Below are 57,671 nucleotides of genomic sequence, written 5' to 3' on the forward strand. Positions count from 1 at the left end.
GCTACATCAAGGAAGAGCTGCTGCTTGTCCTGGCAACCTCCTCCTCGGAGGCCGCGCTGCCCTCGCTCATGGACAAGATGGAGAAGGCCGGCGCCAAGCGTTCGGTCGTGGGGCTCGTCATCCCGACTGGTTATTCCTTCAATCTGGACGGCACCAATATCTACATGACGCTGGCGGCCCTCTTCATCGCCCAGGCGACGAACACGGATCTCTCGATTAGCGATCAGGTCCTGCTGCTGCTCGTTGCGATGCTTTCCTCGAAGGGTGCAGCAGGTGTAACAGGTGCGGGATTCATCACGCTGGCCGCTACGCTCGCGGTAGTCCCCAGTGTTCCCGTTGCTGGCATGGCGCTGATCCTTGGCGTCGACCGCTTCATGTCCGAATGCCGGGCACTGACGAATGTCGTCGGCAACGCGGTGGCATCGCTCGTCGTCGCCCGCTGGGAAGGCGAATTGGATCAAGCGCAGATGAAAGCCGCCTTCTGCGGTCATCGGTTTGATGGGCATTAAACCGGGCACGCCCCGCCGAGTAAGTCACAGCCTCGCGACCTGTTAAGTCGCCGGGCCGGTCACAAGGATCGACTCGCAGGCTCCAAACAGCGCATCGCGGGGCGATGAAATCGGAAGCGTTAAATGCGGTGAGTGCAAAAATTACGGGCTCCCTAGGCAAACGACCTGTACATAGATACGCGCCCGGCTACGCCTGGATTGCTGTTCGTCGCATACGCTGTCGATCATGCAGTATGCGGACGTCTTCACTTTGCCGCCCGAACCTTCGCCGAGACGCGCTGGATGACACAGAGTTAGCCGGCGTATAAAACCAATCAGAATTGGACCCATGACCAAGCGCCCCACAATTGCCGATATCGCCCGCGAAGCCGGTCTGAGCGTGGCAACGGTCGATCGCGTTTTGAACGCCCGTCATCCGGTGCGGGAGGAGACCGCGCGGCGGGTCCACGAGGCCGCCCAGGCCATCGGCTATCATGCTGCCGGTCTCATCAAGCAGCGCTTGCAGCGGGACCTGCCGCACTATCGGCTGGGCTTCATCTTGAGAAAACCGGCCCAGCATTTCTACCAAGACTTCGCGCGCGAGGTCGAAGCGTCGGTCAGTTTGGCCCAGTCCTTCCACGGCATTCCGCTCATCGAATTCGCGCCGTCAAATGTCCCGGGCGACCAGATTGCGCTGCTCAAGGATTTGGGCGCGCGCTGCCACGCGATTGCCATGGTGGCACCGGACCACCCGAAGATTACAGCGGCGGTTGAGGAGCTCAAGGCCAAAGGCATTCCGGTTTTCTCGCTGCTTTCCGACTTCGCCGCCGGCGTGCGTCAGGGCTATATCGGCCTTAACAACCGCAAGGTGGGGCGCACGGCCGCTTGGATGTTTTCCAAGATCGCAAAACGGCCCGGAAAGGTGGCGGTGTTTGTCGGCAGCCACCGTTTCCAGGGGCACGAGCTCCGGGACATCGGCTTTCGCTCCTATTGCCGTGAGAACGCGCCGACATTCGAGGTGCTCGATCCGCTCGTGAACCTCGAGAAACGGCAGATCACCTACGAGGCAACACTCGATCTCATGCAGCGGGAACCCGAGCTCGTCGGCTTCTATGTGGCCGGCGGGGGCATGGAGGGCGCCATCTCTGCGCTCCGGGAAGAGGGTAAAGGTCAGGATCTCATCGCGATCGTGAATGAAATCACACCGGAGTCACGGGCGGCGCTCGCAGATAATATCATCACGATGGCTGTCGCCACGCCACTGCGCCCGCTTTGCCAGGAGCTGATGACGCTGATGGCGCGGGCCATTGAGACCGGCACGGTGGAGACGCCGGGGCAAACATTTCTGCCGTTCGACATCCATCTGCCGGAAAATATATGAAGCTTGATGGGATTCTATCATGAACCTCGCGTTTCCTTTCGCAAATGAAAGAAAGTTCGATTGATTGTCATTGCGGTCTGTTGAATCAACGAGCGGCCACGCGGCAGAAGCCGGACAGCTGAGAACGGCGGCCCATGAAAGGAAAAGCCCAAGCCATGAACCAGGCATCGCCCCGCTTTGCACTCAACCACTTGGCTGGCTCCCGACTTGATGTTCGGGCATTTTTCGCGCTTGCCCGCGACCAGGGTCTGACCGACGTTCTTTTCAGCAATTCTTTTGCACCTGGCGTGCCGGCCTCGGACGTCCGGTCTGCCGCCGCTGAGGCGGGCGTCTCGATTATCTCTGTCAACGCCTTGCAGCGCTTCAATGAGTGGACGCCCGCGCGCCAGACCGAGGCGAGCAAGCTCGCCGATCATGCGGCTGACTGCGGGGCGAAGGCGCTCGTGCTGGTGCCGGTCAATGACGGCTCGTGGCCCGCGAACGGCGAGCGCCACGGGAATCTGCCCGTCGCCTTGAGCGCGCTCAAGCCGATCCTCCAGTCGCGCGGTTTGATCGGTCTTATCGAGCCGCTGGGCTTCCAGACCTGCTCGCTTCGATCGAAGAAGGAAGCGGCTAAGGCCATTGCCGCGGTTGATGGCCAGTCCGTCTTCCGCCTCGTGCACGACACGTTCCACCACACCCTCGCCGGGGAGACGTTCTTCTCCTGCGAGCTGACCGGTCTCGTGCACATTTCAGGCGTGAACGATCCGACCTTCTGGATTTACCCGGATCGCGTCCTGGGAGGTTCCGACAATGGCAGCCAGATCCGGGCGCTGCTTGATGGCGGCTATGCCGGTCCCTTCTCGTTCGAGCTAGTCGAGGAAGTCCACGCACTGGACGACCTCGCAGGCGCACTTGCGGCCAGCATCGATCTCATACGAGACGGGGCGGCTACTGACGCGAGAGCCGGTGTGAGGCGCTGAGCAGATTTAGGAGCGGTCCCGACGTCCCGGGGTCTTGCTTGGAGTAGCCATGCGGGACGCCTCCTGCAACAGTATCTCCCGCATCCAGATGCTTGCCGGATCACTATTGTGAAGGGCCGGCCATTGGACGGCTTCGGTAAATGCGGGAAGTGGCAGCGGAAGGTCGATGATCTGCAGGGGGAACGTTTTTTCGAAATGCTTGACCAGCCGCAAGGGCATGGTCGCTATACGAGCTGTGCCTGAGACCATAGGCGGGATCATGCTAAATGCCTGCACGACGACCTCGACACGTCTCTTAAGACCATGCTCAATCAAAAACCATTCCTCGATGGAGGGCTTCTGCATACGCCCGAACTTGGCCGCGACGTGCCTCATCGACATGTATCTCTCGAATGTAAGCTGCCGTAGCAGCTGCTTGTTCGTAGGGCAGCCTACGCACACAAGCGTCTCGTCGAACAGCGCCATTCTTGGGTGCGCGCTCGACATGAACAATTCCGGAAGAATTAGAAAATCAACATCACCACGCCGGAGAAGCTCATCTGGGTCGTCGTCGACAGGCAGCAATTCGAAGCTAACGCTGGGTGCTTCCCGTGCAACACGCTCGACGACCTTTTCAAAAAACACGAGTGTGACGAAATCGGAAACAATGATCCTGAAGCGGCGGTCGGATTGAGCTGGGTTAAACGGATCCCACGAAATAATCGAGCACTGGATTTGCAAGAGAGCGTCGCGGACTGCGGGGGCGAGTGTTTCCGCACGCGGTGTCAGAATACGTTCGCGGCCGCTCATGGTAAATAGTTCATCGTGGAAATAGTCACGCAGCCGAGCGACGGCCGCACTCATCGCCGGCTGACTTAGGTTGATGCGGCGCGCCGCCGCAGTGAGGCCGCGCTCGCTCAGCAGCGCGTCGAGCACGACGAGAAGATTCAGATCAAGCCCTTTGAAACGCATGTTTTCAGCAATCCATAGCGTGAATGCGTTTCATCGAAACAAACGATTTTGTCAATCTTTCGGAATCCTGCATTGACAACAGCACCTGACGCGCACCGGTCAGCCACTGCCTCTATCGCGTCACGAGTGCGTTAAAAAGGGCCCGAAAGGAGAAATCTTACCATGCGCTCTGACTGCGGCGGAGCTTGTGCTGGGAAAATGCGTTGCAACTGGCCGACCATGTCGAACTCTCCGACTTCTTCCGAAAGACCTATGGACGGACTGGGGCCTTCAACGCAAAGCCATTCGACGGCGGCCGTAGTTGGGCCGGCGCGAGGCCGGAATTCCGCGCAATCGGCTACGACGCACACGGCATAGCGGCCCATATTGGCATGCTGCGCCGCTTCACCAAGGTTAGCAAGCCCCAACCATTTTTCACACCGCAGATCCTCAATGTGCTGGCGCAACATCGGGTGTCGGCGACGTTCCTCGTCATCGGTGCCTACGCCGCAGAGCACCCGGATCTCATCCGGCCTCCACAAGCAGTTGGTCTTGGTGCGTCGCACAAGCTGGTGAGGGGCAGATTTCGCAACGCGGCGCGGCTCAAGCATTGAGCCACGTCGAAAACGCAAGCTGGAAAGAACAAGATGGCTGATCAACTGACCAACGAAATAATCGCAATGATCAAGAAGCGCGCCGCGTCGGACGGCGACAACATAGCGCCTGCCCCGGGCGGCGAGATAACAGCTGCCACGGGACTGACTTCGCTCGGTATCGATTCACTGGGATTGGCGGACGTTCTCTGGGACCTGGAGCAGGCCTACGGCATCAAGATCGAGATGAATACGTCCGAGGCCTGGTCGGATCTCCAGAATGTCGGCGACATGGTGGAAGCCGTGCGTGGCTTGCTCGCTAAGGTGGCGTGAATGGACCGCCGCGTCGTGATTACTGGGATCGGCGGGCTTTGCGGGCTTGGGACCGACGCCGCCTCCATTTGGAGAGAGATGCGCGAAGGCCGCTCCGCCATCGGCCCAATCGTCAACACCGAGCTCCATGAATTGAGGGTCAGAACCGGCGGAGAGATCAAGGCGCTGCCGGAGCATGACATCGACGGCAGGCAGCTCGTCTCCATGGACCGCTTCAGCCTGCTCGCTGTGCTTGCGGCGCGCGAAGCCATGCGTCAGGCTGGACTTTCCTCCAAAGACGGAAATAGCTATCGCTTCGGTGCGACGGTGGGCGTTGGCGGCTGCGGCTGGGATGCGATCGAGCAAACCTACCGCGCCATGCTTCTGGGCGGTAAGCGTGCCGCCCTCTTGACTGTACCCAAGGCGATGCCGGGCGCCGCCGCCGGCCAGGTCAGCATGAGTCTCGGCCTGCGCGGGCCGGTCTTCGGCGTCACGTCCGCCTGTTCCTCGGCAAACCATGCTATTGCCTCCGCGGTGGACCAGATCAAGCGCGGCCGCGCCGACGTGATGCTTGCCGGCGGCAGCGAAGCGCCGCTCATATGGGGTGTGCTGAAGGCATGGGAAGCGATCCGCGTGCTTTCGCCCGATACTTGCCGGCCATTCTCGGCCGATCGCCAGGGCCTGTCGCTTGGTGAAGGCGCCGGCATGGCGGTGCTGGAAAGCTACGAGCATGCCATGGCTCGGGGCGCCACCATCCTTGCCGAAATTGCCGGTGCCGGCCTTTCCGCCGATGCCTCCGACATCGTCGCGCCGACTATCGAGGGGCCGGAGGCAGCAATGCGCGCCTGCCTTGCCGATGCTGGACTGAATGCCGAGGATGTCGACTATCTCAACGCGCACGGCACCGCCACCAAAGCCAACGACCAGGTCGAGACGGCGGCGATCAAGCGCGTCTTCGGTCAGCACGCCTATTCAATGTCCATCTCTTCTACCAAGTCCATGCACGCGCATTGCCTCGGCGCGTCCGGCGCGCTCGAGATGATCGCCTGCGTGATGGCTATTCGCGAGGGCGTCGTGCCGCCGACTGCCAATTATCGCGAGCCAGACCCCGATTGCGATCTCGACGTCACCCCCAATGTGCCACGCGAGCGCAAGGTGCGCGTGGCACTGAGCAACTCCTTCGCCTTCGGCGGCACGAACGCGGTTCTGGCATTCAGGCAGATGTAGAAGCCATGAGAGATACCTCCACACGAGTGTGACGAAATCGCAAAGCAGGATCTTGAAGCAGCGATCGGATTGAGCTGGGTCAAACGGATTCCAAGAAATAATCGAGCACTGGATTTGCAAGAGAGCGTCGCGAACTGCGGGGGCGAGTGCTTCCGCACGCGGTGTCAGAATGCGTTCGCGGCCACTCATCGTAAGTTAATCGTGGAAAAAGTCACGCAGCCGGGCGACGGCGGCACTCATGGCCGGCTGACTTAGGTTGATGCGGCGTGCCGCCGCCGTGAGGCCGCGCTCGCTCAGCAGCGCGTCGAGCACGACGAGAAGGTTCAGATCGAGCCCTTTGAAACGCATGTCTTAAGCTATCCATGGTGTGGATGCGTTCCATCGACAGAAACGATTTTATCAATCTTCCTGAATCCTACATTGACAACAGCATCTGACGCGCACCGGTCACCCTACTGCCTCTATGGCGTGACAAGTGCGTTAAAAAGAGCCCGAAAAGAGAAATCTTTCCGAGCGCTCTGACTGCGGCGGAGCTTGTGCTGGGAAAATGCGTTGCAACTGGCCGACCATGTCGAACTCTCCGATTTCTTTCCGAAAGACCTATGGACGGACTGGGGCCTTCAACGCAAAGCCATTCGAAGGCGGCCGCAGTTGAGCCGATGCGAGGGCGGAATTCCACGCAACGACGTGCACGGCATAGCGGCCCTCATTGGCATGCTGCGTCGCTTCATCAAGGTTAGCGAGCCCCAATCCATTTCTCACACCGCAGATCCTCGACGTGCTGGCGCAACATTGGGTGCCGGCGACGTTCCTCGTCATCGGTGCCTGCGCCGCAGAGCACCCCGGATCTCATCCGGTCTCCACAAGCAGTTGGTCTTGGTGAGTCGCACAAGCTGGTGAGGGGCAGATTTCGCAACGCGGCGCGGCCCAGGCATTGAGCCACGTCGAAAACGCAAGCTGGAAAGGAACAAGATGGCAGATCAACTGACCAATGAAATAATAGCAATGATCAAGAAGCGCGCCGCGTCGGACGGCGACAACATAGCGCCTGCCCCGGGCGGCGAGATAACGGCTGCCACGGGACTGACTTCGCTCGGTATCGATTCACTGGGATTGGCGGACGTTCTCTGGGACCTGGAGCAGGCCTACGGCATCAAGATCGAGATGAATACGTCCGAGGCCTGGTCGGATCTCCAGAATGTCGGCGACATGGTGGAAGCCGTGCGCGGCTTGCTCACTCAGGAGGCTTGAATGGAAAGGCGCGTTGTCATCACCGGAATGGGCGGGCTCTGCGGGCTGGGCACTGACGCCGCCTCCATCTGGACGGGGATGCGCGAAGGCCGCTCCGCCATCGGCCCGATCGTCAATTCAGAGCTTCATGAGCTGAAGGGTACAATCGGCGCTGAGATCAAGGCGCTGCCGGAGCACGACATCGACCGCGGGCGGCTCGTCTCCATGGACCGCTTCAGCTTGCTCGCCGTGCTTGCAGCGCACGAAGCCATGCGAAAGGCCGGACTTTCCTGCGATGAAGGAAATGCCGCTCGCTTCGGCGCGATAGTGGGCGTCGGTTTCGGCGGCTGGGACGCAATCGAGGAAAGCTACCGCGCCATCCTTTTGGGCGGCGCTACCCGTGCCGAGATCTTCACTGGACTAAAGGTGATGCCTAGCGCCGCTGCCACCCAGATAAGCTTGAGCTTCGGGCTGCGCGGGCCGGTCCTCGGCATCACCTCCGCCTGCGCCTCCGGCAACCATGCGATCGCTTCGGCGGTGGATCAGATAAGGTACGGTCGGGCCGACGTGATGCTTGCCGGCGGCACCGATGCGCCGCTCGTATGGGGCGTGCTGAAGTCATGGGAAGCGATGCGCGTGCTGGCTCCCGATACTTGCCGGCCCTTCTCTGCCGACAGGAAGGGCGTGGTGCTAGGCGAGGGTGCGGGCATGGCCGTGTTGGAAAGCTATGAGCATGCTACCGCTCGCGGGGCAACGATCCTTACCGAGATCGCCGGCGTCGGATTTTCCGCCGATGCCTTCCACATCGCGGCGCCGGCGGTCCATGGGCCGGAGGCTGCGATGCGCGCCTGCCTTTCCGATGCCGGGCTCAATCCCGAGGACGTGGACTACCTCAACGCGCACGGCACCGGCACCAAGGCCAACGACCAAATCGAGACGGCGGCGATCAAGCGCGTCTTCGGTGATCATGCGTATTCGATGTCCGTCTCATCCACCAAGTCCACCCATGCGCATTGCCTCGGCGCAGCTAGCGCGATCGAAATGATTGCCTGCGTGATGGCGATCCGCGAGGGCGTCGTGCCGCCGACTGCCAATTATCGTGAGCCAGACCCCGATTGCGATCTCGACATCACCCCCAATGTTCCGCGCGAGCGCAAGGTGCAGGTGGCACTGAGCAACGCCTTCGCCATGGGCGGCCTGAACGCAGTTCTGGCATTCAGGCAGGTGTAGCCGTGCGAGATGCCTCCTCCAACATTTCTGTCGGATCCAGATGCTCGCCGGATCACTATTGTGAAGGGTGGGCTATTGGATCGCCCCGGTGATGCGGAAAGTGGCGGCGAAGCTGAACGATCGGCGGGGGCTTCGTCTTTGCGAAATTCTTAACTATTGAAGCCGCTTGGACGTACTGCCACCCCTCAAGGTAAGCGAGCCCTGCGAGTTCGGCTGGAGGTCTAAAGCTTTACGCGACTATGTCGGGAGGGCCGGCCCTGGGACTGCCTGAAGCTGCGCCAAGAAGCCACCGGTGGTCCTGGCCCGAGATCGTGCATGAGAGCCCCTCATTGTGGGCAATCGGGCGAGAGGTCTCGCCGTCAAAGCGATCTCGGGCCAACATGCGACACAGCGCCGAGGGCTGAGCCACGGTAGGAACTCCTGTCGGTAATTATGTGCCGAGCCAGTCCACCCGGCGCCCGTTCCAAACAACTCCCGCTCCTAATAGACCAAGGACCGCGCCGACCTGAAGGGACGGAAGGCGGTACCCAACCGCGGACCGCTCACAACACCTGCCGAGCAACCGACCTATCGACCTCAGTCTTGATGCGTGCGGCGTCCCGGGGTCTTGCTTGGAGTAGCCATGCGGGACGCCTCCTGCAACATTATCTCCCTCAACCAGATGCTTGCCGGATTGCTATTGTGAAGGGCCGGCCATTGGACGGTCTCGGTAAATCCGGGAAGTGGCAGCGGAAGGTCGACGATCCGCAGGGGGAACGTTTTTTCGAAATGCTTGACCAGCCGCAAGGGCATGGTCGCTATACGATCTGTGCCCGATACCATCGGCGGGATCATGCTGAAGCCCTGCACGGCGACCTCGACACGTCTCTTAAGACCATGTTCAAGCAAAAACCATTCCTCGATGGAAGGCTTCAGCAGACGCCCGAATTTGACCACGACGTGCTTCATCGACATGTATCTCTCGAACGTAAGCTGCCGTGGCAGCTGTTTGTTCGCGGCGCAGCCTACGCACACAAGCGTTTCGTCGAACAGCGCCACTCTTGAATGCGCGCTCGACTTGAACAAATCCGGCAGAATTAGAAAATCGATGTCACCGCGTCGGAGAAGCTCATCGGGGCTGTCGTCGACAGGCAGCAATTCGAAGCTGATGGCGGGTGCTTCCCGTGCAACACGCTCCACGACCTTTTCGAAAAACACGAGTGTGACGAAATCGGAAAGAAGGATCCTGAAGCGGCGATCGGATTGAACTGGGTCAAACGGATCCCAAGAAATAATCGAACCCTGGATGCGCAGCAGTGCGTCGCGAACTGCGGGGGCGAGTGCTTCCGCGCGCGGTGTCAGAATACGTTCGCGACCGCTCATCGTAAATAGTTCATCGTGGAAAAAGTCACGCAGGCGGGCGACGGCCGCACTCATGGCCGGCTGACTTAGGTGGATGCGGCGTGCCGCCGCCGTGAGGCCGCGCTCGCTCAGCAGCGCGTCGAGCACGACGAGAAGGTTCAGATCGAGCCCTTTGAAACGCATGTCTTCAGTTATCCATGGTGTGGATGCGATTGATTGAAACAAACGATTTTACCGATTTACCAGAACGTCGCATAGGGGAATTCAAGGAAGCCCTAAAGGAAGTTTTTCAATGTTTGCGTTGGCTCCGATAAGCATTTTGCGGTGTGCGCCTTCCGATGTGCGCCGAACATCAACCGAGTCGTATGTCCATTGCGGCTAGGTTTCTTTGGTGATCTGCGCAAGCAACTTCGTGTCGGCTCGACGCGACAAGCTCTCCTACGCGTAGGCGCTTACCTCCAGAAAACACCAACAAAGATGAGGTCTTTCCATGCGCTCTGACGTGCGGTGGAGGTTGTGCTGGGAAAATGAGTTGCAACTGGCCGACCATGTCGAACTCTCCGAGTTTTTCCGAAAGACCTATGGACGGGCTAACGCCTCCAACGCGAAGCCGTTCGAAGGCGGCCGTAGTTGGGCCGGTGCGAGGCCGGAAGTCCGCGCAATCGGCTACGACGCTCACGGCATAGCGGCTCACATTGGCATACTGCGCCGCTTCATCAAGGTTGGCGAGGTCGATCTGTTAGTGGCCGAACTGGGGTTGTACGGGGTGCGTTCGGATCTTGAGGGACTTGGAATCAGCTTCTCAATGCAGTTCGTGTATCCAGTGTTGCAGCAGCTTGGGGTTCCATTCGCTTTCGGCACGGTTCGGCACGCGCTACGGAACCATGTTGAGAGGTTCTGCCGAGGCGGTCTGGCGACCATGTTGTCGGGCATTCCCGTGCGCTCGACCCATCCAGAAGTGTATCCCGACCTGCCGCCCACCCGCCTGGAGGACGTGCTCGTCCTGGTTACGCCGATTGGACGCTCGATGAGCGAGTGGCCGTCCGGCACCCTGATTGATCGGAATGGTCCGGAGCTATGAAAGATCTGGGCTACATCTGCGAAGTGCCGAGCGACTGCGCTGACGGCACCGAAGATCGCAGCGTCTATTTGACGTTTGACGACGGTCCACTTTGCACACCGGAGATCCTCGATGTGCTGGCGGAACATCGGGTGCCGGCGACGTTCTTCGTCATCGGTGCCTACGCCGCAGACCAGCCGGAACTCATCCGACGAATGATTGCAGAAGGGCACGAGGTAGCCAACCACACGATGACTCATCCGGACCTGTCCAGATGCGGGCCCGGCGAAGTCGAACGTGAAATACTTGAGGCGAACAGGGTCATTAGGATGGCGTGCCCCCAGGCCACCGTGCGGCACATGCGCGCGCCGTATGGGATCTGGACCGAAGAAGTGCTCACTACGTCAGTGAGCGCTGGACTGACGCCCGTCCATTGGTCGGTAGACCCGCGAGATTGGTCTCGCCCCGGCGTCGACGCGATTGTCGACGCAGTGCTCGGCGGCGTCAGGCCGGGCGCAATTGTGCTCTTGCACGACGGCTGCCCTCCCGACGAGTTGAAACCGGGCACTCACGCCACTCTGCGCGACCAGACGGTCACGGCGCTGTTCCGCCTGATTCCAGCATTGCATGACCGCGGATTTGTAATCCGCTCGCTTCCACAACATCACTGAAAATTGCGAGATCCTATGGACCTGCTTGCCACAGCCAGTACTGTCGCCGTCTCTTGCTATGCGCTGCTCTCGGCTGCTTATAAAAGCATGCAGGTGGCTTATGCTTTGCCGATGGACCGTTCACCGGCATCGGACAATTTGGTCGATTTCGACCTTCTGCCGAGCGTGGATGTCATTGTCCCCTGCTTCAACGAGGATCCGAGCGCGCTCTCGGCGTGCCTGGCGTCCATTGCAAGCCAACAATATGCCGGAAAACTGCGGGTCTATGTGGTTGATGACGGTTCTGCAAATCGCGACGTTGTCGTACCGGTACACGGTGCCTTTGCGGGCGACTCGAGATTCAACTTCATTTTGCTCGACAAGAATGTTGGCAAACGCAAAGCCCAGATCGTCGCGATACGCCGCTCATCTGGAGATTTGGTGCTCAACGTCGACTCGGACACGACACTCGCGTCCGACGTCGTCGCAAAGCTTGCACGCAAGATGCAGGATCCAGCCGTCGGCGCGGCCATGGGCCAGTTGGTGGCGAGCAACCGGAGCGACACCTGGCTGACCCGGTTGATCGATATGGAGTACTGGCTGGCCTGCAATGAGGAGCGAGCGGCACAGGCTCGCTTTGGTGCCGTCATGTGCTGCTGCGGCCCATGTGCGATGTACCGTCGCTCCGCACTCCTTTTGCTGCTGGATCAGTACGAGACGCAACTGTTTCGGGGGAAGCCAAGCGACTTCGGTGAGGATCGCCATCTCACGATCCTCATGCTGAAAGCAGGCCTTCGAACCGAATACATTCCCGACGCGATCGCCGCAACGGTCGTTCCGGATCGGCTGGGGCCGTATCTGCGCCAACAACTCCGCTGGGCTCGAAGCACATTTCGGGACACGTTGCTTGCGCTGCACCTATTGCCAAGCCTCGATCGCTATCTCACGTTGGATGTGGTCGGACAGAATCTCGGCCCACTTTTGCTCGCCCTGTCAGTACTGGCTGGACTCGCGCAACTCGCACTGACAGCCACAGTGCCTTGGTCGGCAGTCCTGATGATTACATCCATGACCATCATTCGGTGCAGCGTGGCAGCGTTTCGTGCCCGCCAACTTCGATTTCTCGGTTTTTCTCTACACACATTCATCAACGTCTTTCTCTTACTCCCCTTGAAAGCCTATGCGTTGTGCACATTGAGCAACAGCGATTGGCTGTCGCGCAAGGCGCCTACCCTACCCAATGGAGGGGAAAAGCAGATCCGCATCAAAAACCCGATTGCCGGACCAAACGCTCCAGAAGGCTCGGAAGTTGCTCACTCAATTCGCAGGACGGAGCTTTCGCGCGGTTCTTCAACGTTGGTGGAGTCTGAGAGCGTTTTCAGTGGCGAGTGATAGTGTACTGCGTAGGGCACAAGTCGTGACCTGGACAATATTTCAATTGTTAGAACGGGAAGTGGCCGCAGACGATCCGTAGCGGCTCGACGGCAATCCCTGGAGGGGGAGCGTCACACACAAATGCTCCGGCTTGTCGCTTTCCCAAGGGCCGCCACAGCGATGGCCTCCTCTCCCGAACGCTCGCAAGTGAGCTCCCGCCGGCTGAACGGCTCCTTTCAGCAGAGATGAACGCATGTCCAACGTAGCAATCGACCTTAACGGCGTGACGAAGTCTTTTGGCAACAAGCTCGTTGTGAATGGGCTGTCGCTCACCGTTGCGTCGGGAGAGTGCTTCGGCCTGCTGGGGCCGAACGGTGCGGGCAAAAGCACGATTGCGCGTATGGTCCTTGGCATGACGCAGCCTGACGCGGGTAAGATCACGGTGCTCGGAGTGCCAGTGCCGGCACAGGCTCGCTTGGCACGCAAGGGCATCGGCGTGGTTCCCCAGTTCGACAATCTTGACCTGGAATTCACGGTACGCGAGAACCTGTTGGTGTTCGGGCGCTACTTCGGCATGAGCACACGCGCGATCAAAGCGGTCATCCCATCGCTCCTCGAGTTCGCCCGCCTTGAGAGCAAGGCGGATGCACGTGTCGGCGAACTATCCGGCGGCATGAAGCGGCGCCTGACTCTGGCACGCGCGTTGATCAACGACCCGCAGCTACTCGTAATGGACGAACCGACTACCGGCCTCGACCCGCACGCGCGCCACCTGATCTGGGAGCGTCTGCGTTTCCTGCTGGCGCGCGGCAAGACGATCATTTTGACGACCCACTTTATGGAAGAGGCTGAGCGGTTGTGCGATCGGCTGTGCGTTCTCGAGCATGGACGCAACATTGCCGAAGGCAGCCCTCATGCCCTGATTGAGGAGCATATCGGATGCAACGTCATCGAGATCTTTGGTGGCAATCCGCAGGAGCTTGGTTCGCTGATCAGGCCATACGTTCAGCGCATCGAGGTGAGCGGCGAGACGCTCTTTTGCTATACGCCCGATCCGGAGCAGGTGCGCGTCCAGCTGCGCGGGCGTGCGGGGCTACGGCTTCTAGAGCGTCCACCCAATCTGGAGGACGTTTTCTTGCGGCTGACCGGACGCGAGATGGAGAAGTGAACGATGAGTGAAGGTTATGCAGCGGCTCTACCCGCCAACGCGTGGAACTGGGTTGCGGTGTGGCGCCGCAACTATCTGTCGTGGAAGAAGATCGCACTTGCGTCAATGCTCGGTAACCTCGCCGATCCCATGATCTATCTTTTCGGACTTGGTACTGGCCTCGGAATGATGGTCGGTCGCGTTGAAGATGCGTCCTACGTTGCTTTTTTGGCAGCCGGTATGGTCGCGACGAGCGCGATGACCGCGTCGACCTTCGAAACAATTTACGCGGCTTACCCGCGCATGCACCATCAGCGCATCTGGGAAGCAATCCTGTACACACAACTTACCCTCGGCGATATCGTTCTCGGTGAATTGGCGTGGGCAGCCACCAAGGCCTTTTTGGCCGGAACGGTCATCGCGATCGTCGCCGTCGTGGTGGGCTATGCGGCGTGGCCGTCCCTGCTCTATGTGCTACCAGCCATCGCGCTCACTGGGTTCGCCTTTGCGAGCCTGGCGATGGTCGTCACCGCGCTTGCGCCCAGTTACCACTATTTTGTATTCTACCAGTCGCTCGTCCTCACACCCATGCTGTTCCTGTCAGGCGCGGTCTTCCCGGTCACCCAATTGTCAGCTCCCTTTCAACAGGCAGCGCACTTTTTGCCGCTGGCACATTCGATCGACCTTATTCGTCCCGAAATGCTTGATCGCCCGGCTGGCGGCATCGCCCTGCATATCGGTGCGCTTTGCCTGTACGCGGTGTTGCCGTTCTTCCTCTCGATGGTGCTGCTTCGCCGCCGCCTGATGCGTTGAGACAACTTCCGAGAGAAGGAGATCCGTGATGCAGTGCCACGACATTCGCGCGGAAGCGTATGATCATCTGGCCTTAGTTGGCCATTCGCTGCAAGCACCTCAAAGACGTTAGCTCCGTGTGGCAGCTGACGTACGACATTTCCAGCAGGAACGCCGGAATGACCATGGGCTGATCTCATTAGCTGCTTCAGAAGAACCCTACGAGAATTGGTAGAGGCGGTGATATCTGACTGGCATTCGCAGGGGCGAACGACATTGCAGCCCGGTCAGGTCGAACGGTCTTGAGGCAGGCCAATTTGACTTTCTTGTCACGATAAATGGAGAACGAGATGCTAGGACCGCAATCGCTGATGATTGGATCGGGCGAGGATCGGTTCGTTGTTTCGAGACGGCGTACCGGTTTCGGTGATTGCTTGTGGTCTCTGGCAGCAGCTTGGTCCTACGCTAAGCGGACGGGGCGGACGCTGGCCATAGATTGGCGTGGCTCCTGTTATCTCGATCAACCCTTCACCAATGCGTTTCCGGTGTTCTTCGAGCCAATTCAAGACATCGCGGGCGTACCGGTTATTTGCGATGACCAGGTCAACCAGTTCTCATTCCCTGGGCCTTTCTTCCCGCCGTGGTGGAATAAGCCATCGATCGACTGCATTTGCCGTCCAGATGAACAGATTTTCCGAGAACGTGAAGAGCTGAGAGAGCTTTTCGAGGCCCAAGAAGATACTGAAGCCAACACAGTGGTGTGTGATGCTTGCTTGATGTGGCGTTGCGATGTGGATGCCGAACGACAGATTTTTCGGAGTATCAAACCGAGGCCCGAAATTGAAGCTCGGATTGACGCCATCTATCAAGAGCACTTCGAAGGGCACAGCATAATCGGGGTGCATGTCCGGCACGGCAACGGCGAAGACATTATGGAGCACGCTCCCTACTGGGCTGATCCGGAATTCGCCTTCCAGCAGGTATGCACAGCCATTCGCAAGGCTAAAGAGCTACCGCATCCAAGACCTGTGAGGGTGTTCTTGTGTACTGACAGTGCACAGGTGCGTCGTGACTTGTCGGGCGTGTTTCCCGATCTTTTCACTATCCCAAAACAATTCCAGGCAGATCAGGCCGGGCCATTACACAGCGCAGCACTGGGCGTTGACGGCGGTTTTTCTGCTCTCGTCGAGATGTACCTCCTTGGGCGATGCGATACCCTGGTTCGCTTCCCGCCGAGTAGCGCCTTCTCGCGCTATGCCCGCCTCTTCGTGCCACGTATTATTGAATTCGATTTAAACGATCCGGGTAGTTTGATCTTCATTGACAACTCGTCCGAACATGTTCCGACTTTGTGAAAGTCTTGGGTACCCTCGTGGAGCTTGTTCTGGCGGGCGGACGCGCCTCGACGGCAGCATGTGCTGAATGGTGGGTATTTGACAGCCACCGAAAGGAAGGAGCGTCCACAATGGAAGTTAGCACGACTGGACGTTGGCGGGCGATGATTAGCGGTAGGACAAAGCCCGTAGCCATAAGCATGAAGCTCTCCACGATCGGCTTCGGCGCTTTTGGTTTCCGGCGGCACCAAGATCCGCCAAGAGAGGCCGAAGGCGAGAGTAAGCCATTGTGCCTTTTGTCGAACTCCGATCACGTTTGCCTGGAGCAGCCTGACCCGTGATGATCAAACCCGTTGGCGAAGCTCGGCCCAACACCTTCGAGTTCGAAACCTCGGCGTTGATCAAGGCGTCCGGGTTTCGCGAGTATGATGCGCGCTGGTGGTTCGGCCAACCGGGCTCGGCGGAGCCGCCGGAGCTCAATCTGATCGGCGTCCAGGCCCTCGGCATGGGCCTCGGCACGCTGATCCGGCGTCTCGGCGTCGCATCCGATATCGTCACCGGCCACGATTTCCGCTCCTATTCGCTGTCGATCAAGCTGGCGCTGGTTTCCGGGCTGATGGCCGCCGGCGCACGGGTCAAAGATGTCGGGCTGGCTCTGTCGCCGATGGCCTATTTCGCCCAGTTCGCGCTGGATACGCCTTCCGTCGCCATGGTCACCGCGTCGCACAACGAGAATGGCTGGACCGGCGTCAAGATGGGCGCGGCGCGTCCTTTGACCTTCGGCCCCGAAGAGATGAGCGCGCTGAAGACAATCGTGCTTGCCGGCGACTTCGACCTTCCCGGCGGCGGCTCCTATGATTTCGTTTCAGGGTTCCGCCAAACCTATCTCGCCGACCTGACCACGGGAAAGCGCATCTTGAGACCGCTGAAGGTGGTAGTCGCCTGCGGCAACGGCACAGCCGGCGCCTTTGCGCCCGAAGCGCTGGCGCGGATCGGCTGCGAGGTGATCCCGCTCGATGTCGAACTCGATCACACCTTCCCGCGCTACAATCCCAACCCCGAAGACATGCAGATGCTGCATGCGATCCGCGACAAGGTGTTGGAGACGGGGGCCGATGTAGGGCTCGGTTTCGACGGCGATGGCGACCGCTGCGGCGTCGTCGACAATGAAGGCAACGAAATCTTCGCCGACAAGGTCGGCGTCCTGCTTGCGCGTGCCATCTCAAGCCTCCATCCCGGCTCGACCTTCGTCGTCGACGTCAAGTCGACGGGGCTATTCGCCACCGACAGCGTGCTCGAGGCCAACGGCGCCGTCACCGACTACTGGAAGACCGGCCATTCCTATATCAAGCGGCGCGTCGCCGAGCTCGGCGCCATCGCTGGCTTCGAAAAGTCCGGCCACTTCTTCTTCAATGCACCGATCGGCCGCGGCTATGACGACGGCCTGGTCACCGCCATCGCCATTTGCCAGATGCTGGATCGCAATCCGGCCAGCTCGATGGCCAATCTCTACCGCGCCCTACCGCTGACCTTCGGCACGCCGACCATGTCGCCGCATTGCGCGGACGATTTAAAATATGGCGTCGTCGAGCGGGTCGTTTCCGACTTTCAGGCGATAAAGCGGGATGGTGCGGTCTTCGCCGGCCAGAAGATCGTCGAATTGGTCACCGTCAACGGCGTGCGCGTCGTCGCGGAGGACGGCACCTGGGGGCTGGTGCGGGCGTCGTCAAACAAGCCGGAGCTTGTCGTTGTGGTCGAGAGCCCAGTATCGTCCGAGCGGCGCTGTCAGATGTTCGAAGGCGTAGATGCCGTGCTGCGCCGCAGCCCCGAAGTCGGCCCGTACAATCAGACCTTCTGAGCGCGAGAACGAAATGACCGAGCGGCTTGTCAGTTTTGTCATGAGCGGCGGCATCGGCTCGCGGCTCTGGCCGCTGTCGCGCGAGGACAACCCCAAGCAGTTCCACGATCTGTCCGGCGATGGCTCGATGCTGGCCAAGACCTTGCGTCGGCTGACGGCGAGACCGGAAGGCGAAACGCCGATCTTCCTGATCGCCTCGGAGCGCCATGCCGACCGCGTCCACGCTGACCTTGCCGGCCTCGATCTCGCTGGCGGCGGGCCGCTATTCGAGCCGACCGGCCGCAACACCGCCGCCGCCGTCGCGCTGGCGACGCTGCGCACCTTGTCCGAGTTCGGCGACAGCCTGGTGCTGGTGGTGCCGTCGGATCACGAGATCACCACCCCGCGCCAATTCTGGCAGAGTGTCGAAGCAGGCTGCGAGGCCGCACGCGCCGGCCGGCTGGTGGTGTTCGGCATCAAGCCGACACAGCCCGAGACAGGCTACGGCTATATCGAAGTCGCAGCCGAAAGCGGCGGCACCTTCGACGTGTCGCGCTTCGTCGAAAAGCCGGACCTTGCGACTGCGCAGAGCTATCTCCAGGCCGGAAATTTCTACTGGAACACTGGTATTTTCCTGTTTCGCGCCGGCGCCATGCGCGACGCCTTCGCGGCGTTCCAGCCTGACATCTGGCAGGCCACCGAGGCGGCCTACAAGGCAGCGACATCGGATCTGTCCGGCCTCTATATGCCGCTGGAACTCTACGCCGCCATCCCGTCGAACTCGATCGACTACGCCATCATGGAGCGGGCAAAAGACATCGCCATGGTGCCGGCCGGCTTCCGCTGGAACGATCTCGGCTCTTGGCAGTCGCTGCTCGATGTCGGCCCTGCCGACGACCACGGCAATGTCGTCATCGGCGATGTCGTCGCCATCGATTGCGAGAACTCCTACATCCGCAGCGACGGCCGCCTGCTGTCGGCGATCGGCATGAAGGACGTCGCTATCGTTTCCACCGCCGACGCCACTTTCGTCGCCCCGGTCAGCCACAGCCAGCATGTCAAGAAGATCGTCGAACAGCTCGAAAAATCGGGCCGGCTGGAAACCCGGTTCACGCCGGCGCATGACCGCGTCATCGAAAGCGGCGCTTGGCGGCGGCGCGTGCATCACTGGCTGTTTCAGGAGACCTTGCCGCTGTGGTCGACATCAGGCGTCGACGAGCGCCATGGCGGTTTTCACGAAGCGCTCGGCCTCGACGCCTCGCCGCTGATGAAGCCGAAGCGTATGCGCACCACGGCAAGGCAGGTCTATGCCTTCGCCGTCGCCAAAGCGCGAGGCTGGGACGGTCCGGCCGACCGGCTGATCAGCCACGGCATCGACTTCATGGCCGGGAAGGGCCGCACCGACAAAGGCGGCTGGGTGCGCACGTTGAATGTCGATGGCAGCGTCGCCGATGCCACCGAGGATGCCTACGATCATTCCTGCGTGCTGCTGGCACTGGCGCACGCGCATATGTCGGGCAATCCCGACGCCTTGCGCCTCGGCGAGGAAACGTTCGCCTTTCTCGACGCACATCTCGAGGATAGCCGTATGACCGGGTTCCTGGAGACATCGGACGGCGAAGGCGAGCGGCGCTCCAACCCGCACATGCATCTGCTCGAAGCTTTCATGGCCTGGCATCAGGCCACCGGCGAGCGTGCCCATCTGCGCCGCGCGGCGCGCATCATCGACCTCTTCCGTAGCCATTTCTTCGACGCCGAAAGCTGGACGCTGGGCGAGTATTTCGATGCCGAGTGGAAACCGTCGAGCAGCGAGAAGGGCTCCTGGACAGAGCCCGGACATCATTTCGAATGGGCCTCGCTGCTGGTCGATTTCGCCGGCCGCAGCGGCCAGGCCGAGCTGAGCGGCTTCGCCAGGAAACTCTATGCCTCGGCCACCGCCAACGGCCTCAACCGTGCCACCGGCCTTGCCTATGGCGCTGTCTCCAGGCAGGGCCTGCCGCTCGACCTTGTGTCGCGCAGCTGGCCGCAGGCTGAAGCGATCAAGGCGGCGATTGCGCTCGATGGTTCAGGCGGGCCCGACCTCAAGCCGGAGATCGAGGAGCGTGTCGGCCGCCTGTTCCGCTGGCACATCGACCCAGCGCCGCTCGGCCTGTGGATCGACCGCATCGACGAACGCGGCCGCCCGCTGGCGTCAGACGTGCCGACCAGCATCTTCTATCATTTGGTCTGCGCGCTGACTCAGTATCTGGACGGCACGGTAGAGAGGGAGAGCTGAGGGGCTGGAGTTGCCAATCTCCCCCCGGCACGGCGCAGCCCCTGCGCGAGCCGAAGTGCCTGGCCCCTCCTCTCCGACAAGATTGCCAACGTCGACCCTGGCTTCGGCATCGAACGCCTTGGGGCGACGATCGCCGAGCCACTCGGCGGATGGCGACGGCCCCGTACCGGTGACACCTGGCCCGGTGATTGGCCGCGACCGGCACGCCTGCTGCCCAGGCCGGAGGCGATCGAGACGATGACTGCTTCTGCCCGGATCACCGCCCGTCACGTTTACCTGGCGCGGTGTGCGCCGGGGCGTGAAGTGGGCCAACTGCCCAGAGCTGGTGGAAGCGTGACGCCGAGCGCGCCGCGGTCTGCGATTATTTCCGCGTTGAGGACGAGGCGGGCGAGCGTTTCTGGCCTATCGCGCGGGGCGAGATCTAGATCAAGCCGTTGAAGCATGTCCTCAGTTATCCATATCGTGGATGCGTTTCATCGAAACAAACGATTTCACCAATCTTGCGGAACCTTGCATAGGAACAATTCAAGGATGGGCCCTAAGAATAGTTATCGATATTCGCGTTCGCCCCGAGGAGTATTTTCTCGTGTACGCCAAACATCACTGAGGCGCATGTCCATGCGGCCAGGTTCTTCCGCGCTCTGCGCAAGCTACATCGCGTTGGCTCGACGCGACGAGCTTCCCAAAGTTGCATAGGCGCTTCCCGATTTCTTTGGCAGCCGGCGGCATGCAGGCTGACCAGCTCCGTCCGATGTACAAATTCTAGGCGTAAGCAGAAGAGAATGAAGACATGAAAAAAGTCTATGTAGCGGGCCATCGCGGCCTCGTTGGATCCGCCACAGTGAGGGCCCTCGCGGCCTTAGAATCGTATGAAATAATAACGCGGACTCACGATGAACTGGATCTCTCCGATCGGACCGCGACCCGCGAGTTCTTTATGTCGCAAAGACCGGATTACGTCATTATGTGCGCCGCAAAGGTTGGTGGCATTCTTGCCAACGCAAGCTTTCCGGTTGATTTCCTTCACAACAATCTCGCGATTCAAGTCAGCGTTTTTGATGCCGCCCACGCATCCGGCGTCGAGCGGATGATCTTTCTTGGTAGCTCGTGTATCTACCCACGGGATTGCCCTCAACCGATACGAGAGGACTACCTTCTATCCGGTCCGCTTGAAGCGACTAATCGTCCCTACGCTTTGGCAAAGATAGCAGGCGTTGAATCATGCTGGTCTTTCAACCGACAGTACCGGACGCGCTATCTCGCGTTGATGCCGACCAACTTGTATGGTCCCGGAGATAATTATCACCCCGACAACTCTCACGTTCTGCCTGCTCTGATGCGACGTTTTCATCAGGCCAGAATGAACGGTGACCCCTCGGTCGTGGTCTGGGGATCCGGAAGGCCCCGGCGAGAGTTCATGTACTCTTTGGATATAGGGGATGCCATTGCATTCCTGCTCGGCCTGCCGGATTCAGATCTTGGCGACTTGACGGCTCCCGAGACCGCGCCTCTGATCAATGTTGGCGTTGGAGAGGACGTCACGATTCGCGACCTGGCGGAACTGATTAAGGCGACGGTCAGCTACGAGGGCGATTTGGTGTTCGACACGACAAAGCCAGACGGCACACCGCGCAAGCTGCTGGACGTATCGCGCTTGCATACTCTTGGCTGGAAAGCAAAAACGCCTCTAGGTGCCGGGTTGCAAGCGACGTACGAGGATTTTCTCCGCCATCATAAAGCTTGACGTTGATGCTCACAGCCTGGCTGGCTGCATGCTCGATCTGGTTCGAACTTTCCTGCGCCATTCAAATCTGGCGTCGCCGACGCGAGAGGTGCGTGAAGCACTCATATACCGGCTAACGGCCTGGTTCGCCCAAAATTAGGCCGCTAGCACACGCCAGGACATCATCGTCGGCACATTGCGGACGGCGACCGGCGTGGACCGCGCGCGACCTGCCACGACGTTGAAGGCGGCAGGACTCCGGGTTCAGGGCGCCGACCGGCGCGGCCGGGAGCGCACCATGTTCGCATTGGCTCGCCTTATCCAAATTCAGGACGGAGGCGCCACCCGCCAAGCCCACTGAATGACGCAGATGATCTGAAACGCGCTCTGTTGTTTGCCTGTCGCAGCCCCGCGAAATCCCCCGGGATGGGGTTCCGGTACACCATGGTCAGGCCTGTCGCCGACCCGAGTCGAGCGCGCCTATGAGATCGACACATCGATATTGCGCCGAACGAACATCACGGTTGGCAGCTTGTGCAGGAGCCCCGGGCCATCTCACAGGAAGGCTGCGGCGTAAAAATGCGCAGCGCGACTCGGATTTTCCACGCCCCGCTGACGCGTCGAATCCTCAGATTCGATTGCCGGGACGACCAGCGTCGCCCGCCGCCAGGGAGGCCCGCAACTGCTAAGCAGAGAGGCGAAGTGCACGTGACGCATCCATTCCGTAAATGTGTTCTATCGAAGCAAACGATTACTCCGATGATCCGATAGCGAATATGAAGGCTCGCCAGTTGGCGTGGTGGGCTGCATCATAAGCTGCATCATAAGGAGTATTTACGATGGCAAAAATTATCGAGGGTGGCCCGCGTTCCGAAACGCTCCTCGGCACCGGGCTTGAGGATTGGATGGCGGGTTACCAGGGCAATGACTGGCTTGACGGTCGTGGCGGCAACGACGAAATCTCGGCTGGCGAGGGCAGTGACCAAGCCATCGGCGGCGAGGGCAACGACCGCATCTTCGGCGAAGATGGCTGGGACCATCTCTCCGGCGACAACGGCCGCTACGAACCGCGCATCGTCGGCCAGGACAATGACAGGCTCGACGGCGGTCCTGGCGAGGACGTCCTCTACGTGGGTGACGGCAAGGACACTCTGGTCGGGGGCGCGGACAATGACACGTTCCTGTTCCAGTTCCACAATCCGATGTCTGGGGTCGACCCGAGGTACGATTCGAAGCCGGACATCAGCACTATCGTCGATTTTAACCGGACGGAGGATAAGTTCGCCTTCGATGCGGTGGGCCTCGACAACGACGGTTTTGGCGCGAACTTCGTCAATAACGCCAGCGTACAGTCCGGCTCCCCGGTGAGCAGCTTCTACAGCGGTGCGGCCTCGGGTGCGAACGGCGAGCACGTCGTGGTGATCACTGACCAACCTTTCACCTCTGCCTCTGCCGCCGCGAGTGCGATCTCCGGCGAGGCCCCCGGCGACATCATCGTCTACCACTACAACGACGGCATCAACAAAATGGTGAATCTGGCCTATGTCACCTCCGAGAACAACGCGCATGAGTTCGTTCACCTGAGCGGTATGCCCAACTTGGCCGACCTGGCCAACATGGGCCTGACCGCGTCGGACTTCAGCTTCGTTTGATCCGGAAAACCCGTACGTAACCTGCGCCCCGCCACCCCGGCGGGCGCTTTCCTTTTCAGCTACTTGCGGCTGGCCGTGGCGCCCGGGAGCCGGCGCAGCGTGTAAGATTGATGAAGCCCTGCGCGTCGCGCTGGTCGTAACACGGAATCCTCCTTGAAGGGTCGAGGCGGTAGGGTTGTTCGGGCCCTTTCGGCTGGCGACGATGACATTGCCCTTCCAAAGCTTCAGCCGGACGGTGTTGTTGACCCGTTCCATCAACCGCCGGGTTAACATAGTCGGCGCAAGCACTGATCCTGAACCAGCGAGCGGATGTGGTCGGTGTCGTAGGCCCCTTCGGCGAGCACTATCCGGTGCTGGATCGCCAGATCCTCACAATGATTGATAACGGAGGCTCTCCCTGAGTAACCATTCCTTGAACGTTTCGGCTTTGAGACCCTTCCCCCTGACTTCCACTATTTGGGGAGTTTTATTGATCAGTGGTGTGGTCAACCTGCTTGCGCTGACCTCGCCGCTGTTCATGCTGCAGGTCTACGACCGCGTTCTGGCAAGTGGCAGCGTACCGACGCTCGTGGGGCTCGTCGTGCTTGCTGTGGGGCTTTTTGCGTTCCAATGCATGCTCGACATTCTGCGCGCCCGCGTGCTGCTCCGGATCGGCGAGCGTTTCGATGGACAGTTTTCCGGGCGCGTTCACGATGCTATCGTTCGCCTTCCGCTTTCAACGCGCATGCCGGGCGACGGCTTGCAGCCGCTTCGCGATCTCGACAATGTTCGCGGATTCCTAGGTGGAAACGGTCCGACCGCGTTCTTCGATCTGCCATGGATGCTGCTTTATCTTGGCATTTGCTTCCTCTTTCATTTCTGGATCGGCATGACGGCGCTTATCGGGGCGATCGTCCTCATATCTCTGACATTTCTTACCAACGGTCTCTCGCAGCAGCCGATAAGCGATACCATTGCCCACAACATAGTCCGCAATGGCCTACTGGAAGCAGCACGCCGCAATGCCGAGGTCGTGCAAGCTCTCGGTCTCGGAAAGCGGATCGCTGCCCGATGGCACAAGGCCAATGCCAACTATCTGGCCGCCAATCGGAAAGCCGGGGACGTCGCAGGTGGGCTCGGTGGCATTTCAAAGTCGCTGCGCGTGATGCTGCAATCGGCCATTCTTGCCGTCGGCGCGTACTTGGTCATCAGGCAGGAGGCTACGGCCGGGGTCATGGTTGCCAGCTCGATCATGATGGGGCGTGCGCTGGCTCCGGTCGATCTGGCCATTTCAAACTGGAAACCCTTCCTCATGGCGCGCCAGAGTTGGGCCCGGCTGGAGGACCTCCTGGCAAAGGTTCCGGAACCCGCTCCTGTTATGCCAATGCCTGCACCTGAACGCGAACTGCGCGTCGAAGGCGTGACAATCGTTCCGCCCGGCGAAAAGAAGCCGACCGTGACCGGCCTCGCGTTTGCCGTTCAGGCGGGAAGCGCACTCGGGGTCATCGGTGCATCGGGTTCCGGCAAGTCGACACTCTCGCGCGCCATCGTCGGCGCATGGGCGCCGGTCGCCGGAAAGGTTCGCATCGACAGCGCAAGCCTCGATCAATGGGACCGGGAAGCACTAGGCCGTCATGTCGGCTATCTGCCGCAAGGCGTTGAACTGTTCGACGGCACCATTGCCGAAAACATCGCTCGTTTTGAAGATAATCCTGACCCTGAGGCTATTGTCGCCGCAGCGAAGGCTGCGGGCACGCACGAACTGATCCTCCGATTTGAACACGGTTACGAAACTCCGATCGGTGAGGCCGGATCGGCACTTTCCGCCGGGCAGCGTCAGCGTATCGGTCTTGCCCGTGCTCTCTATCGCGACCCTTTCCTTGTTGTGCTTGATGAACCCAATGCCAATCTTGATGCGGAAGGCGAGGCCGCCGTCGTTGAGGCGATCGCCTCCGTCCGCGAGCGTAGGGGCGTTGCGGTTGTCGTCGCCCATCGGCCGAGCGCGGTCCGCGCCGTGGATTACGTGTTGATGATGGAAGGTGGGCGGCAGAGAGCCTTCGGTCCGCGTGATGAAGTGCTTCCCAAGGTCCTGAAGGCCGCAGCGATGGCACCAGGCGCCGGGGTCAAGGCTACCGGGTCTACGCAGGATAACGTGTGAGAGTGCGCTGACATGGAGGATCCCGATGTCCGGCATCGATCAGAACAATGACGTTTCCAGCTCCATTCGCCGGCACCTGTCGGCGGGCCTTCTGGCGAGCGTGATCTTTGTCGGAGGAGCCGGAGTCTGGGCGGCCGTCACGAACCTCTCCGGTGCTGTTGTCGCGTCCGGACACTTTGTCGTCGATTCCTATGTGAAGAAGGTGCAGCACCCAACCGGCGGGGTTGTGGGAGAAATCCTGGTCCGCGAAGGCGATAAGGTAAAAGCCGGCGACATCGTCATGCGGCTCGATGCCACCCAGACGCGCGCCAATCTCGCCATCGTCACCAAGCGGCTCGATGAGCTGGCCGCCCGGCTGGCACGGCTCGAAGCTGAGCGTGACGATCTAGCGGAGATCGCCTTCCCGGAATGGCTGCTTGCCCGCAGAGATGTTCGGGACGTGGCTTCGGCAATACATAGTGAGACGCGGCTGTTCGAGTTCCGCAGACAATCCCGCGAAGGAAGGCGGGCCCAGCTAGCGGAGCGCATTACCCAATATGAGCACGAGATGGAGGGACTCAAGGCGCAGGAGATTGCCTATGAGAAAGGCATCGAGATTGTCCAAAAGGAAATTGCTGCCCTGAGTGGGCTGCGCGAACAAGGAATTGTCTCGGACCAACGCTTGAACAGCCTGAAGACGCAGGCTGTCACTTTCGGCGGCGAACGTGGTGAGAAGATTGCCTATCAGGCACAGTCGGCAGGCCGCATAACCGAAACGCGCCTGCAGATCCTGCAGATCGATCAGGATCTCAAAACGGAAGTCGGCCAGGAGCTCAGGGAGGTTCAGGCGCAGGTTGGGGAATATGTCGAGCGCAAGGTGGCGGCTGAAGACGAACTGCGACGTATCGATATTGTCGCGCCGCAATCCGGCATCGTTCAACAACTCGCAGTTCATACGGTCGGCGGAGTGATCACGCCCGCCGATCCGATTATGCTAATTGTGCCAGAAGATGACGATCTCGCGCTGGAATTGCGGATCACCCCCAAGGACATCGATCAAATCCAGCTTGGTCACAAGGCCGTGCTGCGGATGTCAGCCTTCAATCTGAGAACCACGCCCGAATTGAACGGATATGTCAGCCGGGTCGCAGCCGATCTGGCGACGGACGAAAAGACCGGCATGTCCTATTTCCTGGTGCGCATATCGGTCCCGCATGCGGAACTGACGAAGCTCAAGGACCTAACGCTTGTGCCTGGCATGCCGGCCGAAGCAATGGTCCAAACGGGTGAGCGTACGGCGCTTTCCTATCTTGTGAAGCCGCTATCCGACCAAATCAGTCGGGCATTCCGCGAGGAATAGAATATTAGACCTTTTTGCTGCTAACGTCTTATTTTCGCGATAAGTGGAATGTAAGGCTAAGGTAGGGGGAGTCCGTAATGTTGTCCCTGCACTTCAGCGGAAAAGGAAGATTCTCTCAATCCGTTTCTTCTCGTATAGGCTATAAACCTCCTCCTTGCGCTAGATCTGCAACTTCGACGACAGGTATAGAGAGCGTTCTCGCAACGTTGAATTACCAGTGATGTTGTCCGTCGAACGATGACGCTTCAGATCAGACGGATCTCGACGCCCGCCCCGTAAGTCGAAACGCCCCGCAACTTTGCCGCAAGCGAATAGTCGCTGATCCCGAAGGCATCGCGCCGCGGGCCTGCAATTCCTGGAGCAATGCAGGAAGCGCCAACCTCATCAATGACACTGCAAGAGCCGGAAAGACGTGAGCACCCCGTCGATCGCTTAAACGCCCCGGCGATCGACACGTCGTTGTGCGTGTTGGCAGTTTACTGCGGATGCGCGATTGCCGGTTGGACATGGCCCAACGGCGAACTGAGAGATTGGCCGCGAGGGAGCATTGGCACTTGCTTCAGCGACGACGAAATTCCTTGTTGTGCCGAACCATATATCCGGAGGCCCATGAAGCCGGTTGTCGATGGTGCCCTTTGCTATCAATCGCCCTTGGGCGCATTTGGCGAAGACCTCCCCGCGAAGCCCTCGGAATGTCACCTCCGCGGAACGGGTAGAAGTCAGCGTTTCGTTTGCTCCCACACTGGGCCCGGAAGAAATCGTGGGCCTTTAGTTCATCCTCGAACCGCGATTGGGTCGGCGTAGGCGCAACCCGCCCAATCGTAGTCCTCTCTCGGTCAATAACAGGTGCATCGCAGGCATATATCCAGCGTGTGTATGCGTTCCATCACCATAATCGATTTTACCGATTCTAGAGAATAGCGGATAAGGAAACGTCTGTCGGGAGAACAGGTCAACTGAGAACGTGAGCCGCCACTCGCCGACCATGTCAAATAGTGCGACTTCTTCCGAAAGACTTATGGGCCGGCGCGGTCGCCGCAGGACCATTCAACAGCAATCGAAGTTGGGACGGTGCCAATCCCGGATTTCGCTTGATATACATCCCCAGGGGTGTCGCGCGTGCAATTAAGGCATTGAGGACGAAGTTAAATGGAAATACTGCGGTCTTTTAGACAGAACCTGCCAATCTCTATACGGCGGTCTGTGCAAGAACTTCTGGAGCGCACGCGGGAACCTATATCTTCGTTAAAAGTGCATCGGCAGATCGTTGAACTCCTTCAAAAGCCCAATCCCGTCATCTTGGACATCGGCTGCAATGACGGAACGGATACGCGACGTTTTCTCAGGCTTTGCCCAAAGGCTCAGCTCTACTGCTTTGAGCCAGACCCTCGAGCGGCTGCTCGCTTTAAGGAATATATGAATCTGTACCTGGACAAAGTGAGGCTATTTGAGATCGCGATCAGTAACCGAAATGGCACGATTGATTTCCATCCAAGCAATGGAGATGGAAGTGCGAAGGAATGGGACCAATCTGGTTCGATACGCCGACCCAAGAATCATCTTGTCGAGCATGATTGGGTTCGGTTCGATCGCCCTATCTCAGTTGAAACTCGAAGGCTTGACGACTGGTGCAGCGAAGCGAACCTGAACAAGATCGATTTCATCTGGATGGATGTGCAGGGAGCCGAGGCAGATGTCATTTCTGGCGGCACACAGACCTTGAGCAACACGCGCTTTATCTACACTGAATACAGCGACCATGAGCTCTATGAAGGGCAGCTGTCCCTGCAAGCCATTCTTGATCTTTTGCCTTCGTTCGAATTGGTGACCTGCTATGCCCGCGGAGCGGAAGGTGATGTATTGCTCAGGAATACGAGCCTCTAGAACAGACCCGTTCTGCTTCTGTCCTGCTGCAGCCCTTCATCCTCTATTAGAGATCCACAAGCCGCTGGATCAGGCTGTGAGGATCGTACCGTGAGCGGTCGCAGCATGCTTGATTGGACCGAGGCCTGGCTGCCCTTGCAGATCCGTCGCAACAGGTTCCGCGAAGCGAGGCAAAGGAATTGGCTCCGTGAAGGCCTCACATTTGCAGCTAGAGGCCACCCTGTTTTAGGAGTTGGAAAAATTAAGTACCTAGCTGTGAGCCTTTGCCGAGCCCAGTGAATCGAACGGGATCATGGATGAGGAGCCGCAAGGCAAGTTTTCACTGACCAGGCGCAATTGCGAGACGATGTTGCCACACATGATCTCGACCGCCGCTGCGCTCGACTTTTGCGACCAGGCACGGGGATTTCGTCCGCTCGGTTGCAGCCTAGTGGGCCCTCGATACCGCCGCGATCCGCGCAAACAGTCGAGCCCACACGGCATTTGCCACACGAAACAGCAAAGGGAAGCTATCGGGATGCCGGGCGGACCTGGAAGGCGCGGGCCACGCGTCGACGATGCGCTTGGTTCAGGTCGGCCAATCTGGTCTCTATTGTCTGGTAGCGGCCTTCGGGCGCCAGTGGCAGCGAGTAAAGATGTTTGGCATCATCGGCTTTGATTGCCGCGCAGATCCGGTCGAGACTAGGATAGCTCATACGGCTTCCTGGTCATTGAGAATAGGATGGTCGGATCTGCAGTAGACCTCCAGCACATGTCCGAGATCAAAGATCGTCCCGGGCAGAAGGCGCTGGACGGAGCGGGGCCATGTTTCGGTTGAGACGCCATCGATGCCTCGCGCCACCGTGCTGGCGAACCTGGGCATCAGCGGAGCGAGTGTCGGTGCCAGGATCGCAGCGGCCGTCGTCTGGAGGGCGAGCGAAGTCCGATTGCGGGCGGGATAGAGACGTCGCGCCGCCGCATAGTCTTGCGCGCGACGGTAGATCACGCAATCGCGCACGAAATCGCAGACCTGCGCGGCCGCGCGCCGGACCGAGAAGCCTTCGTCCGAATAGGCGCGCTCCATCGCCGCGCGATAGACCTCTATCCGAGCAAAGAAGGCGCGGTCGGCCGGGCTCCAGTCGCCTGCGTCGGGCACACGGCCGCCAAAATCCTGCTTGATTTCCCGGTGCACCGCATCAAGCCATTTCAACCAGATCCCTTGAAATATCTCCTTCCCGGTGTGGCGCAGCGCGTCCAGGGTGAAGTTCGTCCGCTCACCTTCCGGGCGTGTCAGCCCCAAATGGAGACGCACGACGTCGACTGTCTTTGGGCCCAGAACCTCCTTGCCCCAGACCGCATGGCCGCGGCTGGTCGAGAACTTCCTGCCGTCGAGCAGGTAGAACTCGTTCACATGATAGCGGATGCGCGGCGTCCAGTGCGAGAAGACCTCAGCGTAAAGCGCGGGATAAAGTAGCGCGTGGTTGAAAGAATTGTCGAAGCCGAAGAAATGGACAATCTGCCAGTCGTTGCTGGGCAGGGCCGCATTCCAGTCACGACCGAGCGAGCTAGCTAGCGCCTGGATCTTGTAAAGAAAACCAAACGCCATCTCCGACGAGCTCCAGATCACCTGCCCCGGGGACCCTTCGGCCGGTAGCCCCCAGTCCGACGGGTGGGTGATGGGGACGGAAAAGTCGCCGCGTTGGCGTAGACGCGCGAAGAGGTCCATGATCCGCACCGGGGCGCCCGATGCCCTTAAATGCCGGTCGATATTGACGTAGCACCGTTCCAGCGCAACTTCGGCACGCCGCACGGAGCCGACCACTGGCGCCTCGGCCGAGTGCCGCGACCGGGCTGCACCCAAGTCGTGGCATAGGTTCGGCGCGCCGCATTCCTCGCAGATGTTACCGCCAGCGGATCCGCCGCAATCGGGGCAGAGGCCGCTTACATCCGGTTGGTAAAGGTAATCGCCTGTCACAGCATCGAAGAGCGCAGGGCTCTCGCACAGATCTACCGCCGTGCTGCTCAGAAGACTACGGAAACACGCGGCTTGAAACTCTGCATAAGCGTCATCGCCCATCGTGGGTAGGAAGCTGTGAACCTCACAGTCGAGAAGTGCAAGCGTAGCTCGAATCTCGTCGGCGTAGTGGCGCGCCACCTTTGCGGGCGTTGATTGATCCGCATCAGCACGCGTAGCGACGTACCTTTGGTAATCGTCGCTTCCGGTCAGGTGGTAGGCCTCGACCCCATTCATGCGCAGGAAACGCGTGTACACGTCGGCGCCAAAATACGGGCCAGAAAGATGCCCCAGATGCAGATCGCCATTTGGCGTCGGTGGCGTGGAGAAGACGAATATCGGCCCGTGGGGAGCAGAGATCTGTGCAGCGGCATCCAGGGCTGCGTTGCCATCGCGCCAGTAGACATCAACGAAATTTAGGTCTTCGTCCCCATCGTTGTGCAGCACATGCGCTTCAAAAGGTTCGAACAGAACGAAATCGCCCACCTCAACCGAGATTTCCCCAAGGTCGGTGATGACCTTGCCCGCTCCTGACAGGATCACGAACGCCTCGAGTTCGTCGTGCCGATGGGGCTCGGATGTGACGCCCGGTGCCACCATACCGAATGAAAACCCCGTGCCGGCGATTCCCGTCCCAAGCTTGGCCGTGTCGACACCGAACCCGGGCGACAACGCCGTTCGAGAAAGCGTGAATTTCCGCATGACAGACCTAACCTCTGGGGACAGTGATATCTTCAGCTGCCAATGCAACAGCCTCCCGTGCAAGCTGCGCAGAGAAACGGTACCCCGACCCGTTGGCAGCCCCCGCCGGGATGATCCGGCTCTTGGACATGAGGCGGGCGACGACCGGGGGGCCGGTCGGGCTATAGGCATCACAAAAGACGCGGCCAAAGGTCAGATCCCGGCCTAGCTCGGGGCAGAACTGTTCCAGCACCGCACGGCCGGCCCGAAGATCAGCTCGCGACAGGCCGCAGGCCAGCGTCTCGGGACGCACGTCCCAATCGGCCGAAGTGTAGCTGAACAGCCAGCGGCTGACGCCCGGCTGTGGCAGCAGGAAGGCATCGACCCCGGGCATGAAGATCAGAGGATCATCCGGTGTAGAAGTCCGGTCGAGATGCAGCGCCACGACCTTCTTGATGCGGATTGAGAACGTCTCGGCCAGCTCACGAAATGGGGGCTGGACGATCCAAGGGCCGGCCGCCAAGATCACCGCGTCCGCGGTGATGATCTCGCCCGTAGCGAATTCGGCCTCTGCGGCATCGCCCTTTTCGCGCAGCCTGATGCAACGCAAGCCGTGCGCCACGCGAATCTTTGCCACAAGTTCCCGTTGCAGTTGGGCGATCAGTGCGGGCACGTCCGCGACATGAGCTCCACCGATGTTCCAAAAACGGGTATCGTCGGAGAAATTCGGCGCGAGACTGCCAATGTCAGGCCTAGCCGCGTCCAGGGGTTCCGTAAACTGGGCCGGATTGATCGCCTCATCTGGTCCAGCAGCGACACGCAACGCCAAAGGCCGGTACCATCCGTTGACGTCCGACCCTGCCATGGCCGCCAACGCCACTGCGCTCTTTCGAGTGAGCGACCTGGTACGGGCTTGACGACCGTAGGGGAAATGCACGCCCCCAGAATAATGCGACGCGCCGATGGATCCGAAGGCTTGTTCGGTCGCGATGATTTCGGAGAAGGCTCCGGCCTTCGCCGCAGCGGAGGCGGACATCATTCCTAGGATGCCACTGCCGATGAACAAGAGTCGACGCGTCATATCCCGCTGCCCATTTCTTCGGCCACGGGTTCGGGCCAGTTCTCGATGGAGGTACGGCTGATGAAGCCAGGGTGCTCGGGTTTCGCGCATGGCGCGCGCCCCAGAAGGCTGTCGAGGATGCGACGGGCGCGCCAGGCCAGCAGGCTAAGATTCGGATCAGCCAGCCCGCGCTGCCCGAGGCTCGCGTTCTGTATGAAGACGCGTCTGTCACGCGGTCCGTCCCAGCGCACCGAAAAATCCTCGCCAATAGCCAACTCGTTGTCGATCTGTTCCAGACGGTCCGCGATCGGTTCCAAGAAGCCTGGCACCGCGTTCTCGTAACCGGTGGCCAGGACGACGATGTCGGCCGTGACTTCTTCGACCTGGTCCATGCCGCGCTGCAGGATCAGCCTGTGACCCGCGCCGGCGTTGATGCAGTGCGAGACGATGCAGCCCGGCCGCAGTGTGATGTCGCATCGGTTTGGCTCGAGAAATGCGTGGCGGTATAGCGCCTGATAGATCGCGCGCAACGTGCTTTCCGAAATGCCGTCCGAGGCAAGCACGAAACGCCGCAGGAGGAGCCTGCGCTGCGACTCGCTCATCGCCGCGAAACGATCCGAAAAGCAGGGCATGAACAACTCGTTTGTGAACGGGCTGTTGTCGATGGGCAGGTAGTTTTCGCGCTGCGAGACCCAGGTGATCGATCGAGGCCGCTGTTGTTTCGGCAGGCCGACAAGGTGCAACAGCACCTCGGCTCCCGACTGGCCTCCGCCAACCACGCAGACATGCTTTTTCCGCACCTCAGGATGGATGTGCAATAAAACCGATGAGTGGAACAGGTTGCGTCCAATCCAGCCCTGAAACTGAGGCGGAATTTGCGCCTGCTTGCCAATGCCGACCACAACATTTCTGGCGCCGAGAACCGCGTTATCCGTCCGCACCCGAAACTCGCCGTCAAAGCGGATTTCGTGCACCGTCTCGCCGCCACGGACAAGTGGGTTCTTATGGAAGGCCCAGTTCAGGTATTGCTCGAACTCAGCTCTGAGCACGGCCTCGAATTGTGCGTTCAGGAAGTGGTACAGACGCCCGTTCTCGTACAGGTAGTTTATGAAAGTGTAGGCTGATCGCGGATTCACCAGCGTGACCAGATCCTTGAAGTGGCTGACCTGGAGCTCCGAGGAATCGAATGCGATGCCTGGATGCCAGCGGAAGTCGACCTGCCGATCGAGGAACAGCGCCCCTTGCCCAATTTCTTCGTGTATCTGACACGCAAGACTCAAATTAGACGGCCCAGCGCCGACCCCAATGCAAGAAAGCTCCACTTGCTTTGCTCCTATTGGTTGTTTCCCAAACTTAGCGGCATGTTCGCGGCGAGTATCAGCCATAGCCATTGGGCTTACTCCCCCTCTCGCGGGCATTCTCGAGCAGCGGTCCCGACCGGATATGCGAGTAAGCCAAAGGCCTGTGCGCCTTCGAGCCGTCGGTCTCAAGGTCGGCGATATCGACAGCGGGCGCGGCGTCATCCGGGTCTGGCACGGCACCGCTATGTGATGTTGTCGGCCCCATCTTACGGGGCTACTGGCGGCTGCCCCGACCGTAGGAATGGCTGTTTCCCGGCCGCGACGGAAGCGGCCCTATCCATGTACAGGACCTGTATTCGGCCTCCTGCCGGCCGGGCGGCACCCGAGAGCCCAGTCTTCACGGCATTTTCGGTGAGCATGATCATGGGACGACGTCTCGCTGATGCGTTTGGAGACCCCCGTGCAAGGACCGCGCCAGAGACGAAAATTTTATTAGAGCAATGAGTTAGCGGATTTGCTGCCCAATCGGAAATCCGACAACGTCGGAAATCCGACATTGATCGGATGGCGGACCCCTCACGGCGACGCCCCTCCCCCGCTGCCGGGCATACGGGTCACGTACCACGGCGGGTAGGTCGACCGAATTAAGCTTGGGCGGACACATAGGGAGGGGAAGACGGAACTCGTCGAAGTCGTATGCGCAGGGCTTGTTGGACCGCCGGGTGTCCTGACATGGCGCCAGAACCCCGTTGGTGAACCGGCGGCAACCGCTGCACTCACGGCGGCGGACCTCGGCAAGGCAAGCCGCCGATTGATCGGCGGGCTCCGCAAAATCGGCGATCTCGCCGAAGAAGTTCAGCCTGCCCGCTTCATCGGCGGCCTGCAGTTCTTCCAGGAGAAGGCGTCTAAACAGGCGCAACAGGACGCGCACCGGCAGGAAGAAGCCGGGGCCGACAAGAGATCCAGCGCGTGCCGTTAGGGGAGAGACCTCCGCCAGGCACGATGCGGGCGCACGATCATCGGATTGATTTCGGCTTCGATAAAGCGGTCTTTTGCTTCAATCGGTAACCGGTTTCCCGAATATTCAACGGTTCACGTCGACGACTACGCGTCCACGCAGCTTGCCCTCGATAATATCTGTCGCCGCGGCGATTACCTCGCCGAGGCCGATCTCCTTCGCGATCGTGTTCAGATGATCGAGGTCAAGTTCCCGCGCCAGCCGCTGCCAAGCCGTTATGCGTTTCGGCTTAGGGCAGTACACGCTATCGACACCCGCAAGCGTTACACCACGAAGGATAAATGGCGCGACGCTTCCCGGAAAATCGAGGCTCTGCGCCATACCGCAAGCCGCCACGACGCCGCCATAGCGCGTTGCGGCGCAGGCATTGGCAAGCGTAGCGCCGCCCACGGTGTCAACGACGCCGGCCCAGCGCTCCTTGGCGATGGGTTTCCCCGGTGAAGAAAGTGTGGCGCGATCGATGATTTCCGACGCTCCCAAGGCCTTCAGATAGTCCGCTTGGGCTGGCTTTCCGCTCGATGCCGTCACGGTGAAACCGCGTTTCGAAAGTAGGCTGATGGCGATGGAGCCAACACCGCCGGTGGCGCCTGTGACGAGGATCTCGCCACCCTGTGCCACCCCCTGTTCTTCGAGCGCCAGCACGCAAAGCATGGCAGTGTAGCCAGCAGTGCCAATCGCCATTGCCTGCCAGCTGGTTAAGCCGTCGGCAAGTGGGATCAGCCAATCGGACTTGACTCGTGCGCGCTGTGCTAGACCTCCCCAATGCGTTTCGCCGACGCCCCAGCCGTTGAGCACAACGGCATCGCCCGTTTTGAAGTTACCAGAACTGCTCTCTTTGACGGTGCCAGCGAAATCTATCCCGACCACCAATGGGAACGAACGCACCACAGGCGCCTTGCCAGTGATAGCGAGGCCGTCCTTGTAGTTGATCGTAGAATGCGTGATGTCCACAAGGACTTCGCCTCCCGGCAGTGCAGAGTCCTCAACCTGTTCCTGTTGCACACGATGGCCCTGATCGTGCTTGCGGACAACAACTGCTTGGAAGCTCATTGGCGGGTCCTCATGTGTTCATCGTTCGAGGGGAGACGTATTGAGATTGGTTGGTACGGAGAGCTCGACCGGCTCTATTGAGGCGGCAATCGGCGTCGGAGGTGACGACTCAGACTATGGTAGCCTTGAAGATTGCCGCAAAAGCGCGAAAGCCGTCGTGACCAGCAAAGTTACCGAGACAATGATAAGCGCCAGCGCGTTTATGCTCGGCGTAACCCCACCTCTCACCATCGAGAACACGTAGACGGTCAACGTGTCCGAGCTCGAGGTCCCGCGGGTAAACAGCGTAATGTTGAAATTCTCCATGGACTGGAAGAACGCGACAGCGGCAGAGGCGGTTAACGCAGGCGCCAAATGGGGGAAGACAATGTAGCGCAGAACCTGCGCATGGCTGGCCCCAAGATCAATGGCCGCCTCCTCTAGGCTTGCGTCAAGGCTGCGCAATCTTGCGAGCACCAAAAGCATGACGAGTGACGCAATGTAGCTAACTTGGCCCAAAACGGACAAATGCAGGCCGGGAGGCACCGACAGCTTCGCCCAGAACAGAAGGGTCGAAATTCCTATCACAGCGCCTGGGGCCAATACCGGGGCAATTAGCGCCCCATACAGAATTGTGCGCGCCGTTCCAGACATTGACGAAATTACAAAGGCGGCTGCCGTCCCCACTGGAACGGCCAGCAAAACTACGCCAATCGCGACAATCACCGAATTGCGCAGAGCGCCCCACATTCTTGCGTCGTTCCAAAGCGCGATGAACCACTTGTCGGTGAGGCCCATCCATGGATAGACGGTCGGAAACCTGCTGTCGTTCAGCGACGCCCCGCCCATAACCCCGAGGGGGAGCAAAAGATAGAGCAAGAAAAGCGCCAGGTAGAGATGGCCCAGCCTTATTTGCGAGTTTCTGAACATTAATCGGTGCCTAGTTTGTGATGTTAGACAGTTTCACTTTGAACGCCCACATCATTCCCGCCACCACAAAAGTACAGAGAAGCAAGAAAAGCAGGGAGTAAGCAGCCCCGGTGTTCCAATCAAGGGCTTCCAACATCAATTGCTGTATTGTTTGCGTGAACCATAGCGAATTCGGCGAACCCAAGAGAGAAGGGACAAGGAGCGAACCGGCTGATAGCATGAATACCATGACGCAGCCGGACACGATTCCTGGTTTGCAATGAGGAACAATGACCCGCCAATGCGTGCGCCACCACGACGCCCCAAGATCCTGCGCGGCCTCGATCTGGTTCTTATCCAAGGATTGCATTGAACTATACAGCGGAAATACCATGAAAAGCATGTAGGTATAAACAAGACCGATAACTATACCATTATATCCCCTGATCCACCTAATCTCAGAGTCTATGACTCCCATTTCTATCAATAGCGCATTAAGCGGCCCCTTAAAAGATAGTATAGTAAACCACGCGAACGAGCGAAGAATCTCAGATACCCACATTGGCACCGTCAGGACGATGAAGAAAAGCGCCATGTTGCTAGGTGATATAGTTTTTGTCATGTAGTAAGCTGCCGGATACCCTATGATAAGTATTATTGCCGTGACCAAAATGGAGTACAAAACCGTAGTGATGAAAATTCTCAGATGGATCGGAACATCGATCGACATACCAAAAATGTCGAAGCCAACCGGCGTCGAAAGAAACCTTTGGTAGTTAGCCAAGGTATAGCTATCGCGAGGCCCGTCAATTTCATTCAGCGGCAGGTAGGGACGGAAAGAGCTCTCAATCAGCGCAATATTCGGCAAAATGATAAGCATCAAGAGCCAGCCTAGTGTCAATACTAGGAACAGCGCAGAGATTGACCTTCCGTACCTGTTAACTAAGTGATGCATTGTTCACGATCTGATTGAAGAAGGAATGCCTGTTGTTCGTCGAAATGGAGGTAAACGTTCTCGGTATTGCTTGGAAGGCGTTGAAGATCCTTGTTGTCAGTTGCCACCAGGAAGACATGTCCATGCGCCGTGACTGCTTTAACCAGCGCAAAGCTTCCTTCGAAAGAGACATCTTGCAGCCGTGCCTCGATGGCGTTGTCGCCCTGTCGCTGCCGCGAGACATCCACATGCTCTGGACGGACATACAGTGCAACGCTTTCCCCTTGCACGTTGTGGCTTACCCTGGCGCGATGCTGGCCCAAGGGTGACTCTACTGTGCCAAAACCGTCTGCTATTCGTACAAGCTTGCCCTCGATCACATTGGTTTCGCCTACGAATTTTGCCACGAAACCGGAGCTTGGATTGTGATAGATCTCGTGAGGTGGAGCGACCTGCAACATCCTTCCCTTGTTCATCACGGCCACGCGGTCGGACATGGCGAGTGCCTCGCTCTGGTCATGAGTGATATAGATGAACGTCACGCCCGTCCGCTTCTGGATCGACCTCAGTTCCGCTCGCATGTGCTGCCTCAGTTTGAGGTCAAGCGCCGACAACGGCTCATCAAGAAGCATAACCGAAGGCTCTACAGCCAAGGCGCGCGCAATCGCGACCCGCTGTCTCTGGCCACCCGACAACTGGCTTACCATTTTCTCTTCAGCGCCAACCAGATCCACCAATGCCAGCAGCTCTTCGGCTCTTTTACGCCGGATGCTGCGTGGCACTCGCCGCATCTCCAAGCCGAATGCTACATTTTCCCAGACGCGCATCAGGGGGAACAGAGCGAGATTTTGAAAAATCAGACTGGTAGGGCGTTGGTTTGCGCGCTTGCCGCGGACGTCCTCCCCGCCGATCCGGATCGTGCCGGCGCTTGGATCGATAAAACCCGAGATCATCCGCAAGATCGTCGTCTTGCCGCACCCGGACGGGCCGAGGATCGAAAAGAACTCGCCCGCCCTGATCGTAAGGCTCAGATCTTCGATTGCGCGGAAGCTCCCGAACCTGCAACTTACATGTTCAAGCTCGACAGATCCTTCAGAACGCTTCTCCGAATCTGCCGAGTTGGAAATGGCCTGCGGCACAAGATTGCGTGAATGGCTAGACACACGCATCTTGCCTATGCGGCCCTGTATTTGTCGGCATATTCTCCGCGCTTAGCCACAAATTCGCTATTCTGGTCCGGCCACCACCAAAGCTTCTTCAAAGCACCCTCGTCGAATGCACCTTCGTAAAATGCAGCGTTGTCCGGATTGAGTAGCTTGGGTCCACCTTTTGCAGCCGGATTTGCTGACACTGCCGCCCCCCACAGCGCTGAGCCTTCCGCAGTGGAAACCCACTTGGCAAGAGCATGAGACTCGTCAACATTCTTAGCGTTGGCGAGGAGCACAAAACCTTCATTCCACGCGAAAGCACCCTCTCCCGGCGCGGCGTATACAAAGCCATTGTTGCGCAGGTTGAAGCCAGTCGAATCCCAGCAAAGCCCGAGAGTTGCACCATTTGTAGTGAAGCCGGCATTAGCGTCATTCTCGCCCGACCACCATTGCACTACATTGCCCTTGTGCTTTATCGCCTCGGCAAGGGCGATATCCCAGAGCTGGGTCATCACTGCCATATCGCTGTAGCTATCCGACCACGGACGCGGCAATTTGCCATTTGCCTCAAGCCACCGGCCCATGGCCGCAAGCGCTGAATGAGGCCGAATGGTCACCTGGTTGTCTGGACTGAACAAATCGCCAAGGCTGGCAGGTGAGCTCAGCTTGGCGTCGCCCTTCTTATACACAAGCGCTTCCGTGCCCCAGACGGCTGGCAAAAACTTGCGCTTCCCTTCAATGGTTGAGCGTTTGCCCATCGCACCATCGGCCATACCGGGGAGGTAATTTGAGAGGTCGAGTTTGGACTCATCCCAACCCTGCACCAGCCCTTGGCTATTCCAGGCTGCGAGACGATCCACTGTCGGTTCCGCGACGTCAATGTTGCCTGTGGCAAGCGAAAGCTTCGCTTGTGCATACATCGCGTCCTGATCGGGTTGCTCAATAAAGTTTACCTTGACGCCTGTCGCTGCCTCGAAGGCGGGAAACACTTTCTCGCGAAACAGAGGGTACCCCGCCCAGCCCATAAAATTGACAGTCCCGCCACCGGCAAAGGCCCTAGTGATCACAAAGGGCGCAGCAATGCTCTGCGTTGCCACAAGAGCGGCGCCGGTTTTCAAAAAGCCGCGTCTGCTGAACCTGTATCCTGACTTTTTCATAGGTTAAAACTCCTCCTGTCTTTCCACCCTGGATTTCACTTTTTTTGCAGCGCCCATCGCCTTTCTGGTCGCCGCTCTTGAATTACTAGTAGATCAGTCTATTAGCTCCCGCAAGTGCATTTCTCGGTGACGCGCTCAAATAGCGCGGCACTCCAGATCTGCCCTTGGTTCACCCGACCTTACGCCGGATTCAAACTAGGGCGTTTACGCCTCTGCGACGGATGCTACCACTGGACCAGCCTGCACCACTAAACTTCCGGCCATGGCAGGCTGTAACCTCTTGCACTGCAGTAGCTGATCGGTCTATAGCCGATTGATGGCACACAGAACAAAACACCACAATTCGGCACCGAAGACGGCAACGCATCTTGCCCTGGAAACCGCCAAGGAAAGGATAATGCGCGTCGCTTTGGAATTGATGACGGAGAAAGGCTTCCTTTCAACCGGTATTGAGGAGATATTGTCTCGTTCCGAAGTTCCCCGCGGATCATTCTACTACTACTTCCCGAGCAAGGAAGCGTTTGGGCTCGAAGCTATCGATGCCTATGACGCATTTTTTGCGAACAAGATTGAGAAGTTTCTTGGAAACCAACGGCGCAGTACAATCGAGCGCATCGTAGCGTTCATGGATGACGCTGAACACGGGATGAGCAAGTACGAGTTCCGTAGAGGCTGCCTCGTCGGCAATCTTGGGCAGGAGATGGGGGCCCTTCCCGGATCCTTCCGGACCAAACTCGTGGCGGTCCTGCAAGGGTGGGAACGGAGATTCGCCGTTTGCATCGCCGATGGGCAGCTTAGAAACGAGATTTCTGATCATCTCGACCCAGAGCGATTGGCTCGGCTGTTCTGGACTGGCTGGGAGGGAGCGGTTTTGAGGGCAAAGCTTGAAAGCAACCCGCAGCCTCTGCACATCTTCGGTGACGCTTTCTTGGAGATACTCAAGGCGCGTTAGGCAGATGTCAGGTTTGGTCCTGGTATCCTGAAGCAGCCGTCGACGCTTTTCGTGTTCAACGCCATCTTGCTGGTGCTGTTTCCCTTCGCGATCTTGCCGATCTTCCTGTCGCTGGAGCGCATTCCCCAGTCCTTGCTGCGCGCCTCCGGGGATCCGGTTGCAGGCTTGCAAGCGTTCTGGCGCTTCAGCTTGCTGCTCGGCGTCGCCCGGGCCCGGCTCTCCACTGTCTTCCTGACGGCGATAACGACACTGGTTGCCGTGCTGCGCTCCAGCCCGCTGTTCGTGCCGATCGTGTCTGCCGATCCTGTAGGGCGCGATGGTCGGCGGCGCTATCCTGGCCTTCGCCGTGTCGTTAGCCGAGACGATGATCACCATCCTGGTCACCGGCACCCAGAGCACGCTGCCGGGTTCACTGTGCTGCTCTGCGTACCCGCCTCCCGGTTTCTCATCTCCAGCCAAATCGCAACTGAGCGAAGCGCAGCGCCTGTCAAATTTCACCGAGGAAAGCCGATGGGCCAAAGTCGAAGACCCGCCCGGGATTGAGGATGTTCTTCGGGTCGAACGCCGCCTTCAGCCGCTGCATCGCAGCGATCTCGACGTCGCTGCGGACCAGATGCAGCCACTTCTTCTTGTCAAGGCCGATGCCATGTTCGGCCGAGACGCCACCTCCGGCCGCCGCCACGCCACGATAGACGATGTCATATGCCACCGCGGGATCGACCGTGCGGACCTGGTAGTGCAGATTGCCGTCACCGAGATGACCGAAAACATAGATGTCGGCGTCGGGATCATTGGCGTGGATCGCAGCGCTTGCTTCCCGCAGGAATGCTCCCATGCGGGCGAGCGGGATACTGATGTCGACGCTGATCAGCCCTTTGATTGGAAACAGGACGCGATTGGCGTCCTCGCGCACGTCCCACAGCGCCCGGAATTCGCGCGGCGACTGCGAGACGACCACATCGTCGATGACGCCATCCTCGACCGCCTGCATCAACACCTCGGCGAAGCGCTCGCCGTCACGTTCAGGCTCGCTGCCCTGGATTTCGGCCAGCACATAGACGGACGAACCCGCCGGCAGCGGCGCCGGCATGTCCATGCTGGCGACCATGGCGTCATAGAGCGGCGCGAAGTTGACCTCATAGGCGGACAACAGTGGGCCAAGCTTTTGCCGGAGCTGCCCAAGCAGGGCGATCGCCGCATCGAGCGAAGACAGCGCGCAGAAAGCGTTCACCTCGCACACCGGCTTTGGATGCAGCCTGAGCGCCGCGCGTGTGACGACGCCAAGCGTCCCTTCCGTGCCGATGAAGAGCTGGCTGAGGTCGTAGCCGGAATTGTCCTTGGGCAGTCCCTTGAGCGAGGTCAGAACGCTGCCATCGGCAAGCACGGCCTCTAGCCCCAGCACCTGCGCCCGGTACATGCCATAGCGCAGCACGCGGATGCCGCCGGCATTGGTGGCGATGTTGCCGCCGACCGTCGCCGAACCACGTGCACCGACATCGACGCCGAACATCAGGCCCGCGCCATCGGCTGCCTCCTGCACCGCCTCCAGCGTTGCGCCCGCTTCGGCCACGATGCTGGCAGCCTGACGATCCGGAGCGGTAAAGCCGGTCATGCGCTCCAGCGACAGCACCACCTCGCCCGGCTGTACACGCCCCCCACCAGCCATACCGGTCCGTCCGCCCTGCACGACAATCGGCTGGCCGAGATCGTTGCACGCCGCCAGCGCTGCCGCGATACCTTCTGTGTCGCGCGGACGCAGCACCACTTCGGGAAGCGCACCCAGCTTGCCGTCGGGATCGTCGCGATAGCGCTGGTCGACATCGGAGCCGGCGAGCACGCCACCAGCGCCAAGCCGATCACCCAGAGCAGACAGAAGCTGTTGTGTTTCGGGTGACATCGGCCAATCCTATTCATGCTCGCCTGAGGGCCAAACCTTTGTCCGTGCAAGCGTCACCGTCCGCGTGACCGTTCGTGGACGAGGGGGGGCAAAGCCAGCGACAACGCATTGATGCCGGAATGATGGTGCCCCTTACTGAAGCTTCGGAAGCTGAGACGTCACTCGCACGGAGTTCGCCGGTTTGACGATGGTCCATCGGCCTACGCTTTCCGGCCGGTTAGAATGTTATATCTGGGGTGATCTCGATCAGTGTTGGCCCATTGGTGTCCAGAGCGTCCTTGATCATGGTGTAGAGATCGCCGGCGGTCGCGGGTTTGACGGCCTTGGCTCCATATGCTTTGGCCAAGGCACAGAAATCCGGATTCCGGGCAGTCACAGCATTCGGTTCTATTCCGGCCGTCATCATGCTGTCGCGAATTTCGCCCAGCAGACTGTTGTTCCAGAGCACAATTGGAAGTGTCAGGTTCAATTCAACCGCGGTAGCAAGTTCGTTCGAAGTGTATTGAAACCCGTAATCACCAGCCAATGCCACGACGGGTGCGGACCCGCCTTTGCCTATCTTCGCCCCGATGGCGGCGGGCAAGGCAAAACCCAGTGTGCCAAAGCCTACAGGATGTAACCACGTGCGAGGCCGTGAGACTGGAAATTGTACATTCGCGGAATAAGCAATCTGGGTCATGTCCGAGCAAATCACTGCCTCGACAGGGACCGCTGCACGGATTGCAAAAAGGATTTTTGCAACAAGAGACGAACCTGCTGGGGTTTCCATAACGAAGTTTGTGGACGGCCTGAATCGCCGCTTGAGAACACCAATCCGTGCCGAAATGTTTTCAAGACAGTGGCTGGAATCGCCTATTATGGCAACCGCGGCCGGATAGGGCCGCGCTATGTTGAAGGCGTCTAAATCGATGCGCACAATCTTTCCTGGGAAGGAGATGTCCGTGCGCCAGAAGTCCGTCTCAGCCATTTCCGTGCCTACAGCCACAATGCAGTCAAAGGTCTGTAGGTCCTGTTGCACGGATGCCAGGCTCAACACCGAACCCCAAACCGCGCCATGCTCTGCTGGGACGGCTCCTTTCCCCGCCGTGGTTGTGATAATGCAGGCTCCGACTTTTTCAGCCAAATCAAGTGCGTATTTGCCGGCATCAAGTGCGCCACCGCCGAGAATAATCGCGGTTCTAGACGCCTGCGAAATCAATTTTGCAGCATCTTCGATAAGCGCGGGATCAGGTAACGGCTTGCGCGGAAGGGTCCGGGCGAGCCACCGATCCGTCACGTCCGCCTGTAGAACGTCGATAGGTATTTCAATGTAAACCGGACGTGGGCGCGCAGACGCGAATACGGCAAAGGCTGCCGCTACAGCATCCTGAAGATCCTTGCCGTTGTAGACGCGGAAAGCATGCGCGGTGACCGATGAAGCAGCGCCAAACTGATCGATCATTTCGTGAAGCCTGCCACGGCCTTGTGCGCTATCGCGTAAATCCAAACAGGACGAGATAACCAGAATAGGGCTCGAGTCGGACCAAGCCTGGCCAAGCGAGGTCATGATGTTCGTCATGCCGGGCCCCGTGATGGTGAAGCATACACCTGGTTTTCCGGTTGCTCTGGCATAGCCGTCAGCCATGAAGCCAACGCCTTGCTCGTGGCGCCCGAGCACATGGGTAATCGTGGAGGCTGGCAGAGCGCGATATAGCTCTATGTTGTGGACGCCAGGAATGCCGAAAACGACGTTAACCCCATACTGCGAAAGCAAATCAACGAGCGCCTCACCGACCAATTGCTTCGTCACTGTTTTCTATCCTCCAGGTGTGTTTGCACCCGATCACCACGCCACTGAGGAAGATCTTCTTTGGCCAGGAACCTGGAGATCAGCAATTTTTGCACTTCACTCGTGCCGTCGATCATCTGCACTACCTTCGCGTCCCGCATAAGCATCGCTGGGGGACTAGAAGCGTCTAGCCCGGCAGCCCCATGCACTTGCACAGCCTGCGTGCTAAGCTTCATCCCGAGATCGGCGCAAACGAGCTTGCACATGGCAGCGTAGGCGCTGCCGAGTTTTGTGCGCGGGGCACCCATCAGGAGAAGCGCTTGTTCCCAGAGAGCCCTGGCGGCGGCAAGCTCAGCGGCAGCGCTGCCTATCTCAAACGAAATGCCTTCGTGCTCAATCAAAGGCCGACCAAAGATCTGACGGCCACGTGCAAAGGACGTTGAGTAATGGAGCGCGGCAGTCGCAATACCAAGACCGATCCCGGCTGCGTTCAGCCGATAGAGGTCAAGCATCTTCATGGTGATGCGAAACCCCTCCCCTTCATTCCCAAGGAGGCAGCGCTCTGGCACGTGCACATCCTCAAGGATTACGGAGGCCGTGGGGCTTGCCCTGAAACCGAGAAGGTCGTGATCGGGACTTATCCTTATCCCGGGGAGTTGCCGGTCGACGACAAAGGCCGATACCCCTTTGTTTCCGCCTTCGGGGTCGGTCTTCGCCAGAACCACGAATACATCGCCAACTGACGCGCTTGTTACCCAATCCTTTGTTCCGTTGAGGACATAGGCTGCGCCAGACTTTCGTGCCGTAGTTTGCAAAGCGGCAGCATCCGACCCCGCATCTGCTTCCGAAATGCAAACACAGGGGATAACAGATCCGTCAATGATCCCTGGGATATAGGACTGTCTGACGGACTCCTCTCCGTAGAGGATGACCGGCGACGCCACATCTGCACACATGCCGAATGACATCGCAAAACTTGGACTGACGCGTGCTATGATTTCACTTGCCAGGATAGCAACGATATGGTCCTCGCCCGACCCCCCGAACTCTTCAGGCATTCCAATGCCGAGCAGGCCACGACTGGCACACTCGGCATAGATCTCACTCGGAAACTTTGCCTTGGCGTCGATACGAAGAGCTTCCGGACGCAGGACTTCTTCCGTAAAGCTTTGCACCTTTTGGAGAAGACGTAGCCTTTGATCTGTAAAAAGCATTTGTCTTCCCTCAGCTGTGCGTTCTTTTGCGTATGAGAGCGTCAAGCGCCACGCACGAACCCTGACTCACGATTATCGGATTGATGTCGACTTCACTGACAATATCTCTGGCATCGATAGCCAGGCGCGAGAGACTTACCGCGACACGCGCCAGTGCAGTGAGGTCATATGCCGGCTTGCCCCTAAAGCCAGAAAGCAACCTGTAAATTTTCAACCCCGCCAACGCATCGGTAAACTCCCGTTCGCTTACTGGGCAAAGCAAACTGGCCGAGTCCTCAAGAAGTTCGATCATGACGCCGCCCGCGCTGACGATCAGGATGGGGCCCACCTGATCGTCGTTGACGATCCCGAGAGCCACCTCGACGCCGTCTGTCTTTATCATTTCGCAGACGAGCACCTTCGGGCCGAGGCGAAAGGCTACATCCTCATAAGCTGCGTACACTTCGGCAGCCGAACGCAGGTTCAGCTTCACACCGCCAACGTCAGATTTGTGAAGGACTCCGACGGCGGCTGTTTTCAGTACCACGGGGTAGCCGATGCGCTCGGCCGCGGCCACGGCCGTTGCTGCCGAATCTGACAGAATGCGCGCGGCTGTCGGGATGCCATAGGCGTCCAGCACGTCAAGACAGTCCGACTCCGTCATTGTATCCGATTGGACTATGCGTCGAAGGTCCGGATCCATCCCCTTCACAGCCTTTGATGGGACCTCCATCGCAACTGCTCGGGCCCTCCATTTCTTCCAGGCCATCACGTTCCGAACGGCTCGCAATGCGTTTTCTACGCCATCGAACAGCGGTATCCCCGCCTCTGACAATTTTTCGGCCAGACGCGTCCTTGGCAGGCGTGCAAAGTTCGTCGCCACGCAGATTGGTTTTTCAGTCCTGGAATTGGCTGCAATGCATGCTTCGACGAACCCCTCGGAAATATAGTCCTCCATTGGGACATCGCAGACGAGCGCGGTGAGGCCTACAGCTGCATCCTCGCTAATGGCGAGAAGGCACTGTGTGTAGTTTTCAATAAAATCGGTGGCAGTGCCCCAGGCATCCAGCGGGTTCACAGCGTCCAGGCCAGGTGCCAGATGCCCCGTCAGGCGATTGGCCGTAGCTTGGCTTATTGCGGCAAAGTTGACTCCAACGGCCTCTGCAACATCGACCAGGTGGCCACGCGCGCCGCCCGAATCGAGCACGGCGCCGAGATCGCCATCCGCCATGTCTTTCGGCGAGGACAACAGCAACGCTGTCGCTGCCAATTCGTCAATCGTTTCTACTTCGATGACCCCGCTTTTGGCGAAAAGTGCGCGGTAAGCCGCATGGTTCCCGGCGATGGCGCCTGAGTGACTTTCGGCAAGTCTGGCGCTCAGGGACGTCTTGCCGATCTTCAGCGCGACGATCGGCACGCCCTTTTCACGAGCCATCGCCGCAGCCTCAATGAAGCCTGGAACGTCCCGGATTGTTTCCAGGAAAAGCGCCACAACCTTCGTCGTCTGGAGTGACAGGGCGTATTTCATGTAATCTGCAACGGTGGTCGTAAGCTCCTGGCCGCTCGAAACCGCTAGATTGAAACGCAAGCGCGGATCTTGGTTGAGAAGGCATGATAGGATCGCGCCAGAATGACAGATCGTCGCAATCGATCCGGATGCCCTGTTTTCAAAGGGAAACCAGCTTACAGCGACGCGTTTTTCGAGGTTAAGAAAGCCCATGCTGTTGGCGCCGCACAAGGCGATGCCGTTTTCCCTGAGCTTTCTTCCAATGCGTTCCGGCAGAGTGGGATTTGTATCGTTCGATATGTAAGCGCTTGCGAAAATAGTCGCGGCTTTCGCACCGCAGGCTATTACCTTGTCAATCTCGCTTTCAATATTCTGATTGGCAACGCAGATAACGACATGTTCAGGCAATCCGACAATATCGTCAAGAGATGGATAGCACTTCCTGCCGAAGATCTGACTATACTTTGGATTAATGGGGTACACCTCGCCGGTATAGCCAAAATCGATAATTTGGCGGAACGCATCACAGCCTGCCGTGTTTTCGCGAGGTGAAGCGCCAACGACGGCGATCGACTTTGGGTCCAGCAGATCTGTCAACACAGCAACATTCCTTATATGTTTCAACGATCCGATTGAGCTTCACGGTTACATAAGCAGCGAGAGCGGACATCTCTTATGGCCGGACATGCGGCGACCGATTTCGATCTCCGTCGACGAATAGCCTAGCCGAGCAACAGTCTCAGGTGGTCGTTGAGAAATCTATTCTTGGGATCGAGTTGGCGCCGCAGTTTCCGAAAATCGTTCGCTCGCGAATAAAGCTGAGTGACATCGTCGGTATCGAGGAAGTGCATTTTGCCCCAATGCGGACGGGAGCCGTATCGGCGCAGGATTTCGTCCACGTCCCTCAAAAAAGGCCAGTAATCGATTCCAGGACCGCCGGAGACCGACAGCGTGATGCTGTCCTGGTGGTGGAACGGGCTCATCCAACCGGGATCCCCGGCGGTAAAGCGATATTCGATCGGGTAGATGCAGTTGGTGTGCCTGGTGAGCATGAGCTCGCGCACTGCCCTGACAGCGGTCTTGCCGTGCTCCAGCGGTACTGCGTATTCGAGCTCAACAAAGTTCGGCACGTATTCAATGGGGTACACTTCGGAACTGTACGCAATTTTCTCGAAGTCCGCCTCCATTGGAGCTGCGTCGGTGATGTCCATGATCTTCATTTCGCAGACATCAGCCAGCTTTTCGGTGCTCGACACAGCTGCAGTGTCCGGCAGGCAGTAGAGATGACGACTCTCTGGCGTTGGGCACCAGAAGAAGCCGAAGTGACGGTGGTTCGCCGCCAGCTCATCGTGCCGTTCCATGCAAGTCTCGAAGTCGTCTCTCCACAAGCGCTCATGAAGGTTGTAGGCATCCATGACGTTAAGGGTGAGCGAGGAAATGATGCCGAGCGTCCCCAACGACACCTGTGCTGCGTGCAGCAGGTCGCTGTCGCTGTCGTCAATGTCGAGGATGTTGCCATCGGCCTTGATGATGCGCATCCCGCAAATCGACGATGCAAGGTTACCAAGCCGGAGGCCAGTGCCGTGCGTGCCCGTGGTGAAGGCTCCTGCAACGGCTTGGCTATCGATGTCGCCTTGGTTGATCAGCGATAAGCCGTGCTGCTTGAGTGTTCTGCCGACTTCGTTGATCTTGGTGCCGCCGGCGACTGTCACGCGCTTGTGTTCATGATCAATTCTGTGCACACCATGAAGATTGGCCAACGACAGGAGAAGACCGTTGGTTCCCACGACTGGTGTGAATGAATGTCCCGAGCCCGACACGCGAATTCCAAGATCCCGCTGGTCTGCCTCCCGGACCAGATCGACAAGCTCCGCCTCCGTCTCGGGAGAAGCCTTGTATTGTGACACGCAGTATTGATTTCCGACCCAGTTGCGCCAAACTCCGCCTTTTTCGAAAGTCATGTCCTTGCCCTCAAATCGCGGTGAAACAATTATCGACAAACAGATGCGCGCCGCTGATGAAGCTTGCATCATCGCTTGCCAGATAAAGTGCGGCCTTAGCAACCTCGTCGGGCCGACACATGCGTCCCTGCTGGGCCGCGATCGCGGCATCGGAGACGTCGATACCGTATCTTGACAGTTCCTCGACTTCCCTCTGGCCGTGGGGCGTTTGAATGAAGCCTGGGCAAACCGCATTGCACCGTATGTTGCGGTCGCGGAACTCGACGGCGATCGAGCGCGCGAACATGTGGCAGGCGCCCTTTGTGGTGTTGTAGAGAACTTCCATTGGAGTGGCTGCGACCGCGGAGATGGAAGAGGTGCAGACGATGGATCCGCCACCGGCGTCTATCATCTGCGGAATCACTGTACGGGTTACAAGGAACATACTGCGCACATTGATGGCCATCAGCCGGTCCCAATCTTGGAGGGTTGTCTCGAGGAACGGCCGGATGATAATGGTGCCGGCATGGTTAAATAGGACGGTGATCTGTCCCAGAGCGCCACTGAGCGCGCTAACGGCAGAAGCCACCTGCCCTTCATCTGAGACATCGGCAGCTGCGAACGCAGCCTCGTAGCCTTGATTGCGCAAACGGCTTGCAGCTGCCTCGCCGTCGCTGGATTGCAGGTCGACTATGCCAACTGCCGCACCTTCGCGCGCAAAAAGTTCCGATGCCGCAAGACCGCATCCTCCCGCACCGCCGCTGATGAGCGCAACCTTGCCTCTAAGCCGACCACTCATTTGCACCCCTGTTGTGTTATGTTGCCTGTGAAGGTGGGTTTATTACGATCAAGGGCAGGTTCACTTGCCTGAAGGTCTTCGCCCACACGGGTAACGCTTTGGCCCATGCTTGCATAAGCGTTTCAGCTGGGCCATATTCCAAAAGTGATACATCGCGGTGCGTTGAGCTCCGCGTCATGAGTGGGCTTTGCTTGCGCTGAATAATTTACCCGACGTATCGGCAATCGCCTCGGTCATGGGACAGATCGGGAGGCCTACGCTGCCAGAGGCGCTCGATGACATGCTCGCCCGCATTGCTCCGTTCGATTTGTCGGCGATTTTTGGTTTTCCCTTCGATGCCAGACCACTGCTGCTCTACGATGGCTACCGTCAGGCTGCAGCGCCATCGGCATTGGAAGCCTATCTCAACGGCGCCTACCTGCTGGACCCGTTCTACACAGCCTGCGTCCAGGGCTGGGAACCGGGTCTATGGCGTATGCGCGACTTGGCGCCCGACCGCTTTTTCGATTCGGAGTTTTACGGCTCAACAGAGATCCATCCTTGCGTTTCCATGCAGCCGGGCTCCCTTGTTGAGGAGATCGGCTTCCTCGTCCCGCTGGAGGGCGGGTTCAACGCCGTTTACTCGCTGATGCGTCTGCGGGGCGCCCCGTTTTCCGTGACGGAGAAGACTGGCCTGCAAGCGCTTGAGCCGGTCGTGCGCGAGAGCATCCGTAGCCAGTGGCGGGATGCACGGGCGACCATGCGCCCACCAAGTCTGAATGATTTGATGGAGAAGGCCTTTACGACGTTCTGCCAAGACCGGCTGACATATCAACAGCGCAGAATCGTGCAGCTCATCCTGCGCGGCCACAGCAACTGCTCGATCGGGTCGATCATTTCCGTGACCGAAGGCACGGTCAAACTGCACCGCCAGAACATCTACAAAAGGCTTAATATTTCCAGTCAAAGCGAGCTTTTTGCGCTGTTCATCGAGACACTTCTGCCAGAGCTTGCGATCACGTCCGACCGCAATGGCCGGCCGAACCAATAGGTCGCCGCCCGACCAGCAGCGAGACGCCGGCGCACCAATCCCCCTTCACTCCAATTGACCTGCCACTGAACTGTCATCCAGCTGCGATTAGAGCCTCGAGCGTTTTTGTTACGCCTTGTGGCGCGGGTTGAGCAACCGGCGGAGGCGCGGAGCCTTCCATCAGCTCAGCGTCGGAGCCGGTTGCGGTGATGACCTCGGCATAGGCTGCCGGGGTCTGGTAGCCGAGCGAGGAATGTGGCCTGGCGGTGTTGAAGTCCTCCCTCCATTCGGCGATGGCGCTTCGGGCGTGGCCGAGACCGAAGAACAGGCTCTCGTTCAACAGCTCGTCGCGCATCCGGCCGTTGAAACTCTCGACGTAACCGTTTTGCATCGGCTTGCCCGGCGCGATGTAGTGCCATTCGATCCTGCAATCCTTCGACCAGGCGAGGATGGCGTTCGAGGTAAACTCGGTGCCGTGGTCGGAGACGATCATGCCCGGCTTGCCGCGGTGGGTGATCAGTTCCGTCAGTTCACGGGCAACCCGACGGCCGGAGATCGAGGTGTCCGGGATCGCGGCCAGGCATTCGCGCGTCACGTCGTCGACGATGTTGAGCACGCGGAACCTCCGGCCGCAGGCGAACTGGTCATGCACGAAATCCAACGACCAGCGCGCGTTCGGCTTTGCCTCGACCAGGATCGGCGCCCGCGTGCCGACCGCTCGCCGCCTTGCCCGGCGCTTGCGCACCGTCAGGCCTTCCTCGCGGTAGAGACGATAGATGCGGTTGACCCCAGATGCCTCGCCCTCGCGCCTGAGCAGGATGAACAGCCGCCTGTAGCCAAAGCGTCGGCGCGCAACCTGCCACGCAGCTCCGTCTCGGGCGGACGCCGGGACTGGTAGCGGATCATCTTGCGATCGGCGCCGACGAAGGAACAGGCCCGACGCTGCGACAAGCCCATGACGGCCTGCAGATGCGCGACGGCTTCGCGCTTAACGGCGGGCCCTACCATTTTTTTGACAGAAGCTCGCGCAGCGCCGAGGCTTCCAGCATCTGATCGGCGAGCAGCTTCTTCAGCTTGGCGTTCTCGTCTTCCAGCGCCTTCAGCCGCTTGGCGTCGGACACGTCCATCCCGCCATACTTCGCCTTCCAATTATACAGCGTCGCCTCCGAGACCCCGTGCTTGCGAGCCAAATCGCCCGCCTTCGCTCCCGCCTCGTGCTCGCGCAGAACCGCTATGATCTGCTCTTCCGTGAACCGCTTTCTCTTCATCAGTCCGTCCTTCGATCAAGGGCCGGACTCTAATCTCAGATGGAGGAAATTCTCAGTGGCAGGTCACAATCCACGCATTCGATTGCCCCAACGGAGCGGGCTTCCATTATCAATATCGACAATCGGATCGTGCAGTCTGCCTCAAGCCTCAAGAGCTGCTTCGCACGGTCAGGCGTCTATTGGCGGCTTCTGGCATTGGACGGCCTTCGGACTGGAACGGAAAAAATCAAAGAATCTTTAGATACGCCAAATGCCCCTTAGGAAGCAGGGCGCTGGAGAGCAATCGTCCGGACCAGATCCGGAGAAGAAAGTACTGTCTGATTTTCATGGAATGAGCGCCCCAGTTTGAGTTGATCCGAGGCACTTGTGTTTTGGATGTTGGTTATGGAGACGATTACGGAGACACGCCGGCAGTCGCGTGAAGCCGAGCTTTTGGCAGCGCTGCGTTGCCTAAATTGCATTACCGATCGGGGCCCTTTCCATTATTGGTGTGCAGGATAGGAACAGCCCGGTATTATGTCGAAGCCGCTACGTGAGGCGTTCAGCCACATACATATTGCCGCTACTAGCTCGCGGAACGAGCAAGCATCGCTTATGCGTGTGCCAAGCCGGTGAAAAGCGCTGGCGACTTCGATTGAACTGTAGGGCCTATGCGGGGGCTCCATCACGGGGACGTTTTGGATGGCAAAGACGTTCGCATTTCTCCTCGTTCGCGACTTTACGCTGTCGCCGCTTTCCCTGTTCATCGATACGCTGCGCCTGGCCGGGGACGAAGGCGATCGAAGCCGTCGAGTAGAGTTCGACTGGCAGATACTCGGAGAAAGGGGCTTGCCTATACGCTCAAGTTGCGGACTTGAGCTGCTCCCGACGAGAGCTATCGGGGACCCTGAAGACTTCGACAATATCGTCGTCGTTGGAGGCCTCTTGGACCCCCAACAGAACCTTAGTCAGGAAAAGGAAGCATTCCTGCTGCGCGCCGCAGAGCGCGGAGTGCATATCACGGCGCTTTGTACCGGGAGCTTTGTTCTGGCGCGCTACGGATTGCTGAATGGTTACGATGCTTGCGTTAGCTGGTTTCATATTAAGGATTTCAGGCAGTCGTTTCCCGATGTGCGGGCGCAAGCAGACAGTCTGTATTGCGTAGACCGCAAACGATCGACGTGCGCAGGAGGCACGGGTGCGGCAGATCTGGCTGGATACTTTGTTTTGAAATCAATCGGACCGAGGGCCGCGGAGAAAGCCGCGAAAATTCTGGTAATGGATCGAATTCGCAACAGCTACGACGTGCAACCGGTTGGCGACCTTTTTCCAGAAGCGTCAAGCCGCGCAGTCAAGCGTGCGCTCCTGCTGATGGAGAGCAGCCTACAAGAGAAAATAGCAGTTTCTGATATCGCCGCGAAATTGAACCTCTCGAGGCGTCAACTCGAACGACTCTTTGCGATCGAATTGGGCGTGAGCCCAATGGCCGCCTATCTCGCGGTTCGGCTTCAATACGCAAAGTCGCTACTTGAAGCTACCGACCTCCAGATCGGTGAAATTGGTTTCAGATGCGGCTTTGGCAATGCCGGACATTTCAGCCGGGTCTTCCGCCAACATATTAGGGTTACGCCGACAGACCTCAGAAACCGGTATGCAGCTCCTAAAGATCGATCTCGCAACCCCCCGTACTCCTGACCCGCGACCGTAAACAGAACTGCACTTGCCAATGGACACAGGTAGACCAATCGCCCGCTGGTTTGACGGTTGGCCGGCCAGGCCTTCAGCAGAGCACCGCGAGAACCGAAGTGAGGCGGAGGCGATACAGACCTTGGCAGAGCTGGCTGTCTTCCAGCAATTGCACCAATCGGAGACGGTTTGAACCCAGGCGGGACGCCGGAACTCGCAGTTGTTATCGCTGGACCCCGGTATCCCTCCTGAATGCCATGAATATACCCAGGATTATATACCCCGCTATCAGCAGCGTTGCGGCGGCGATGATGGTAGGGCTGAGCTGTTCCCGGATGCCGCTGAACATCTGCCGGGGCAGTGTCCGCTGATCGGGTGCGCCGAGGAAAAGGACGACAACGACCTCATCCCACGAGGTAAAGAAGGCAAACAGCGCGCCAGAGACAACACCCGGGGCAATGATCGGGAACGTGACTTTCCGAAATACCGTTACAGGTCCTGCACCCAAACTTGCGGCAGCCCGCTCCAGATTCCGGTCGAACCTGTTTAAAACCGCCATAACCGTCAGGACGACAAACGGGCAAGACAACGCCGTATGCGCCAGTATGATCCCGGCATACGAATTTGCGAGGCCGACGGCTTGCATGCTGAAGTACATCGCCACAGCCGTGATGACAACCGGGACAATCATCGGACAAATCACCACTGCCATGACGAGCGAGCGCAACGGCACCCTATGAAAGGCGAGACCGAAGGCGGCCAACGTGCCCAATAGGGTTGCCAAGACCGTTGATGCTGATCCGACAATCAGGCTGTTAAAGAAAGCGTTTCGCCATTGCTCGGAGCCAAAAAGATCCTGATACCATCTCAGCGACCAACTTGGGAGCGGATACGTAAACCAGGGATCTGCGCTGAACGACAGCGGTACGATTGCCACGACCGGAAGAACCAGGAACAGCAGCACAAGAGCGCAGACGGTCAGGAACGCAAACCGTGCTCCCACGGCGGACGCAGAGCGAAACCGTATCATCTTGGCACCAGGCTTACGCGATCGGCGCCGATCAAGCGCACAAAGGCACCGTACATTACGATGGTCGCCACCAGCAGGATTATTCCCAAGGCTGACGCCAGTCCCCAATTCAGCTCTCGATTTGTATAGAGCGCCACGTAGTAGCTGACCATCTGGTCCGTCGACCCTCCGACCAGGGCGGGAATGATGTAGTGTCCCAGCGACAGGATAAACGTGATCAATCCGCCCGCGGCAACGCCAGGCATGCTGAGAGGGAGATAGATCCTCAGGAACGTCACAATCGGCCCCGCGCCAAGCGATCGTGCGGCCCTGACATAGTTCGGTGAAATCGTGGTCATAACGGCAAAAATCGGCAGTATGATGAAGGGAAGCTGGATGTGCACCATCGACAGAATCGTGGCGGTCCGCGTATGAAGCAGCTGCGCCGGCTCTGATATAATCCCGATCAGCCTAAGCGCGTCGTTGACCAGACCATGCGTTTGCAAAAGCACGAGCCATGCGATTGCTCTCACAAGGATTGACGTGGCTAGAGGAATTACGACGAACATCATCACGACGCGGCGACGCACGCCGCTTGATGCCGCCAAAAGGTAAGCAACCGGGTAGCCTAACAGGATCGAAATCAGGGTGACCGTCGCGGCAATGGCGAAAGTTCGCAAGAACACCCACTGAAAAAGCTTTTCGGACGGACCGAGCGGCGTGATCTTTCCATCGGCGCCATATTCGAGATCTGCCGCCTTTGCGAAATGGGTCAGCGTCAGAGAGGCGCTGGCCCGCTTGAGTGCGAACCAGACGTCCGCTTCGCGCCACCGCGAGTCAATGGCGACCAATGCGTCCGCAGCATTGCTGAGTTCCGTATCAGGCAGAGCGCGCGACGTCTTCATTACCAATGTGCGAAGGCCGTCGGACTGCTGGTTGAGGGCTCTGGCCAACGCGCCCACGCTTCGGTCGGCTGTCGCCTGCCGAAGGTCCTGGGTAAATCCCGCGAAGGCCTCTGGGGGTGGCGGGCCGACCCCATTCCAGCTTTTCAGGCCTTCAGCTGTGCGCGGCAGCAGCGCGGCCGTCTCCGCATTGTCAAAGGCGCGGATTGTCATCAAGCCAATCGGCACAACAAAAACAACAAGGAGGAACAGAAACGCCGGCAATACCAACAACACCCCGCGACCGCTCTCGCGCCGCTTCTGGCGTCGAAACTGCTTGCCGATCTTGTTGTCGACGATTTCCAACTCTGTGCTCCTTTGAGATAGCGAGAGTGCGGAGGTATCCTTGCAGATACCTCCGTCCCCTGCAGGGTCACCTGTCAGTTCGACAGCCAGGTGTCAAAACGCTTTCGCACAGCGTCATTGTTGTCGGCCCAAAATTGAGCGTCCGTCTTCAGGACACGCTTGGAATTTTGGGGAGCGGTCGGCAGGTTCTCGAGCGCGGCTGGATCGACCTTGTCCTTGGCCGCGGCCACCGCCGGGGCATAGGAGGTGTATTTGGTCTGCTCTGCCTGGTTCTCAGGCTGGGACGCAAATTTGATGAATTCGTAGGCCGTCTCGAGGTTAGGGGCACCTTTCGGAATCGCCCAGATATCCCAATCCTGGACCTGGCCGTCCCAAACGATTTTAAGATTTGCGCCCTCGTCCTTGTTAGCGCTGTAGATTCTGCCGTTCCACGCAGTGGACATCACAACTTCGCCGGATGCGAGCAGCTGAGGGGGCTGTCCCCCGGCTTCCCACCAAACGATGTCGTTCTTGATGGTATCAAGCTTGGCGAAGGCGCGATCAAGTCCCTCCTTGGTGCCCAACATTTTGTAGACCTGATCAACCGGTACACCGTCTGCAATGAGGGCGAATTCCAAATTTGCCACCGGCCGGCGCCACATGCCACGCTTGCCGGGGTATTTTTTCAGATCGAAGAAATCATTGATGGTTGTAGGCCCATCTTTTAGCTTGTTGGCGTTATAGGCGACGACGGTCGCCAGAATGACGCTTGGAACCCCGCATTCGAAGGCTATCCCGCCTTCAAAGATCTGTTTGCCTTGAAGCTTTGAGTAGTCGATCTTCTCCAGAACGCCGTCATCGCATCCTTGCTGCATACTATAGGAATCGACGTCGACAACGTCCCAGGTTACCTGATTGGACTGGACCATCGCACTGATCTTGGAAATTTCACCCGTCCACTCATCCTCGGTAACCTTCGTGTTGGTCGCGCGTGCAAAAGGTTCAAAGTAGGCCTTCCGTTGACTCATCTGGTAGCTGCCGCCATATGAAACGGCGGTCAGTTCTTTTGCCGAAGCCGACAAGGCGACGCCGGGCAAGCAAAACACCAAGCCTAAGACGGCGAGCTGCTTTATTGGCTCTTTGATTGTTTTTATCATCTCTGTTCCCTTCTCTGGTTCTAAATCATGTCTTGTGACTTAACTTTATTTTGCGGGGAAAATGATGCACTTCTCCTTTCTCATTCTGATCAGAACATCCTTATCTTGTTGGGGTGCCAATTCGGCACTGCTTTTGCTGATGACCTTGATGCC

General features: G+C 58.9%; 44 protein-coding genes and 6 pseudogenes (1 of these 50 running past the window's edge). 27 read left to right on the forward strand and 23 right to left on the reverse strand.

Features of this window, described 5'->3' with window-relative positions; all coding sequences use genetic code 11:
- The 3 genes from JQK88_RS27905 to JQK88_RS27915 all read left to right on the forward strand — a co-directional run.
- The coding region (locus tag JQK88_RS27905) for a cation:dicarboxylate symporter family transporter (protein WP_203280107.1) at positions 1–509 on the forward strand (509 nt) is incomplete at its 5' end.
- A 328-nt stretch (positions 510–837) separates the two neighbouring features.
- Positions 838–1,869 carry a LacI family DNA-binding transcriptional regulator gene (locus JQK88_RS27910; RefSeq protein ID WP_192250869.1) on the forward strand — a complete coding sequence of 344 codons (1,032 nt, stop codon included), beginning with the start codon at positions 838–840 and terminating at the stop codon, positions 1,867–1,869.
- Between the two features lie 155 nt (positions 1,870–2,024).
- The gene (locus tag JQK88_RS27915; RefSeq protein WP_192250872.1) at positions 2,025–2,831 is read left to right on the forward strand and encodes a TIM barrel protein; all 807 of its coding nucleotides are present in this window, start codon (positions 2,025–2,027) and stop codon (positions 2,829–2,831) included.
- Positions 2,832–2,837: 6 nt separating this feature from the next.
- On the opposite strand, the gene JQK88_RS27920 is transcribed toward JQK88_RS27915, so the two are convergent.
- Positions 2,838–3,782 carry a LysR family transcriptional regulator gene (locus JQK88_RS27920; RefSeq protein WP_203280108.1) on the reverse strand — a complete coding sequence of 315 codons (945 nt, stop codon included), beginning with the start codon at positions 3,780–3,782 and terminating at the stop codon, positions 2,838–2,840.
- Positions 3,783–3,955: 173 nt separating this feature from the next.
- Here JQK88_RS27920 and JQK88_RS37545 point away from each other — a divergent pair.
- The 3 genes and pseudogenes from JQK88_RS37545 to JQK88_RS27935 form a co-directional block, all read left to right on the forward strand.
- A pseudogene (locus tag JQK88_RS37545) lies at positions 3,956–4,312 on the forward strand (polysaccharide deacetylase family protein); the annotation flags it as partial.
- A 96-nt stretch (positions 4,313–4,408) separates the two neighbouring features.
- On the forward strand, positions 4,409–4,687 hold the full coding sequence (locus JQK88_RS27930) for an acyl carrier protein (RefSeq protein ID WP_123169531.1): 279 nt from the start codon (positions 4,409–4,411) through the stop codon (positions 4,685–4,687).
- Positions 4,688–5,893: a beta-ketoacyl-[acyl-carrier-protein] synthase family protein gene (locus JQK88_RS27935; protein WP_203280109.1), complete on the forward strand. Its 1,206-nt coding sequence runs from the start codon at positions 4,688–4,690 to the stop codon at positions 5,891–5,893. It begins immediately after the preceding gene.
- Positions 5,894–5,911: 18 nt separating this feature from the next.
- Here the strand turns inward: JQK88_RS27935 and JQK88_RS27940 are convergent.
- A pseudogene (locus JQK88_RS27940) lies at positions 5,912–6,241 on the reverse strand (LysR family transcriptional regulator); the annotation flags it as partial.
- Between the two features lie 204 nt (positions 6,242–6,445).
- Here JQK88_RS27940 and JQK88_RS37550 point away from each other — a divergent pair.
- The 4 genes and pseudogenes from JQK88_RS37550 to JQK88_RS27960 form a co-directional block, all read left to right on the forward strand.
- Positions 6,446–6,583 (forward strand): annotated as a pseudogene (locus JQK88_RS37550) (hypothetical protein); the annotation flags it as partial.
- 55 nt (positions 6,584–6,638) lie between these two features.
- A pseudogene (locus JQK88_RS27950) lies at positions 6,639–6,737 on the forward strand (chitooligosaccharide deacetylase NodB); the annotation flags it as partial.
- 128 nt (positions 6,738–6,865) lie between these two features.
- Positions 6,866–7,144 (forward strand): acyl carrier protein, encoded by a 279-nt coding sequence (locus JQK88_RS27955; RefSeq protein WP_123169529.1) that lies wholly within the window; start codon positions 6,866–6,868, stop codon positions 7,142–7,144.
- The gene (locus tag JQK88_RS27960; protein ID WP_203280110.1) at positions 7,145–8,353 is read left to right on the forward strand and encodes a beta-ketoacyl-[acyl-carrier-protein] synthase family protein; all 1,209 of its coding nucleotides are present in this window, start codon (positions 7,145–7,147) and stop codon (positions 8,351–8,353) included.
- A gap of 576 nt (positions 8,354–8,929) precedes the next feature.
- On the opposite strand, the gene JQK88_RS27965 is transcribed toward JQK88_RS27960, so the two are convergent.
- The gene (locus JQK88_RS27965) at positions 8,930–9,877 is read right to left on the reverse strand and encodes a LysR family transcriptional regulator (RefSeq protein WP_203280111.1); all 948 of its coding nucleotides are present in this window, start codon (positions 9,875–9,877) and stop codon (positions 8,930–8,932) included.
- A gap of 307 nt (positions 9,878–10,184) precedes the next feature.
- Between JQK88_RS27965 and JQK88_RS27970 the strand changes: the two genes are divergently transcribed.
- From JQK88_RS27970 to JQK88_RS28030, 13 genes are all read left to right on the forward strand, one after another.
- On the forward strand, positions 10,185–10,775 hold the full coding sequence (locus JQK88_RS27970) for a NodA family N-acyltransferase (RefSeq protein WP_192250888.1): 591 nt from the start codon (positions 10,185–10,187) through the stop codon (positions 10,773–10,775).
- On the forward strand, positions 10,772–11,425 hold the full coding sequence (nodB, locus tag JQK88_RS27975; protein WP_203280112.1) for a chitooligosaccharide deacetylase NodB: 654 nt from the start codon (positions 10,772–10,774) through the stop codon (positions 11,423–11,425). Before JQK88_RS27970 ends, nodB begins: the two co-directional genes overlap by 4 nt.
- Before the next feature lie 15 nt (positions 11,426–11,440).
- Positions 11,441–12,796: a chitooligosaccharide synthase NodC gene (gene nodC, locus JQK88_RS27980; protein WP_203280113.1), complete on the forward strand. Its 1,356-nt coding sequence runs from the start codon at positions 11,441–11,443 to the stop codon at positions 12,794–12,796.
- A gap of 235 nt (positions 12,797–13,031) precedes the next feature.
- Positions 13,032–13,946, forward strand: coding sequence for a nodulation factor ABC transporter ATP-binding protein NodI (nodI, locus tag JQK88_RS27985; RefSeq protein ID WP_203280114.1), 915 nt, complete (start codon positions 13,032–13,034; stop codon positions 13,944–13,946).
- A 3-nt stretch (positions 13,947–13,949) separates the two neighbouring features.
- Positions 13,950–14,738 carry a nodulation factor ABC transporter permease subunit NodJ gene (locus JQK88_RS27990; protein WP_123169522.1) on the forward strand — a complete coding sequence of 263 codons (789 nt, stop codon included), beginning with the start codon at positions 13,950–13,952 and terminating at the stop codon, positions 14,736–14,738.
- A 329-nt stretch (positions 14,739–15,067) separates the two neighbouring features.
- Positions 15,068–16,072 (forward strand): nodulation protein NodZ, encoded by a 1,005-nt coding sequence (locus tag JQK88_RS27995; RefSeq protein ID WP_281434906.1) that lies wholly within the window; start codon positions 15,068–15,070, stop codon positions 16,070–16,072.
- Between the two features lie 319 nt (positions 16,073–16,391).
- On the forward strand, positions 16,392–17,909 hold the full coding sequence (locus tag JQK88_RS28000) for a phosphomannomutase/phosphoglucomutase (RefSeq protein WP_210388399.1): 1,518 nt from the start codon (positions 16,392–16,394) through the stop codon (positions 17,907–17,909).
- 13 nt (positions 17,910–17,922) lie between these two features.
- A complete protein-coding gene (locus JQK88_RS28005; protein WP_203280116.1) occupies positions 17,923–20,163 on the forward strand; it encodes a mannose-1-phosphate guanylyltransferase/mannose-6-phosphate isomerase in 2,241 nt (746 codons plus the stop codon).
- A 790-nt stretch (positions 20,164–20,953) separates the two neighbouring features.
- The gene (locus tag JQK88_RS28010; protein ID WP_203280117.1) at positions 20,954–21,907 is read left to right on the forward strand and encodes a GDP-L-fucose synthase family protein; all 954 of its coding nucleotides are present in this window, start codon (positions 20,954–20,956) and stop codon (positions 21,905–21,907) included.
- An 818-nt stretch (positions 21,908–22,725) separates the two neighbouring features.
- Entirely contained in the window at positions 22,726–23,538 is an 813-nt protein-coding gene (locus JQK88_RS28015) for a calcium-binding protein (RefSeq protein ID WP_192250911.1), read from the forward strand.
- A gap of 412 nt (positions 23,539–23,950) precedes the next feature.
- Positions 23,951–25,675: a type I secretion system permease/ATPase gene (locus JQK88_RS28020; protein ID WP_246750073.1), complete on the forward strand. Its 1,725-nt coding sequence runs from the start codon at positions 23,951–23,953 to the stop codon at positions 25,673–25,675.
- Positions 25,676–25,700: 25 nt separating this feature from the next.
- The gene (locus tag JQK88_RS28025) at positions 25,701–27,014 is read left to right on the forward strand and encodes an HlyD family type I secretion periplasmic adaptor subunit (RefSeq protein WP_192250914.1); all 1,314 of its coding nucleotides are present in this window, start codon (positions 25,701–25,703) and stop codon (positions 27,012–27,014) included.
- Positions 27,015–28,250: 1,236 nt separating this feature from the next.
- The gene (locus JQK88_RS28030; protein ID WP_312037338.1) at positions 28,251–28,898 is read left to right on the forward strand and encodes an FkbM family methyltransferase; all 648 of its coding nucleotides are present in this window, start codon (positions 28,251–28,253) and stop codon (positions 28,896–28,898) included.
- Positions 28,899–29,589: 691 nt separating this feature from the next.
- On the opposite strand, the gene JQK88_RS28035 is transcribed toward JQK88_RS28030, so the two are convergent.
- The 9 genes and pseudogenes from JQK88_RS28035 to JQK88_RS28075 all read right to left on the reverse strand — a co-directional run bounded on the left by JQK88_RS28035 (position 29,590) and on the right by JQK88_RS28075 (position 40,128).
- A complete protein-coding gene (locus JQK88_RS28035; RefSeq protein WP_203280119.1) occupies positions 29,590–31,593 on the reverse strand; it encodes a class I tRNA ligase family protein in 2,004 nt (667 codons plus the stop codon).
- 7 nt (positions 31,594–31,600) lie between these two features.
- Positions 31,601–32,653, reverse strand: coding sequence for an FAD-dependent oxidoreductase (locus tag JQK88_RS28040; protein ID WP_203280120.1), 1,053 nt, complete (start codon positions 32,651–32,653; stop codon positions 31,601–31,603).
- Positions 32,650–34,023 (reverse strand): lysine N(6)-hydroxylase/L-ornithine N(5)-oxygenase family protein, encoded by a 1,374-nt coding sequence (locus JQK88_RS28045; protein ID WP_246750074.1) that lies wholly within the window; start codon positions 34,021–34,023, stop codon positions 32,650–32,652. Before JQK88_RS28045 ends, JQK88_RS28040 begins: the two co-directional genes overlap by 4 nt.
- A 685-nt stretch (positions 34,024–34,708) precedes the next feature.
- A pseudogene (locus JQK88_RS36490) lies at positions 34,709–34,937 on the reverse strand (transposase); the annotation flags it as partial.
- An 80-nt stretch (positions 34,938–35,017) separates the two neighbouring features.
- On the reverse strand, positions 35,018–36,001 hold the full coding sequence (acuI, locus tag JQK88_RS28055; RefSeq protein ID WP_203280122.1) for an acrylyl-CoA reductase (NADPH): 984 nt from the start codon (positions 35,999–36,001) through the stop codon (positions 35,018–35,020).
- Between the two features lie 114 nt (positions 36,002–36,115).
- On the reverse strand, positions 36,116–36,910 hold the full coding sequence (locus JQK88_RS28060; RefSeq protein WP_192250934.1) for an ABC transporter permease: 795 nt from the start codon (positions 36,908–36,910) through the stop codon (positions 36,116–36,118).
- A gap of 10 nt (positions 36,911–36,920) precedes the next feature.
- Positions 36,921–37,769, reverse strand: a complete 849-nt coding sequence (locus JQK88_RS28065) for an ABC transporter permease (RefSeq protein WP_203280123.1) — start codon at positions 37,767–37,769, stop codon at positions 36,921–36,923.
- 62 nt (positions 37,770–37,831) lie between these two features.
- Positions 37,832–38,986, reverse strand: coding sequence for an ABC transporter ATP-binding protein (locus JQK88_RS28070; protein WP_376740462.1), 1,155 nt, complete (start codon positions 38,984–38,986; stop codon positions 37,832–37,834).
- An 11-nt stretch (positions 38,987–38,997) separates the two neighbouring features.
- Positions 38,998–40,128, reverse strand: a complete 1,131-nt coding sequence (locus JQK88_RS28075) for an extracellular solute-binding protein (protein WP_203280125.1) — start codon at positions 40,126–40,128, stop codon at positions 38,998–39,000.
- Between the two features lie 418 nt (positions 40,129–40,546).
- On the opposite strand from JQK88_RS28075, the gene JQK88_RS28080 reads away from it, so the two are divergent.
- Positions 40,547–41,080 carry a TetR/AcrR family transcriptional regulator gene (locus JQK88_RS28080; protein ID WP_246750077.1) on the forward strand — a complete coding sequence of 178 codons (534 nt, stop codon included), beginning with the start codon at positions 40,547–40,549 and terminating at the stop codon, positions 41,078–41,080.
- A 51-nt stretch (positions 41,081–41,131) separates the two neighbouring features.
- Entirely contained in the window at positions 41,132–41,623 is a 492-nt protein-coding gene (locus JQK88_RS28085; protein ID WP_203280127.1) for a hypothetical protein, read from the forward strand.
- Here the strand turns inward: JQK88_RS28085 and JQK88_RS28090 are convergent.
- The 6 genes from JQK88_RS28090 to JQK88_RS28115 form a co-directional block, all read right to left on the reverse strand.
- The gene (locus JQK88_RS28090) at positions 41,568–42,977 is read right to left on the reverse strand and encodes an FAD-binding oxidoreductase (RefSeq protein ID WP_203280128.1); all 1,410 of its coding nucleotides are present in this window, start codon (positions 42,975–42,977) and stop codon (positions 41,568–41,570) included. The two genes, JQK88_RS28085 and JQK88_RS28090, sit on opposite strands and share 56 nt — an antisense overlap.
- A gap of 217 nt (positions 42,978–43,194) precedes the next feature.
- Positions 43,195–44,766 (reverse strand): 5-guanidino-2-oxopentanoate decarboxylase, encoded by a 1,572-nt coding sequence (locus JQK88_RS28095; protein ID WP_203280129.1) that lies wholly within the window; start codon positions 44,764–44,766, stop codon positions 43,195–43,197.
- Positions 44,763–45,959, reverse strand: a complete 1,197-nt coding sequence (locus tag JQK88_RS28100; RefSeq protein WP_203280130.1) for an acyl-CoA dehydrogenase family protein — start codon at positions 45,957–45,959, stop codon at positions 44,763–44,765. The genes JQK88_RS28095 and JQK88_RS28100 overlap by 4 nt, the downstream gene beginning before the upstream one ends.
- 10 nt (positions 45,960–45,969) lie before the next feature.
- Positions 45,970–48,042, reverse strand: a complete 2,073-nt coding sequence (locus JQK88_RS28105) for an acetate--CoA ligase family protein (RefSeq protein ID WP_203280131.1) — start codon at positions 48,040–48,042, stop codon at positions 45,970–45,972.
- Between the two features lie 125 nt (positions 48,043–48,167).
- Entirely contained in the window at positions 48,168–49,406 is a 1,239-nt protein-coding gene (locus JQK88_RS28110; protein ID WP_203280132.1) for a D-arabinono-1,4-lactone oxidase, read from the reverse strand.
- Between the two features lie 10 nt (positions 49,407–49,416).
- Positions 49,417–50,184: an SDR family NAD(P)-dependent oxidoreductase gene (locus tag JQK88_RS28115; RefSeq protein ID WP_203280133.1), complete on the reverse strand. Its 768-nt coding sequence runs from the start codon at positions 50,182–50,184 to the stop codon at positions 49,417–49,419.
- A 187-nt stretch (positions 50,185–50,371) separates the two neighbouring features.
- Between JQK88_RS28115 and JQK88_RS28120 the strand changes: the two genes are divergently transcribed.
- Positions 50,372–51,214: a helix-turn-helix transcriptional regulator gene (locus tag JQK88_RS28120; RefSeq protein WP_246750075.1), complete on the forward strand. Its 843-nt coding sequence runs from the start codon at positions 50,372–50,374 to the stop codon at positions 51,212–51,214.
- 73 nt (positions 51,215–51,287) lie between these two features.
- Here the strand turns inward: JQK88_RS28120 and JQK88_RS28125 are convergent.
- Positions 51,288–52,461: pseudogene (locus JQK88_RS28125) on the reverse strand (IS3 family transposase).
- A 681-nt stretch (positions 52,462–53,142) separates the two neighbouring features.
- Here JQK88_RS28125 and JQK88_RS28130 point away from each other — a divergent pair.
- Positions 53,143–54,135, forward strand: a complete 993-nt coding sequence (locus JQK88_RS28130) for a GlxA family transcriptional regulator (RefSeq protein WP_203280134.1) — start codon at positions 53,143–53,145, stop codon at positions 54,133–54,135.
- Between the two features lie 214 nt (positions 54,136–54,349).
- Here the strand turns inward: JQK88_RS28130 and JQK88_RS28135 are convergent, their stop codons facing one another.
- From JQK88_RS28135 to JQK88_RS28150, 4 genes are all read right to left on the reverse strand, one after another.
- Positions 54,350–55,156 (reverse strand): ABC transporter permease, encoded by an 807-nt coding sequence (locus tag JQK88_RS28135; RefSeq protein WP_203280135.1) that lies wholly within the window; start codon positions 55,154–55,156, stop codon positions 54,350–54,352.
- Entirely contained in the window at positions 55,153–56,382 is a 1,230-nt protein-coding gene (locus JQK88_RS28140; RefSeq protein WP_203280136.1) for an ABC transporter permease, read from the reverse strand. The genes JQK88_RS28135 and JQK88_RS28140 overlap by 4 nt, the downstream gene beginning before the upstream one ends.
- A 74-nt stretch (positions 56,383–56,456) precedes the next feature.
- On the reverse strand, positions 56,457–57,518 hold the full coding sequence (locus JQK88_RS28145) for a polyamine ABC transporter substrate-binding protein (RefSeq protein WP_203280137.1): 1,062 nt from the start codon (positions 57,516–57,518) through the stop codon (positions 56,457–56,459).
- 45 nt (positions 57,519–57,563) lie between these two features.
- Positions 57,564–57,671 carry the 3' portion of an ABC transporter ATP-binding protein gene (locus JQK88_RS28150; RefSeq protein WP_203280138.1) on the reverse strand. It continues 972 nt past the right edge of the window, so only the last 108 of its 1,080 coding nucleotides appear in the window; the start codon falls outside the window, past its right edge — the gene reads right to left on this strand; its stop codon occupies positions 57,564–57,566.

Source organism: Mesorhizobium caraganae (assembly GCF_016836705.1).
GTDB classification, from domain to species: Bacteria; Pseudomonadota; Alphaproteobacteria; order Rhizobiales; family Rhizobiaceae; genus Mesorhizobium; species Mesorhizobium caraganae.

Coding starts and splice junctions, on each gene's coding strand:
- JQK88_RS27930 (WP_123169531.1), top strand. CDS start 4,409: ATGGCTGATCAACTGACCAACGAAATAATCGCAATGATCAAGAAGCGC.
- JQK88_RS27990 (WP_123169522.1), top strand. CDS start 13,950: ATGAGTGAAGGTTATGCAGCGGCTCTACCCGCCAACGCGTGGAACTGG.
- JQK88_RS28035 (WP_203280119.1), bottom strand. CDS start 31,593: ATGCGGAAATTCACGCTTTCTCGAACGGCGTTGTCGCCCGGGTTCGGT.
- JQK88_RS28100 (WP_203280130.1), bottom strand. CDS start 45,959: ATGCTTTTTACAGATCAAAGGCTACGTCTTCTCCAAAAGGTGCAAAGC.
- JQK88_RS28110 (WP_203280132.1), bottom strand. CDS start 49,406: ATGACTTTCGAAAAAGGCGGAGTTTGGCGCAACTGGGTCGGAAATCAA.
- JQK88_RS28005 (WP_203280116.1), top strand. CDS start 17,923: ATGACCGAGCGGCTTGTCAGTTTTGTCATGAGCGGCGGCATCGGCTCG.
- JQK88_RS27955 (WP_123169529.1), top strand. CDS start 6,866: ATGGCAGATCAACTGACCAATGAAATAATAGCAATGATCAAGAAGCGC.
- JQK88_RS28135 (WP_203280135.1), bottom strand. CDS start 55,156: ATGATACGGTTTCGCTCTGCGTCCGCCGTGGGAGCACGGTTTGCGTTC.
- nodI (WP_203280114.1), top strand. CDS start 13,032: ATGTCCAACGTAGCAATCGACCTTAACGGCGTGACGAAGTCTTTTGGC.
- JQK88_RS28115 (WP_203280133.1), bottom strand. CDS start 50,184: ATGAGTGGTCGGCTTAGAGGCAAGGTTGCGCTCATCAGCGGCGGTGCG.
- JQK88_RS28080 (WP_246750077.1), top strand. CDS start 40,547: ATGACGGAGAAAGGCTTCCTTTCAACCGGTATTGAGGAGATATTGTCT.
- JQK88_RS28060 (WP_192250934.1), bottom strand. CDS start 36,910: ATGTTCAGAAACTCGCAAATAAGGCTGGGCCATCTCTACCTGGCGCTT.
- JQK88_RS28065 (WP_203280123.1), bottom strand. CDS start 37,769: ATGCTTATCATTTTGCCGAATATTGCGCTGATTGAGAGCTCTTTCCGT.
- acuI (WP_203280122.1), bottom strand. CDS start 36,001: ATGAGCTTCCAAGCAGTTGTTGTCCGCAAGCACGATCAGGGCCATCGT.
- JQK88_RS28075 (WP_203280125.1), bottom strand. CDS start 40,128: ATGAAAAAGTCAGGATACAGGTTCAGCAGACGCGGCTTTTTGAAAACC.
- JQK88_RS27965 (WP_203280111.1), bottom strand. CDS start 9,877: ATGCGTTTCAAAGGGCTCGATCTGAACCTTCTCGTCGTGCTCGACGCG.
- JQK88_RS28000 (WP_210388399.1), top strand. CDS start 16,392: ATGATCAAACCCGTTGGCGAAGCTCGGCCCAACACCTTCGAGTTCGAA.
- JQK88_RS28015 (WP_192250911.1), top strand. CDS start 22,726: ATGGCAAAAATTATCGAGGGTGGCCCGCGTTCCGAAACGCTCCTCGGC.
- JQK88_RS28025 (WP_192250914.1), top strand. CDS start 25,701: ATGTCCGGCATCGATCAGAACAATGACGTTTCCAGCTCCATTCGCCGG.
- JQK88_RS27970 (WP_192250888.1), top strand. CDS start 10,185: ATGCGCTCTGACGTGCGGTGGAGGTTGTGCTGGGAAAATGAGTTGCAA.
- JQK88_RS28145 (WP_203280137.1), bottom strand. CDS start 57,518: ATGATAAAAACAATCAAAGAGCCAATAAAGCAGCTCGCCGTCTTAGGC.
- JQK88_RS28045 (WP_246750074.1), bottom strand. CDS start 34,023: ATGGCTATGGCTGATACTCGCCGCGAACATGCCGCTAAGTTTGGGAAA.
- nodB (WP_203280112.1), top strand. CDS start 10,772: ATGAAAGATCTGGGCTACATCTGCGAAGTGCCGAGCGACTGCGCTGAC.
- JQK88_RS27960 (WP_203280110.1), top strand. CDS start 7,145: ATGGAAAGGCGCGTTGTCATCACCGGAATGGGCGGGCTCTGCGGGCTG.
- JQK88_RS28040 (WP_203280120.1), bottom strand. CDS start 32,653: ATGACGCGTCGACTCTTGTTCATCGGCAGTGGCATCCTAGGAATGATG.
- JQK88_RS27935 (WP_203280109.1), top strand. CDS start 4,688: ATGGACCGCCGCGTCGTGATTACTGGGATCGGCGGGCTTTGCGGGCTT.
- JQK88_RS28010 (WP_203280117.1), top strand. CDS start 20,954: ATGAAAAAAGTCTATGTAGCGGGCCATCGCGGCCTCGTTGGATCCGCC.
- JQK88_RS28090 (WP_203280128.1), bottom strand. CDS start 42,977: ATGTCACCCGAAACACAACAGCTTCTGTCTGCTCTGGGTGATCGGCTT.
- JQK88_RS28130 (WP_203280134.1), top strand. CDS start 53,143: ATGGCAAAGACGTTCGCATTTCTCCTCGTTCGCGACTTTACGCTGTCG.
- JQK88_RS27910 (WP_192250869.1), top strand. CDS start 838: ATGACCAAGCGCCCCACAATTGCCGATATCGCCCGCGAAGCCGGTCTG.
- JQK88_RS27995 (WP_281434906.1), top strand. CDS start 15,068: ATGCTAGGACCGCAATCGCTGATGATTGGATCGGGCGAGGATCGGTTC.
- JQK88_RS27920 (WP_203280108.1), bottom strand. CDS start 3,782: ATGCGTTTCAAAGGGCTTGATCTGAATCTTCTCGTCGTGCTCGACGCG.
- nodC (WP_203280113.1), top strand. CDS start 11,441: ATGGACCTGCTTGCCACAGCCAGTACTGTCGCCGTCTCTTGCTATGCG.
- JQK88_RS27915 (WP_192250872.1), top strand. CDS start 2,025: ATGAACCAGGCATCGCCCCGCTTTGCACTCAACCACTTGGCTGGCTCC.